This window comes from Bacillus sp. UNC438CL73TsuS30, assembly GCF_000482325.1.
Classification (GTDB): Bacteria; Bacillota; Bacilli; order Bacillales; family Cytobacillaceae; genus Neobacillus.
Genome location: NZ_AXVA01000033.1, coordinates 1 through 44,874, shown reverse-complemented (window position 1 = coordinate 44,874; position 44,874 = coordinate 1). Strand labels below are relative to the sequence as shown.

General features: G+C 38.9%; 38 protein-coding genes, 1 pseudogene and 1 riboswitch. Of the genes and pseudogenes, 23 read left to right on the top strand and 16 right to left on the bottom strand.

The window, feature by feature from the left end:
• Window positions 1-223 (bottom strand): annotated as a pseudogene (locus tag M028_RS32790) (transposase); the annotation flags it as partial.
• A 482-nt stretch (window positions 224-705) separates the two neighbouring features.
• Between M028_RS32790 and M028_RS33340 the strand changes: the two are divergent.
• The 3 genes from M028_RS33340 to M028_RS31480 all read left to right on the top strand — a co-directional run bounded on the left by M028_RS33340 (window position 706) and on the right by M028_RS31480 (window position 4,975).
• A complete protein-coding gene (locus tag M028_RS33340; RefSeq protein WP_197031411.1) occupies window positions 706-849 on the top strand; it encodes a hypothetical protein in 144 nt (47 codons plus the stop codon).
• Window positions 850-2,336: 1,487 nt separating this feature from the next.
• Window positions 2,337-2,421, top strand: a riboswitch (cyclic di-GMP riboswitch).
• A gap of 21 nt (window positions 2,422-2,442) precedes the next feature.
• Window positions 2,443-3,648 carry a LysM peptidoglycan-binding domain-containing protein gene (locus tag M028_RS32785; protein WP_051591016.1) on the top strand — a complete coding sequence of 402 codons (1,206 nt, stop codon included), beginning with the start codon at window positions 2,443-2,445 and terminating at the stop codon, window positions 3,646-3,648.
• A gap of 427 nt (window positions 3,649-4,075) precedes the next feature.
• The gene (locus M028_RS31480; RefSeq protein ID WP_051591015.1) at window positions 4,076-4,975 is read left to right on the top strand and encodes a GGDEF domain-containing protein; all 900 of its coding nucleotides are present in this window, start codon (window positions 4,076-4,078) and stop codon (window positions 4,973-4,975) included.
• A 243-nt stretch (window positions 4,976-5,218) separates the two neighbouring features.
• Here M028_RS31480 and M028_RS0112055 read toward each other — a convergent pair whose 3' ends face one another.
• The gene (locus M028_RS0112055; protein ID WP_026574140.1) at window positions 5,219-6,496 is read right to left on the bottom strand and encodes a VTT domain-containing protein; all 1,278 of its coding nucleotides are present in this window, start codon (window positions 6,494-6,496) and stop codon (window positions 5,219-5,221) included.
• Window positions 6,497-6,898: 402 nt separating this feature from the next.
• Between M028_RS0112055 and M028_RS0112050 the strand changes: the two genes are divergently transcribed.
• The 3 genes from M028_RS0112050 (at window position 6,899) to M028_RS0112040 (ending at window position 12,523) form a co-directional block, all read left to right on the top strand.
• Window positions 6,899-10,024 carry an efflux RND transporter permease subunit gene (locus M028_RS0112050; protein ID WP_026574139.1) on the top strand — a complete coding sequence of 1,042 codons (3,126 nt, stop codon included), beginning with the start codon at window positions 6,899-6,901 and terminating at the stop codon, window positions 10,022-10,024.
• 201 nt (window positions 10,025-10,225) lie between these two features.
• Entirely contained in the window at window positions 10,226-12,289 is a 2,064-nt protein-coding gene (locus tag M028_RS0112045) for a cation:proton antiporter (RefSeq protein WP_035424099.1), read from the top strand.
• A gap of 51 nt (window positions 12,290-12,340) precedes the next feature.
• Window positions 12,341-12,523, top strand: coding sequence for a 5'-nucleotidase C-terminal domain-containing protein (locus tag M028_RS0112040; RefSeq protein WP_026574137.1), 183 nt, complete (start codon window positions 12,341-12,343; stop codon window positions 12,521-12,523).
• Window positions 12,524-12,820: 297 nt separating this feature from the next.
• Here the strand turns inward: M028_RS0112040 and M028_RS0112035 are convergent, their stop codons facing one another.
• From M028_RS0112035 to M028_RS29835, 3 genes are all read right to left on the bottom strand, one after another.
• Window positions 12,821-13,021 carry a cold-shock protein gene (locus M028_RS0112035; protein ID WP_026574136.1) on the bottom strand — a complete coding sequence of 67 codons (201 nt, stop codon included), beginning with the start codon at window positions 13,019-13,021 and terminating at the stop codon, window positions 12,821-12,823.
• Between the two features lie 211 nt (window positions 13,022-13,232).
• Window positions 13,233-13,706: a hypothetical protein gene (locus M028_RS0112030; protein ID WP_026574135.1), complete on the bottom strand. Its 474-nt coding sequence runs from the start codon at window positions 13,704-13,706 to the stop codon at window positions 13,233-13,235.
• Between the two features lie 177 nt (window positions 13,707-13,883).
• The gene (locus M028_RS29835; RefSeq protein WP_035424098.1) at window positions 13,884-14,840 is read right to left on the bottom strand and encodes a DMT family transporter; all 957 of its coding nucleotides are present in this window, start codon (window positions 14,838-14,840) and stop codon (window positions 13,884-13,886) included.
• Between the two features lie 182 nt (window positions 14,841-15,022).
• Between M028_RS29835 and M028_RS0112020 the strand changes: the two genes are divergently transcribed.
• Window positions 15,023-15,463 (top strand): CoxG family protein, encoded by a 441-nt coding sequence (locus tag M028_RS0112020; protein WP_026574134.1) that lies wholly within the window; start codon window positions 15,023-15,025, stop codon window positions 15,461-15,463.
• A 446-nt stretch (window positions 15,464-15,909) separates the two neighbouring features.
• Here the strand turns inward: M028_RS0112020 and M028_RS32080 are convergent, their stop codons facing one another.
• Window positions 15,910-16,029, bottom strand: coding sequence for a YjcZ family sporulation protein (locus M028_RS32080; RefSeq protein ID WP_081810731.1), 120 nt, complete (start codon window positions 16,027-16,029; stop codon window positions 15,910-15,912).
• A gap of 569 nt (window positions 16,030-16,598) precedes the next feature.
• Here M028_RS32080 and M028_RS32780 point away from each other — a divergent pair.
• The 4 genes from M028_RS32780 (at window position 16,599) to M028_RS29830 (ending at window position 21,738) form a co-directional block, all read left to right on the top strand.
• On the top strand, window positions 16,599-16,769 hold the full coding sequence (locus M028_RS32780; RefSeq protein ID WP_155925579.1) for a hypothetical protein: 171 nt from the start codon (window positions 16,599-16,601) through the stop codon (window positions 16,767-16,769).
• 306 nt (window positions 16,770-17,075) lie between these two features.
• Window positions 17,076-17,924: a MurR/RpiR family transcriptional regulator gene (locus tag M028_RS0112005; protein ID WP_231510805.1), complete on the top strand. Its 849-nt coding sequence runs from the start codon at window positions 17,076-17,078 to the stop codon at window positions 17,922-17,924.
• A gap of 40 nt (window positions 17,925-17,964) precedes the next feature.
• The gene (locus tag M028_RS0112000) at window positions 17,965-19,110 is read left to right on the top strand and encodes a cyclically-permuted mutarotase family protein (protein WP_026574132.1); all 1,146 of its coding nucleotides are present in this window, start codon (window positions 17,965-17,967) and stop codon (window positions 19,108-19,110) included.
• A 153-nt stretch (window positions 19,111-19,263) separates the two neighbouring features.
• Window positions 19,264-21,738: an exo-alpha-sialidase gene (locus M028_RS29830; RefSeq protein ID WP_051591014.1), complete on the top strand. Its 2,475-nt coding sequence runs from the start codon at window positions 19,264-19,266 to the stop codon at window positions 21,736-21,738.
• Window positions 21,739-21,838: 100 nt separating this feature from the next.
• On the opposite strand, the gene M028_RS0111985 is transcribed toward M028_RS29830, so the two are convergent.
• Both M028_RS0111985 and M028_RS0111980 read right to left on the bottom strand, forming a co-directional pair.
• Window positions 21,839-22,057, bottom strand: a complete 219-nt coding sequence (locus tag M028_RS0111985) for a DUF2922 domain-containing protein (RefSeq protein WP_026574131.1) — start codon at window positions 22,055-22,057, stop codon at window positions 21,839-21,841.
• Between the two features lie 36 nt (window positions 22,058-22,093).
• Entirely contained in the window at window positions 22,094-22,312 is a 219-nt protein-coding gene (locus M028_RS0111980) for a DUF1659 domain-containing protein (RefSeq protein WP_026574130.1), read from the bottom strand.
• Between the two features lie 250 nt (window positions 22,313-22,562).
• Here M028_RS0111980 and M028_RS32775 point away from each other — a divergent pair, with 250 nt between their 5' ends.
• From M028_RS32775 to M028_RS0111965, 3 genes are all read left to right on the top strand, one after another.
• Complete coding sequence (locus M028_RS32775; protein ID WP_231510804.1) at window positions 22,563-22,718, top strand: hypothetical protein; 156 nt, start codon at window positions 22,563-22,565, stop codon at window positions 22,716-22,718.
• A gap of 629 nt (window positions 22,719-23,347) precedes the next feature.
• Complete coding sequence (locus M028_RS0111970) at window positions 23,348-24,706, top strand: aromatic ring-hydroxylating oxygenase subunit alpha (RefSeq protein ID WP_442852785.1); 1,359 nt, start codon at window positions 23,348-23,350, stop codon at window positions 24,704-24,706.
• A gap of 2 nt (window positions 24,707-24,708) precedes the next feature.
• On the top strand, window positions 24,709-25,236 hold the full coding sequence (locus M028_RS0111965) for a 3-phenylpropionate/cinnamic acid dioxygenase subunit beta (RefSeq protein ID WP_081810733.1): 528 nt from the start codon (window positions 24,709-24,711) through the stop codon (window positions 25,234-25,236).
• A 417-nt stretch (window positions 25,237-25,653) separates the two neighbouring features.
• Here the strand turns inward: M028_RS0111965 and M028_RS0111955 are convergent, their stop codons facing one another.
• The gene (locus M028_RS0111955; protein ID WP_026574126.1) at window positions 25,654-27,690 is read right to left on the bottom strand and encodes a sigma 54-interacting transcriptional regulator; all 2,037 of its coding nucleotides are present in this window, start codon (window positions 27,688-27,690) and stop codon (window positions 25,654-25,656) included.
• Between the two features lie 326 nt (window positions 27,691-28,016).
• On the opposite strand from M028_RS0111955, the gene M028_RS0111950 reads away from it, so the two are divergent.
• Together M028_RS0111950 and M028_RS0111945 are read left to right on the top strand one after the other, a co-directional pair.
• Window positions 28,017-28,787 carry a gamma-glutamyl-gamma-aminobutyrate hydrolase family protein gene (locus M028_RS0111950; protein WP_026574125.1) on the top strand — a complete coding sequence of 257 codons (771 nt, stop codon included), beginning with the start codon at window positions 28,017-28,019 and terminating at the stop codon, window positions 28,785-28,787.
• A gap of 117 nt (window positions 28,788-28,904) precedes the next feature.
• Window positions 28,905-30,335 (top strand): YfcC family protein, encoded by a 1,431-nt coding sequence (locus M028_RS0111945; RefSeq protein WP_026574124.1) that lies wholly within the window; start codon window positions 28,905-28,907, stop codon window positions 30,333-30,335.
• Between the two features lie 67 nt (window positions 30,336-30,402).
• Here M028_RS0111945 and M028_RS0111940 read toward each other — a convergent pair whose 3' ends face one another.
• The gene (locus M028_RS0111940; RefSeq protein ID WP_026574123.1) at window positions 30,403-31,794 is read right to left on the bottom strand and encodes an amino acid permease; all 1,392 of its coding nucleotides are present in this window, start codon (window positions 31,792-31,794) and stop codon (window positions 30,403-30,405) included.
• Between the two features lie 661 nt (window positions 31,795-32,455).
• The gene (locus M028_RS0111935; protein WP_026574122.1) at window positions 32,456-33,700 is read right to left on the bottom strand and encodes a DUF4153 domain-containing protein; all 1,245 of its coding nucleotides are present in this window, start codon (window positions 33,698-33,700) and stop codon (window positions 32,456-32,458) included.
• A gap of 436 nt (window positions 33,701-34,136) precedes the next feature.
• Here M028_RS0111935 and M028_RS0111930 point away from each other — a divergent pair, with 436 nt between their 5' ends.
• A complete protein-coding gene (locus M028_RS0111930; protein WP_026574121.1) occupies window positions 34,137-34,799 on the top strand; it encodes a hypothetical protein in 663 nt (220 codons plus the stop codon).
• Between the two features lie 165 nt (window positions 34,800-34,964).
• Here M028_RS0111930 and M028_RS0111925 read toward each other — a convergent pair whose 3' ends face one another.
• A complete protein-coding gene (locus M028_RS0111925; protein ID WP_026574120.1) occupies window positions 34,965-35,663 on the bottom strand; it encodes a VIT1/CCC1 transporter family protein in 699 nt (232 codons plus the stop codon).
• A gap of 312 nt (window positions 35,664-35,975) precedes the next feature.
• Between M028_RS0111925 and M028_RS0111920 the strand changes: the two genes are divergently transcribed.
• From M028_RS0111920 to M028_RS0111905, 4 genes are all read left to right on the top strand, one after another.
• On the top strand, window positions 35,976-36,524 hold the full coding sequence (locus M028_RS0111920; protein ID WP_026574119.1) for a hypothetical protein: 549 nt from the start codon (window positions 35,976-35,978) through the stop codon (window positions 36,522-36,524).
• 645 nt (window positions 36,525-37,169) lie between these two features.
• Complete coding sequence (locus M028_RS0111915; RefSeq protein ID WP_026574118.1) at window positions 37,170-37,967, top strand: fumarylacetoacetate hydrolase family protein; 798 nt, start codon at window positions 37,170-37,172, stop codon at window positions 37,965-37,967.
• A 467-nt stretch (window positions 37,968-38,434) separates the two neighbouring features.
• Complete coding sequence (locus M028_RS33570) at window positions 38,435-39,319, top strand: hypothetical protein (protein WP_026574117.1); 885 nt, start codon at window positions 38,435-38,437, stop codon at window positions 39,317-39,319.
• Between the two features lie 67 nt (window positions 39,320-39,386).
• Window positions 39,387-40,148, top strand: coding sequence for an SDR family oxidoreductase (locus M028_RS0111905; protein ID WP_026574116.1), 762 nt, complete (start codon window positions 39,387-39,389; stop codon window positions 40,146-40,148).
• 297 nt (window positions 40,149-40,445) lie between these two features.
• Here M028_RS0111905 and M028_RS0111895 read toward each other — a convergent pair whose 3' ends face one another.
• The 3 genes from M028_RS0111895 to M028_RS0111885 form a co-directional block, all read right to left on the bottom strand.
• The gene (locus tag M028_RS0111895) at window positions 40,446-41,747 is read right to left on the bottom strand and encodes an alpha/beta hydrolase family protein (protein ID WP_026574114.1); all 1,302 of its coding nucleotides are present in this window, start codon (window positions 41,745-41,747) and stop codon (window positions 40,446-40,448) included.
• Between the two features lie 177 nt (window positions 41,748-41,924).
• On the bottom strand, window positions 41,925-42,353 hold the full coding sequence (locus tag M028_RS0111890) for a DUF3021 family protein (RefSeq protein ID WP_026574113.1): 429 nt from the start codon (window positions 42,351-42,353) through the stop codon (window positions 41,925-41,927).
• 15 nt (window positions 42,354-42,368) lie between these two features.
• Entirely contained in the window at window positions 42,369-42,806 is a 438-nt protein-coding gene (locus tag M028_RS0111885; RefSeq protein WP_026574112.1) for a LytTR family DNA-binding domain-containing protein, read from the bottom strand.
• A gap of 262 nt (window positions 42,807-43,068) precedes the next feature.
• Here M028_RS0111885 and M028_RS0111880 point away from each other — a divergent pair, with 262 nt between their 5' ends.
• Together M028_RS0111880 and M028_RS33860 are read left to right on the top strand one after the other, a co-directional pair.
• The gene (locus tag M028_RS0111880) at window positions 43,069-44,256 is read left to right on the top strand and encodes a uracil-xanthine permease family protein (protein WP_026574111.1); all 1,188 of its coding nucleotides are present in this window, start codon (window positions 43,069-43,071) and stop codon (window positions 44,254-44,256) included.
• 193 nt (window positions 44,257-44,449) lie between these two features.
• Window positions 44,450-44,581: a hypothetical protein gene (locus M028_RS33860; RefSeq protein WP_269320932.1), complete on the top strand. Its 132-nt coding sequence runs from the start codon at window positions 44,450-44,452 to the stop codon at window positions 44,579-44,581.
• A 23-nt stretch (window positions 44,582-44,604) separates the two neighbouring features.
• Here the strand turns inward: M028_RS33860 and M028_RS0111870 are convergent.
• Window positions 44,605-44,874 (bottom strand): IS3 family transposase (locus M028_RS0111870; RefSeq protein WP_026574110.1); only part of this gene is annotated, 270 nt, incomplete at its 5' end.

Below are 44,874 nucleotides of genomic sequence, written 5' to 3'. Positions count from 1 at the left end.
AGTAATTGTGATAGCGTTGAGCAAAATGAATCTTTAATTTTAAGGAAGGGGCATAAGGACGTTGTCCATTGGGGGAGTACAACGGCTCACAAAGTTTATCTGCAAAGGTAAAGTCAACCACTTGTTCCACTCGGCTCCAAAAAGGATGGGGAGGAACCGAAGAGAAGACTTCATAATCTGATAGGGTTAACTGACCAAATGATTTATATTGAATGTGCGCCATCACGATCACTCCATACGTAAGATATATCTTAATTTTACCGTACATATGGAGTGAGGTGATTAGTAGATTGGAAAATTTGGATAAAGTTTGTGAAAAAGGGGTTTTTTATGAGTTAATCGACGGTCTCGATATTCCGATTAACTGCTCTAAATAAGACAAAATCAAACGATTTGGATCATATAAACGGAAATACTTCCTCTATTTTTAGGGAAATATGGGTATTTCCCAATTTAAACGGAATTTTACCGTTTATTTTTCAAACACAGAGGGGCGTGGGGCCAGACCTCTATTCAGCTAAAGTTTAATGGGTAATAATGGAAAATAGGGAGGGCTTAACATATTGATGAGGTGGATGCAAATTTTGTCGAAGATTGATAGGTTATTGTTAATATAGAAAATGTTAGAATGGAGTTGCAACTGAATATTGTTAGGGTGGTTGGTTGTCAATCTTCTTTCTGTTATTAGGAAAGGAGGTGATAATCATGGAAACATGTCTTGAAATTCTACGAGAAGTTCTGAAGGGAATGCTGCGTGAAGTGGCTGCTTATTTCTTTCGGAAAAACGTTCTAGAAAACAAGAAAACCGCCCTACGCCGTCGCAAGCTAAAGGGTGGTTCTCACAAATAACCAACTATGACAACCACCACCCTGACGGTAGCGGTTGCAGGGAGAAGTGTTACAGCACTTCTCCTTTTTATTATATTCCTATTATACATGAAATAAACCTATGAATAAACCCAATATCTTTGCCGGAATCTTGGGGTCAGACCAAGTATGAGGATCGCTAAGTAAATCCCCAAAAGTATAAATACCCATTTTTAAACCAGAATGATTTAATTTAATTTCTTTCCCGATAAATCTCTCTAAAGAAAGGTTACTGGGATACCCAACGGGACAGGTGAGACCCGAAACCGACCAACCCGAGAGCGGAAATCAACCACTCTACTTTTTCGTAAATAGCAGCCAAGTTTACGATAACAGCCTTAGATAAAGACAAATAAATTAGTTTTAATAAAAAACTTCACCTGCTATAACACCCAAAATAATAAGAATGTCCAATGTTACAAGTATCCTCATCCATAATTTCATAGAGTGTCCTCCAATCTTTCATGTTTTAAATAAGGAATTTTCTATCGAATAAAACAAATACCACATTAATAAATATACGCGTAACCTTTAGCAAGATGACCTATAAGGAATTGAATTTATAACGAAATTAAAGGCTATCCAATATTTTCATCTTTTTCTTCCCTTCCTAAAACCTAAGTAAAACACACCCAAACTATAGGCTGCAAATCCAAAAATAGCCATCATAACTTTCTTATGCGATTTCCATAGTAAGGCCATATTGGAAAGAAGAGTTCCTTTGGTATGTAGATAATAGAGATAGACGATTAGCAGGGATAGAAATATAAGAAAGATAACCTTAAGTAATCGATAGAAACTTACATTTTCAAGAAAAGCGGTTTTCTGTTTCTTCTTTTTAGAGGAAGATTTTTTTATTGCCCTAGTTTCAGTCATAGAATTCTCCTTTCGATTATTAGTTAGAAAGAATATTTTTAGTATATTCGAGGTTCGTATTGAAACGAAATTGTTTTTTTAAAGCATACATGATTATTCGTATTCTCACCTAATAAAATACCATGGGGGACGGTTCTCGAGGCTTTTTTGGACTAGGAGAACCGTCCCCGTGGTTATCCCCGATCAGATAAATAGACGGAAAAATTTCGCTTAGTTAGTAATTAGCATTTAAAATAGCTTAAATAGAGGTAAAGATTTCGCCTATTGACTCGAAAAACATGAAAATGGGGCATTTTGCTCTGCATAATCGGAAAACCTTCCCTTATTTACCCCAAAATGAGCTCCATTTTGCATCTAACCGAAAAATCTCCGCTTATATAACTTTCGCTGGTTACTCAATTTAGGACAAGAATTATTTTTTAAAAGGAAGTAAGTTGGGGCTAGTGGGGTCAGACCCCCAACTCATTAGTTTGTGAGGATTAAGAAAATTCGGGAACCCACGCTCATCTGGAAACAATCACCTATATACCCTTTAAATAAAATCTACTATTATATTTAACCGTGAGGTATAGATAGAGATACAGACCTTCCTCATTCGAAAAAAGCACAACTATCGAAAGATAGTCTCGCAAAACCACAGACCTAAAGCATATATGCCATGGTGGCTGGGTTACTGAAGAAAATAGGGGGAAATTTCATTTGAATCAAATATTCAAAAAGGTAATCGTAAGTACAGTATTGTCTTTATCCATCTTAACACCGGTAACCATGTTAACAGCAAATGCGGCCACCATAACTTACACGGTTAAGTCAGGAGATACTCTTTCAGCCATAGCTAAAAAATATAAAATATCTCTTACAAGTTTAATTTCTGCCAATAAAATTACTAACTCTAGTAAACTCAAAGTTGGTAAAGTCCTAACAATTCCATCATCTACAAAAACTTCAAAAAAATCATCAGTAAAGCATACTACCTCGGTAACGAAGCCTGCAGTGACGAAAAAGCCTACAACTTATAAAGTGGCCAAAGGTGATAGTTTATCAAAAATTGCAAAGCAATTTGGTTTGACAGTTGCCCAGTTAAAGTCTTACAACGGTCTAAAATCAGACTCAATTAGAAATGGACAAGTACTAAAGCTAACGGCACCACCTGCAAAAAAGCCGGCGTCTAAACCCTCAGAACCGGCAAAGCCAGTTCAGACCAAATCAGATACTTATACCGTTACTGCAGGAGACACTCTATTCTCAATCGCTAAAGCCAATGGATTGACTGCAGATAATATTAAGGTATATAACCATTTAACTTCTGACAAGATCTATGTTGGGCAAGTCTTGCGTTTAACTGCGTCGAAACATTCTGTGGAACAACCTTCATCTCAAGTAAAAGCTGTAGACAACATTACTAAGAATAGTCTTACAGCACAAGAGAAAATTAACTTCATTAACCAAGTAGCGCCTGAAGCAATGCTTGCTTGGAAACAATATAAGATTTTACCTTCGCTAACAATCGCACAAGCCATTCTTGAATCTTACTTTGGATTCTCTTGGTTATCCGTTAATGGGAATAACTACTTTGGAATTAAAGCTGATTCAAGTTGGAAGGGCAAGTATGTAGTGATGCCTACTAAAGAGTATGATCATAAAGGTGTTGTATTTGTTGCGAATGAAAAGTTCAGGAAGTATAGCAGCTTACATGAGTCCACTGTCGACCATACTAAGTTCTTATTAAGGCCAAGATATGCAAACCTTATTGGTGTAACGGACTATAGGGTAGCGACCGTAAATATTCAGCAAGACGGATACGCGACTGATCCTCATTATGCTAATTTATTACAATCTACCATTACGACGTATAACTTAACTCAGTACGATGTACAAGCTGGTGCTATCGCTTCATCAAAGTAAGGACTTGCCTTCGGGTAAGTTCTTTATTTTTGGCTTTTTTCACAAAGATTGTTGTTTTAAGAATAGATTAAAGTGTCTGTTGATTCGGACTCGACCGTCTTCCAATTCCAGGGTCAGACCCCCACTCAGTATATAGCAGCAAAGTTTAACATGAATATTCGCAATCTCACCTAAAGGAGGGCATGAAATAGTTTTAAAAATGTGCCTTTTTGCTCGCAAAACTTCCGATTGTCCCCTAATAGAACCGTCCCTGCGGATTAAACTTATAGGATTTTACCAATTATTAAAATTTGATTAAAATTTGATAAAAATATGTTATTATCTCACTTAGAAGGGATTTATGAATTCCAATGAAAGCAAGGAATTTTAGGCTAAAACTTTCAAGTAATAATTGAAGAATTTTATAGGGAACATAGGGGGGATTTATATGTCTCTCGATTTATCGATGAGATATTTTCCAAGGTTACCAAAGCTACTCACATTGCTTTGTATCTCATTCATTTCTACTCCTCCATTTTTGGATGATTATAATCAGTTTTATATAGATGATATGTCATGGTTTTTGTTACTTTTCCCTTGTTTTGTCATTTCCTATTATTTAGGTTTTAATGGAGGGCTATTTGCAGCAGTGATTGTGAACATCTATCATCTGGTTTGGTTCTTTTATCAAAGGTGGATACAAAATGCTGAAGTATTAAATGAATCTTTAGTATTGCATTTGATTGTCGTTATCATCACTTTTTCTTGCTCCATTGGGACCGGTATTTTATCTGAAAAACTGAAGGAAAAGCAATCGATGTTAGAAAGAATGAATGAAAAATTAAAGGGTCTAGCCTTATACGATTCCTTAACCGGTCTGCCCAATCGGGCCTACTTTATGGAAATGCTTAAAAGGTACTTGAATAGTGGACTACCAGTCTCTTTAATGTTTATTGACCTTGATGGGTTCAAAAAGGTAAATGATACTTATGGGCATGAAGAGGGAGATAACCTATTAAAGGAAATTGCCAAAAAGCTAAACCTTCTTTTGGATGAGAATACTTTTGTTGGCCGGTTAGGAGGAGATGAGTTTATCGTTTTAACAAAAGGTATAGGCGAAACTCAATCAATTGAAATAGCGAATCATTTATTAAGTAGAGTACAAATGAAGATCCATGATCTATCTATTTCTGCGAGTATCGGTGTAGCTTTTTATGAAAAGGGTGAGATTCCTTCAGCCTTTTTGAAATATGCTGATCAGGCGATGTATAGGGCAAAAACTTCGGGGAAAAATTCTGTATTTGTGTTTCAAACTTACCCTAATCAAGTGTACGATACTTCCTACTAATTAAATTTAAAAAGTGACAATCTATTTCACGATTTTCAGATTCAATTTAAGATTAACAGGTACACTCAAAAAAGATGCTGCAGTTTGCAGCATTTTTTGATTGCCAAAGGGACCATGGGGACGGTTCTCGCGGCTTTCTTTGGCCGGAAATCTTGGGTCAGACTTAGTAAAAAATTGTCGGCAGCTGTCGATTCGTAAAGAATGGTGTTGGTTTTAACTATTTCAATTCACGCTCACCCCTCCTTAATACTTCTCCCATACAAGTCGTAACATTTCAAACAACAAGAAATTAAAAAAGATCCAGACACCGCCATATACATAACCACCCACAATATCACTCGGTAGTACGCTGGTTAATGCAATATTTACAATAGCCAGGCCTATTAAAATAACTAATCCCACTAAAGGAATGAGTATGGTTATATAATTATTTTTTGAATGGCGGACAAGTAGGAAGAGGCACGTTCCATAAATGGTGATCATGATCATTCCATTTAAATCAGGAAAATTAGCTGAATGAAATTCTCCTAAGAACCCAAATGATTGCAAAGAGTGAAAAATTTGTAGGACGGATTCATGGAATAATCTTACTCCTAAAATTGGCACGAAAAGCAAGAGGTACTCAAGCACCCGGTTCTTTCCTCTTATCCAAATACGGATGATGGTTAAAGCAATAACGCTTGCAAGAGCATACAGCGGTTGGAATACTAAAAATCCTTTCATCCAACTCATATAAATAGCTGACTGTACCATATATTCGGTAACTTCATTGAACTGAGTAAACTCATTATATAGATAGTCCTGGGCAAGACCCAGCATCAAAGTCACCATGCCAATTAAGACCAACGTAAGAAAAATAAGAAATAATTGGGTTGCTTTGATTGTTTTTACTCGTTCATTCAACCGTTTTAACAAATGAATAAAAAAGTCTTTCATTTGCACCTTATAAAATCGATAGGCAAAGTACCCTGCTAACAATACTGCCAAAACGATAATGAAAATAATTAAATATTTACTAGCTGCCTGATGGAAACTCTCCCATTGTGGTCCCAATACTTTCCCTAATGTAATAAAACAAGCCCCCCATAGAAATGCTCCTGCATAGGCCGGAATGATAAATTTTCGAAAAGGCATTCTGGAAATCCCCGAAATATACCCTGTAAAATGCCTAATCCCTGGAATGAAATAAGCAAACACTAGCAATTTACTGCCTGACCGTTCAAACCATGCCGCTATTTTCTTATATCTTTCAGGGCCTAGATGGATGTATTTCCCGTACCTTTCGATCAGTTTATATCCACCGGCTTTCCCAATCCAATAGGTGACGGTTATTCCCAAACCACCTGATAAAAAGACGGTCAGAAGTGCCAAAACGTAATTCATTTTCCCTTGGAACACAAAGTACCCTGCATAGCTCATTAATAATTCACCAGAGATAGGCAGGGCCATGAGCTCGAGAAAGATTCCTATAAACAAAATCAGATAGCTATGTTGTTCGAATAGTGTGATTAAATATGACATATCAATGCCTCCAAAAATGATAACAGAAAAGAACGAATTAGAATCATTTCACCCTAGCTCTTTCTACAATGTACCACTATTTTTGAAATCGATTCGCACCTTAATGAATTATTAATCTTGAATTAATGGAAGAAAAAGGTTTCTAAATAAAATAAAAAAGGCTAAGCCCTTTTCAAAAAGGTACTAGCTTTTTAAAAAAGGTAAAAACATTTAAAGCTTTTTACCCCTTGTTCACTTATATTTTCATTTTAATGCATTTTTAATGTTTCATTCAGGGAACGTACAAGTGTGTTTTATATACTAAAGTTGCCCAATTACAAGACAGTAATATTCTTGCATATATGAAAAAAACTATAAGGTTATTTGGGTTCAATTTATATAAAAAGAATGGGGAGGAAAAGAATGAAAAGGTTGATTGAAGCAACCATGCAACGAGCCATTCTGATGATTGTATGTGTTGTCATCATCTTGGCTTGGGGAGGTATTTCCGCTTACCAGATGCAAAGAGATTATTTGCCTGGGATTAACAATACAACCCTTACAGTTAGTATGAGAGTACCTGGGTATCAAGCAGCTCAGGTAAAACAACAAGTAACCGATAACCTGGCAAGTGCCGTCAAAACTGTTGATGGTTTATCCAATGTCGAAAGCACATCCTATGACGGCGGATTATTTATGAGTCTGTATTTTCCAATGAATACAGACATGAAACAAGCTGAAGATCAAGTCAATAAAGCATTAGCTAATGCTGATCTTCCGCAGACTATTACATCTACTCCTTCGGTTACACGATTAACAACCAGTTCATTCCCGATTTTAACTTACAGCGTAACAAGTTCAAAATTGGATGAAGCAACACTTCGCTCAACAGCAACACAGGAAATTATTAAACAACTAAAAGCTGTCCCTGGTGTAGCGGATGTTTCCGTGTTTGGGGGAGCAAAAGATGGATATGTATTAACGGTCCGTATGAAAGACTTAGTGAAAAACGGGTTAACATTGGATGATATAAATAAATCGTTTGCATTAGCCGTGCCATCTATGCCGTCAGGTACGATTGCAAACAACCAATTGTCGATTCCCGTTTCATTTGACGGATTACCATTAACTGTACAGCAAATGGAAAATGCAACCATAATGAACAAAGCAGGAAAAGCCGTTCCTGTATCTGCATTTGGGACGATCACTCATTCACTAAATGACGTAAAAACAGTTTCCAGAACAAACGGAAAACCAAGCGTTACGTTAAATGTAATCAAAACGCCATCAGCCAATATTACGGATGTGGCCAATCAAGTAAAAGACCGAGTTGCACATCTTCATTTAGATACGGTAAATCCAAAGGATGTTTCTTTTAAAGTTCTGCTTGACCGAGAAAAAGAATTAAACAGCTCCCTTTTTGGATTAGTTCGAGAAGGTTTACTTGGCTGCTTATTCTCAATGATCTGTGTATTCTTCTTCTTCCGAAATGTAAGAAGTACACTATTAATAGCTATATCACTGCCAATTTCATTACTGGCAACAACAGCTTTCTTAAAATCAATGGGTATCACGTTAAATATTTTAACCGTTTCAGGTTTGATTGTAGCGATGGGCCGTATTGTCGATGACTCGATTGTTATATTAGACAACATGTACCGTAAACGTGAGGAAAACAAGGATAAACCTTTGCTTTCCATCCTAGCATCATCAGTTGTTGAAATGATTCCTGCAATATTAGGTTCCACTTTAACGACCATTGCAGTTTATATTCCTATCGCGTTTGTTGGTGGAGTCATCAGTGCTTCATATAGCGGATTTGCATGGTCCGTCGTGATTGCACTCATTATTTCATTCTTCGTTGCGATGCTTGTCATTCCTGCTCTTGCTTTTATGGGATGGAAAGGCGGAAACGGAGAGAAACAAACCGTCAAACTCGATACAAAAATGAAACCAATCCTGCAATCTGCATTTAAACACAAAAAAGCAATGATTATTGTTTCTATACTGGTATTTTTAGCAGCTGGTGCCTATTCTGCTTTTCTTCCTGTAAGTTTATTGCCTAGTGGGAAAATCGGACAAATTGCCATTAAAGCAGAATTGCCTAAAGGAAGCACACTCATTCAAGTCGATTCAGAAGTACAAAAAATTGAGAAAACTTTGAAGGCCAATCCAAAAGTCGATGCGTATTCAGCTAATTTCGGTTCGACTATGACACCTCAAAGTGATGACGTGTTTGACCAAGGCGGCGGCTTTATCACCTATCCAAATGTCGCAAACCTTTCGGTTGTGTTGAAGAACGACAAGGATGCTGATGCTGTTATTCAACAGTTACAAAAGCAGCTTCCGACTTTATCTAAAGATGTTACTTATACCGTAACAAGCCAGAACATTTCTGGTGATGATTCACAAATGCGTATCTTGTTCACAGGTTCAGACCAAGCAACATTGGATCAAGTCGCACAACAAGCGAGAACCAACTTATCAAAAGTTGCGAACCTAAGTGTAGATGGAAAAGTGGATTTAACGAACGGTTCTCCAAAGTATAAAGTGACTTTTGACCAAAAGGCGATTCAAGAGAAAGGCGTAAAAGTGGCTGACATTTTAACGGTCATTAACCGCTATATGTCTCAATCTAAGGATGCAACGGTTACCGTGGATCATAAAGCACTTCCTGTGGACCAATATTTAGATCAAATTGCAACAGGAGCAAACTCTTCGATCACTTTAAATGCTTCTGCGGATGATGTCTTAGCATCGCTTGCCGCTGAAAAATTAATAGGAAATAATGGTCAGATGGTTCGTTTTGACCAAATTGCTAAGATTGGAAAAGATACATCTGCTTCAACCATTAGCGAACGAGATGGTCAACCATTCTCACTTGTAACGGCACAAATCACATCTAATGACATTAGTAAGGTTTCAAGTCAAGCAGACAAAGTTCTAAGCGATTTGAAACTTCCTAAGGATGTAACGTACTCATTGGGTGGTATTACTCAACAAGTAAAAGATATGATTTTTGATATGGCTGTTGCCGTTGCTTTCTCTATCCTTTTAGTATTACTGATTACTTCTTCTATTTTCAAAGGATGGAGAGCACCATTATCTGTACTTTTAAGCATTCCACTTGCTTTAAGTGGTGTAGTCATCGCATTAATTTTATTCCACGGTGAATGGAATTTAGCTGCATTAATTGGGGTTCTGATGCTTACAGGTATCGTGGTTACAAACGGTATTGTGTTAATTGACAAAATCGAAAGAAATCGAAAAGAGGGTATGACGGTTAAAGAAGCTGTATTAAATGGTAGTCTTTCAAGGATTCGTCCGATTTTAATGACAGCAGCAGCAACGATTCTTACCTTGTTACCACTTGCATTTTCACATAATGCGGATACGGTCATTTCTCAAACACTTGGTATTGTCGTAATTGGCGGTATGGTAACTTCAACGATTAATAGTTTCATTATCATCCCAATCATTTACGAATGGTTGCATAAAAAAGCAGCAACTAAAAACATTAGTGTTTCTAACGAAACCAAAATAAGCTAAGAATATTATTGAGGTTTTCGTAGTAACCTTACAAAAACACCGACTTGTGTCGGTGTTTTTTTGTTTTCTTTAAGGGATTATTAAAGTTAATAAAGTCAGTTTACAGTTTTAATTTTTACGAATTATGCCAGTGTTTTTCTAATAGGTTTATAAATATCCAATCTGAACAGTTGATGTTTGACGAAAGTGAGGAGGATGATCATGCATATTCCACTGAAGGAGCCAGTTCTTATATTTGGTTTAGCTGTGTTAATTTTCTTGTTGTTTCCTATCCTAATGGGAAAATTAAAAGTACCCGCTATTATCGGTCCCATTATCGCGGGAATTATTGTCGGACCAAACGGGCTAGAAATATTGGCACGTGATTCAACAATTGAATTGCTTGGAACAGTCGGATTATTGTTTATCATGTTTATCGCAGGACTTGAGCTGGATTTAGATGGTTTCAAAAGGTACAGAAATCGCAGTATTTTATTTGGCATACTCACGTTTTCGATCCCTTTAATTCTTGGAGTAATAGTAGGGTTATGGCTTCATCTCAGTATCCTATCTGCGATTTTATTTGGTACGATTTTTTCCTCACACACGCCTTTAGGGTACCCCGCTATCAGCCGGCTGGGTATTGCGAAAAACCAAGCTGTTACAACAGTGGTTGGCGGTACATTATTAACAGATAGTCTGGCTATGCTTTTTCTTGCCGTTATCACAGGGGCAGCTGAAGGAAATTTAACACTTGGCTTTTGGATGTACTTGATAATTGCAACAACGCTCTTTGCTGTAGTTGTACTTATTTTCACCCCTTACCTGACAAAGTGGTTCTTTAAACGATCTAATAATGAGGGAACGATAGAATTTAACTTTGTCCTGGCCGTTTTATTCGTCGCTGGCGCAATATCATTATTTGTGGGCTTGGAACCCATTATTGGGGCATTCTTGGCCGGTCTAGCCTTGAATCGATACATTTATGATCATGGTCCATTAATGAACAGAATCAGATTTACGGCAAATGCATTGTTTATTCCATTCTTCTTGTTATCCGTGGGTATGTTAATGGATCTTCGTGTTCTTGTAGCTAGCTCCGATGCAATACTCCTAACCTTGTTAATCCCCATTGTAGCGATTGGCAGTAAACTATTTGCCAGCTGGACAACTGGTAAAGTATATGGTTATTCCAAAGTGGAAAGGAAGGTAATGTTTGGGCTTTCCACCACACATGCTGCAGCAACATTAGCCATCACACTTGTTGGATATCGCCTTGGTTTATTTGACCAGCAAATCATAAATGCTGTCATTATTATTATTTTAGTTACTTGTATTATGGGGCCATACTTCTGCGAAAAATATGGCAGAAAATTAGCCATTGCACGAGAGGAAACGGTAATGGATGAAACACTTCCTGAACGTATATTAATCCCGATGGAGAATCCACATACAATAGAATCCCTTCTGGATTTAGGATTTGTCGTAAAAAAGGCAAAAAAGACAGATGAGCCGCTTTACCCCTTATCAGTCGTTCAAAAAGACTTAAAACAAGCAAACAATGAAGTGGCTCAAGCAGAAAGAATGCTTGAACGTTCCGTCGTGTATGCATCAGGGGCAGATGTTCCTGTTAAGCAGATGACACGGGTAGATTATAATATTGGAAGAGGGATCGAACGCGCTGCGACGGAAGCACGAATCACAACCATCATTGTAGGGTGGGATGGTGCAAGCGAAGGAGGCCGAAAAATCTTCGGGAAAGTAATTGATAATTTCCTTGAACATACGTATCAACGCTCGCTTATCACCCATATCAAGCAACCGTTAAATACGATAGAAAGGGTCATTCTTATATTGCCAAATAATATCGTGCACAAACCAGGTTTTGGCGATTCCCTATCGATTATTAAGAGCATTGCTTCACAGCTCAGTGCTACAATGAAGGGGCTTGTCATTCGTGATGATTTAGAAATGTATGAAAAGGCATCTCAGCACGTACACCCTAATTTAAAAATCGAGTTCCAATCAATCGATAGCTGGAATTCCTTATATGAAAGTCATTTAAATGATGTTAAATCAACTGATCTTGTGATTGTTCTAAGTGCCAGAATGGGAACCGTAGCATGGCACCCAGAACTAGAGGCTTTACCGAAAAAAATAGCTTCTATGAATCTTGAAAACTTCATCGTGTTCTACCCAACAGAAATGAAGGAAACAGACATTCGAGGTTCACGGGGCACTGAGGTCCCAAAAGAATTACTCTTTAAAAAAGATTATGATGATTAAGACCATGGGGACAGTTCTCGCAGCTTTTTTAGGCCAATGAGAACCGTCCCCGTGGTATTTAAAGATATGTATTTATCTGATGGAACCAAAATGGATATGGACGGGATCTACACAGTTACATTAAATGAATTTTTGGCAACAGGCGGAGATGGATTTTCTGCATTTAAACAAGGGAAATTACTAACACCTTATAAGGAAGATACGGAAACTTTTATTGATTTATTAAACAATTAACAGCTGCAGGAAAAAAGATTGCCCCCCAAATGGAAGGGCGTGCAAAATTAGTAGAGCCGTAGGTACATACATATAAAACGCTTGGACTTTATGCCATTTTATCCACTCTCTACAAAAGTACTTTTAAATGTTTATTCAAAGTTAATTAGGATAATTGGTGATTATGTGATACACTTTGTTTACCATTTGATTTACTGTTTACATGGACCCTACTCATTCGTGAGTGGGGTTTCTTTGCGTTTAAGATAAATAAAAAAACAGACTCTATAAAGAGCCTGCTTAGGTTTAGGTTTATTATTAAGCTTTACGCACGTTAGCTGCTTGAGCGCCACGTTGACCTTGCTCAACATCGAAAGTCACAGCTTGACCTTCTTCTAAAGTTTTGAAACCTTCGCCTTGAATCGCTGAGAAGTGAACGAATACGTCTTCTCCACCTTCACGTTCGATGAATCCGAAGCCTTTTTCGCTGTTAAACCATTTTACTTTACCATTTTCCATTTTTGTTGCCTCCTAGTGTGTAAAAACACACATTGTATTACTATCCTTGCTCTCAGTGATCATCAAGACGAAAAGTTTTACTGATACTATCCTTTACACCGAACAAAAATAATTCTTATATATATTAACATTTTTCACAAGTATTTGCAAGAAAGATTACGGGGGCGGTTCTCGCGGCTTTTTTGAGCCATGAGAGCCGTCCCCGTGGTATTTATTTTTTTTTCGCCTTCAATAAGGCCGCGAAGTTTGCCGCCTTTTTGGGTGAAGCAGTGAGGGATTGCTCATACCCTTTCTGGAAGCCTTTTTCGTACGCTTTCACAAACCTTTGACCAAGTATCCGCTGGGCTGCCTGTACCGCATTCATTTCTGGATGGGCATGTAAATAGTCATCGAATTTTTCGCCAGAGGGAAAGGAGAGGTACACTTCCCGGAGAAGGCCTATTCTCATGAGGGACTGAGCTACCTCCTTCTTGTTGTCCAAGCGCAGCTGGGAGGGCGGCATCTGCTGCCAAGCACGGGAGATCCTAAAATTATGCCGGTCTTCAAGCCCTGAATGGAGTCCTTCATAATATCCTTTTTTCATCCCCATCTGGATCGGGTCCGGCGGTGGTTGGCCGTCCGTGTGAAGACCGCCGGCGAAAAGAAGGACGACAAATAGGAAAAAGACCCTCTGTTTCCGTAGCAAAAGCTTTTCCCCCTTTCTGTGTATTTTAACTACTTTAGTTTAACCAGTCATTTCCTTCAAATACCAAAGCTTCTCGCAATTAGGTAGGCGGTGCAGCTCTTTTTTGATATAAGTGATTTGCAAACAAAAATGCGCTTGAAGGGTTCAGCCTTCAAGCGCTAGATTATTGTCATAGGATTATAGATTTTTGACGTTTCCTCGATGTGCAGGTATCTTTTTCAGTCTATACTGGTGGACAAATTCTTCCAGTGCCCCTGACCCAAATAAAACCCCGATTAAGATAAAGAGAAACCCAAGGATTTGTGGGGAGGAAATTTTTTCACCAAGGAACAGTACGGCCCCAACTAAGGCGAAGAAGGGATTCAAATTGATGAAAATCGCCGATTCCGTCACGCCCACTTTTCCAATCGCACTGTTGTAAATCATATGTCCAATCGCGGTGGCAATGACCGCGGAAGCGAGGAAAATCATCCAGACCTCCAAGGAACCATGTGGAATTTTCCTTAATCCGCCGGGCTCTGCAAATAAACTTATAATAAATAAGACGATGCTTCCAAATAAAAGCATATAGCCCGTCATCAAGCGCGGATCCAGCGTATCGGAAATTTTTTTTATCAGAACAAAACTATACGCTTGAGTAAAGATCGATAAAAAGACGAACAAATCTCCATTTGAGATTCCTCTTAGGGAAAAACCGCCGTTTCCTGATGCCACGATAAAGGCAACACCCGAAAAACCTAAAATGATGCCTACAATCTTAGGAATCGTTACTCTGCTTTTTAAAAACAAAAAGGCAACAATGGTTGATAGCAACGGTCCAAGTCCTAGAATAAGCCCGCCGTTAGAGGCGGTGGTTTTTGCTAATCCCATCGATAAAAAGAAATGGTGGCATACGACATTAAAAAAACCGGCCGCAAGAATATAGCGTAATTCTTTTTTGTTCGGTAGTCTGACCATTTTAAACGTAGATAGGATTAGAAAGACACTAATAGCTGCGGTAAAAACTCTTATGGATGTAATGGTCAACGTAGGGAAGGTTGTGACAAGGATTTTTGTTGCGATGACATTAAACCCCCAGGCGGCCATCACAAAAACTAAAAGCAAATAAATTTTATATTTCTGTGCTTTTGGCATAATTCCACTTCTTTCCTTTATCACTTTAACGAACATTATACAACAATGGCAGCCAGTTATGGAGTGTTTTTTTTCGATTGTCGAAACAAAACCATCCCCGTGGTTAATTTATGGTTTTTATGTAATAATGATTTTGTTGAATGTAAATTCGCAATTCAGATGTAGTGAAAGTGGGGATCATATTGGCAACGGGAACACATACAGTAGAAATTCCAGTAGATGTACATACAGTTTGGGATTATGTCAGTGACCTTGAAAAATGGGCAACGTCAGTACCAGCCTATAAAGAACATGAAATCATTAATGACAAGCAATCTATTTGGACATTTGAAGGTAATGTGAAAAGTCTTAAAAAAACAATACAAGCACAGGTAGATATTACCGAATGGAATGAACCTTCAAATATTAAGTTTGAAATAAAAGGTTTATCAGATAAATTTACAGGAAGCGGTCACTTTACTGCAGATGATGTTAATGGCAAAACAACCATGACTTGTACGGTGAACGTCCAAGCAGGTGGATTATCGGGTGCTGTGTTATCACCCATTATTAAATGGGCTGTACCAAAAGTAGCATCTCGTTTAACAGAATCAATCGCACGTAAAATTGTAGTATTTTCATAGTTTTAAAGAGATTTATTAGAATTTTTATAATTAGCGGAAAGGGGGGCGATCCAAAAATGGATGGCCTCCCTTTTTTAATATTCAGTAAGAGTTGGGAAATTATACAATGAAGAAATCAGGCGAATTTTCCACCTGATTTTTTCATTGTACAAATGGACTTTCTTGTGTTTTCGTCTAATTTTTTGACATATTTTTTGAATTTTTCTTCCCCTAAACCTCTATATTAATGGAATTTATCGACAAAATATTTCCTCGGAAACAAGACGATGTTCGTTTTCCAAAAGGCTTTGTGCAGTTTTTAATCAAACGTTTGATTGAAAAAATAAGCGTCGGTAGCTGTCGATTCTTAAAGAATGGTGATGGTTTTAAAACCATAGTCCGAATAAAAGGGTTAAAAAAAGGCCCCGATAAAAAGGGCCTTTTTCCTACTCCATCCATTTTATTAGTTAATAAACAAAAGCTGTACCAACAATAATTAAAAGGATAAATAATACTACGATTAAAACAAATGTGCTGCCTCCGTAAAAACCACCGCCATAGCCGTAACCACCGTATCCAAAGCACATATTTATCACCACCTGATAGAAGATCTTAAATAAAACTTTCACTATGTATCATATTTCATAAAACAAAAGTGGCTTGGACAACTATCCTATGGATATCGAAAAATATACGTTTGTCTAAAAAATGCAAAGAACGCCTGCCTTTAAAGGCAAACGCTCTTTCATGAAAAGAAGGTAATATTGAATATGTTGGTTTTACGCTGGTGGTAATCATACTATATGTACAAGATTATAAAAGGGTATGGACAAGGGCTGATTTTAAAGAATTAATTCTTGGTCTGTTTTTAAATAAAAATTCCCCTTAATGGGTTGTATAGCCTAGAGTGTAATGGGGACCCATATTTTTCCCTAACGGATAGACTTGTTAGAGTATTCGCAATCAAAACAAGCCCAACTTGGGCTTTTTTGTATTTTTTCCTTATCAAAAAGTGCCCCTTTAGCATTTAATATAATGTGAATGTAAATTCAGGTTCGTCTGGTGTATTTTTTTTCAACAATGATACTGGCGATTTTATGGACCTTTATCGGTTAGAAGATTGGAATTTGAAATAACTTGGCAGGTGGTAGAATGTATGGGATGTTCCTGTGGCGGCAGTAAAAATAATAATGCAAACCCAAATCACAACGGTCAAAAATACCTTCAAACAACTAAGAAATACAAAACTCAAGAAAAAAGCAATGTAGCCTATATAAAAGCTGACAAAGGAAAGAATCATCAAGTCTGGGTTAAAAAATCGAATTAGAAGCTAAAAAGCGAAGAAAGGCAGAATGCTCTGCCTTTCTTTATTTTTAAACTTCTTTAAATTTTGATAGTTAATTGTCAATATTTAAAATATATAGACAACTAATTGTCAATTGTGTTAATATTTCCCTAACATAATCGAACGAACATCATGTGAACAAAAAAGGAAGAAGTGAGGTGACTTTTGAAAAACGGTGACAAGGATTTTGGAAGCGTTCGCATAGGACCTTTCGCTCCGCCATGTTATCTTTAAAGAAAGGTCTTATACACACTGTAGGGCTGTTTTCAATTTTGGAGGTTAGAGACGATGACAACAAATTCGATGGATAAAATGAAGGGGATTAAACCGTCCATTTTATTGGAGCAAAACAAGCATACCTTTACGAAAGCAGAAACTAAAATCTATGAATACATTCGCAATCATAGTCAGCAGGTGATCTATCATTCTTTAACAGAACTATCAGAGGCGAGCGGGGTAGCGGAAGCAACCGTTTTACGTTTTTTTCGAAAACTGGGGTTTAAAGGGTTTCAAGATTTTAAGTTTTTATTCGCACAAGAGACATTACTAGCGGCACAAAAGGACAGCCATGAAACCATCATTAGAAAAATCAGAAATACGATGATCCAAGCGATCAATGAATCATCTGAAATTGTCAGATTGGAAGATTTACAAGCCGGAATCGACATGATCCATCAATCCGATGATGTCGTAATTTTCGGTATTGGAGCTTCAGGTATCGCCGGATTGGATATGCAGAATCGCTTAATGAGAATTGGAAAACATGCCAGTGTTGTTACGGACTCACATTTTCAAATCATGCGGGCATCGTCTATGACGGAGAAAACGGTTGTCATTGCGATTAGTCTTACAGGCAGTACAAAAGACATTGTCGATGCGGTGGAAGTAGCCAAGCGCAATAACGCGACGGTGATTGCCTTAACAAGTTATGTGAAATCTCCCTTAACACGGTTTGCTGACTTGGTTTTATTGTCGTCTGCGAAGGAGAGTCCATTAGATAGTGGATCCTTAGTGTCGAAAGTCGCTCAAATGTATCTGATTGACCTTCTCTGTACGGGACTGGCCATGCAAAAATTTGAAAGTGCCAAATCGATGAACGCAAATATATCTGAAAACTTATCAAGTAAGCTTTACTAGGATTTTTTGAAGGAAGAGTACAATACGAGGAGGAAATCGCTTGAAAAAATTTTTAATAGCAGGAATGACATCCATGCTGGTTTTGGGAAGCTATGTTGGGATTAAAGCAAACGCTTCTGGAAGTGCAAAATCTGTTGATCGAATCACATGGGAATATGGAGGAGAACTAGAGGCACAAAAGGGATTTGACAAGAATATCGGTACAGCAGGAGTGTTAGCGGGATCGTATAAAAAGAATTTAATTGTTGGAGGCGGAGCGAATTTTCCTTACGAATCTGTCTTAAATGGAGGGGCAAAGAAATATTACTCCGATATCTATGTTTTAAAAAATGAAGATCATCAATTAAAGATGGTCGAACATACAAATCTTGATCATGAGATCGGATATGGAACTTCGATCACGACAGATCAAGGCGTTTATTATATTGGAGGAAGTCCTGAAAAAGAATATGCAGACGATATCACGCTGCTCACTGTTGATCAAAAGAAGAAATTAAAAGTGAAAAAAGTGGGCGACCTGCCATTTACGATTAGTGATGGGATCGCAGTTCAAAAGGGTGGAAAGCTGTATATTGGACTTGGCAAGCAAGATGGAAAAGATAGTAATAAAGTATATGAATATGATTTAAAAACGTCTAAAACGAAAGAGCTAGCGTCCATCCCAGGGGAAAGTGCCAGGAATCAAAGTGTGGCCCAACTATTAAACGGAAACCTCTATGTCTTTAGTGGTGGTGGATCCGTTGCTTATACAGATGGGTATAAATATGATATTGAAAAAAATACCTGGTCAAAAGTTTCTTCCGTTAAAGTGGATGGAAAGGAAATCTCTTTACTAGGAGCCAATTCCGTCAAATTAAATCAGGATGAAATGATGGTCATTGGTGGATTTAATAAAGAAATCTATGATAATGCCGTTAAAAACTTAGGCTCCTTAACGGGCGAAGAATTAGCCGCTTTTAGAACGAAATATTTTAATGCGGACCCTTATGAGTTTCATTGGAATAAAGAGGTTTTAATCTATAATGCAAAAAAGGATACGTGGAGATCGATTGGAAAGGTTCCTTTTGATGCACCTTGTGGGGAAGGCTTAGTGTTAATGAATAAAACTATTTTTTCGATCAATGGAGAAATAAAGCCTGGGGTAAGAACGAATGCGATTTATTCAGGAACCTTACTCAACCATTAAGTAGATTCAATGATTTCTAGAAATCCCTTTATTGCCTCGTGAAACAAATAGTTCATGCAGCTTATGAGGACAAGATCAGCTAAAATGCAGACCTTACAGCACAGAAAGAAGTAGTTTGTTTCGTTTCAAAAATTAATAGAAATGGAGTTTTGTATGAATACTTTTTTCGCTAAACGTCTAATTAATTTTTTGCTAGCTTTTGTGCTTGTATTCTCTCTTAGTTCGATGATCCATGTGAGTAACATAAAGGCAGAGGCCAATGCCCTGCTTGATTACTCGGTAAATAAAACCTTTAACGGCACGAGTGACTACATAGATAAAACAGCGGATGTTCAAAAAATCTCAGGGCTGACCGAGGGATCGATTGTTGCGAAGTTTAAAACCACAAGCGGTGCTGCTGCCAAAGCGATCATTAGCGGTACGGATACGCAAGACCCTTCGAGTAATATCACCTTAAGTGTAAATGGGTCTGATTTATACTTTGAAAATCGGGAAAATGGTAGTTATGCTGCTAGTCTAAAGGCGGCTGGTTATTATAATGATGGGAACTGGCACACGGCCGTCCTCACAGTGGATGCTGCTGGAACCAAATTATATGCTGATGGAATATTGATGGCCACCCATTCTTCCAAAGCCTTTTTCTCCAATATAACGGATATGGATGGCTTGTATATTGGCCGAAACGTCGATAATGGCGGCGGACAGTGGTACTTTAGTGGAGACATTGAGAACGTGAAGATCTTCAACCAAGCCTTAACGGCGGAAGATGTGAAAAAAATAAGCGGTGATACCATCTATCCTGCTCCAGACGTACCTGCGGCTGTTCCTTTATTTGAACCAGGCATGGCGAATACGGCGGCCTATCGGATTCCCTCTTTGCTTACCACCCAAAAGGGAACCATCATTGCTGCAGCAGATGTAAGAAAAATTGGTATAGCTGATAGCCCGAATAATATTGATACCGGCATCCGTAGAAGTACAGATAATGGTAAGACCTGGAGTGATTTGGATGTCATTATTGATTATCCGGGTTCGGGATATGATGGTGCTTCTACCATTGACTCTTCCATGCTGCAGGATCAAGAGTCCGGGACCATCTGGCTTTTGGTTGACCATTTCCCTGGAGGCGTCGGGTTTGGAAGTGCCGTAGCAGGCAAAGGATTTGATGCCAATGGGTACCGCCTTCTTTATGATAAGGCTGGAAATGAATTTACCCTAAGAGAAAATGGACAAGTGTTTGATTCAGCAGGAGTCAAAACTGATTACACCGTGGCTTCCAATGGGGATGTCAATCTAAACGGCGAAAAACGTGGAAACATCTTCCTGAAAAAAGGTGTTGACCCGAAAGAAAGCCTGCTTGAAGCAAGAACAGCCTTTTTACAAATCATTAAAAGTGATGACGATGGCAAGACATGGTCAAAACCGATGGATTTGAACAGCCAGGTGAAGGAGTCTTGGATGAAATTCCTTGGTACAGGACCGGGAAGAGGGCTTCAACTAACAAAGGGCGAGCATAAGGGACGATTAGTGTTTCCAGTTTACTATACAAACAAGAATGGTATGCAATCAAGTGCCGTCGTCTATAGTGACGATCACGGAAAAACGTGGAAACGCGGTGAATCTCCAAACGATGGCAGAGTATGGCAAGGCACAACGCTGCAATCTGAAACAACAGGTGTTTATGGGGCACAATTAACCGAATCACAAGTAATTGAACTGGACAACGGAACGTTAAAATTATATATGCGAAATACTTCAGGGACAGGAAGAGTGGCAGTTGCCGAAAGCTTGGATGGGGGAGAAACCTGGGGGGATGTAACCTTTGATCAAACCCTGTTGGATCCTTATTGCCAGTCAACGGTTATCAATTATCCTGATCTGGGGGACGGTAAAAACCGTGTCATCTGGGCGAATCCGGCAAATACCTCCGGCAGGGTTAACGGGACGGTACGTGTCAGTGAAGATGACGGGGAAACCTGGAAATCTTCTATGCTTGTAAAACCGGGCGGCTATGCTTATTCCGCTTTAACCGTTCTGCAGGATGGAAAAATTGGTCTGTTGTATGAAGATAATGCAGGTTCGATTTTATTCACCTCCTTCTCGCTATATGATGTAACCAAAGAGGATCCAACTCCTCCTGTGATTGATCTTAAGGACTCTCTGACCGTAAACCAGACGGATGAAGCCAAGATTCCAGTTACGGTGACGGACCCAATCAGCGGAGTGGCAGACGTTCAGATTACCTTGGATGGTAAAGCAGTCGAGAATCCGATTCATATCGAGCCGCTATCTCTTGTGGCGGGCGATCATACTGTTCAAGTGAAAGCAGTGGATGTTGCTGGAAATGAAGCAGTGAAGACAAGTACGCTGCATGTATCCTTTGATATCGGCCATCTGGATGAATTCTTGGCCATCGCAACGAATAAAGGCTGGGTAACGGATGAAGGAATTTTGAACAGTTTAATGTCAAAGGTTCAGCACATTCAGTCTAAACAGGATGACAAAGGTGCTGTTCTAAATGGCTTAAATTCACTTGAGAACGAAGTGAAAGCACAAGCAGGCAAAAAGATGGATGAAAATGGTGCGAAATTATTATTGGGGGATATTTCATATATCAAAGCCCAATAGTGACCATGGGGACGGTTCTTGCGGCTTTTTCAGACCATGAGAACCGTCCCTGTGGTATCAAAGGAGACCGGCTTCACGAAGAATCCGGCCTCCCTCTTTCTTAAACAAGCTCATAATCTGTTACATTACGTTCCACGATTCTTGCCCCTTTTGCTGAAACAAGATCGCCACTTCCTGTATAGAAAGCGCCGGAGCTTACGATTTGATCCATTGATTGCTTCACAACCGCTTCATCAATCGGTTCCTTTGGATTATCAACGGTAATTCGGGCAATTTTACCGGTCGCCGTTTCGAATTGTAATTCCAAGGTTTTAGCCAATTTCCTCACCTCCTGTCCTCAAAAATGAATTGCTCACTAGACTAATAGATCGGAACTATCGTTTTTCTCGATGCGGTAAAGCGTATCGTTACATAATACAAAGATGGCTTGTGCTGCTTGATAGAGTTGGTCCGCTGTTGCCTCTTTTTTGACATTGCTGAAGGTCTTGGATCGTAGGATTGGATTTCCTTCACCGTCCACGCCTGTTTCAAATACGATACGAAGCTTCGTCGTAGTTAATCGTGCCTGTGCCATTGTTTCTCACCTCCTCCTTACACCTTCTATATAAAGAAAAATGGAGGAAAAGGACATAGTCGTGGAAAATAAAAATTAACATGGTGTCGGCTAAGATTTGCCCTTCAGTGGATGCAACCTTCGACAAATTCCTTACTGGAAAAAACAATGAACTCCTTATATAACGATGTAAACTTCGATTCTAATCAAACGTTTGATTGGTAATCCATTTTGTAGGAATAAGTAAAAGATTGTAAAAAGATCACTATTTATGTACCTAACGGAAGCCGTATCCCCTAAAGAAGTCGAGAAGTATTTGAAACTAAATGACAAAACGGTAAAAAAGGTATTTTCTCAACTAGTCGATGTTGTTTCCCACATCTGGGATCAAGCGGGTCCGCTCATATCGGTTGGGGGATCAGGTTAAGCGCCCGATCAGATAAATAGACGAAAAAATTTCGTTTAATTAGCATTATCATTAAAAATAGAGCTTAAATAGCCGGAGAGATTTCGCTTATTGACTCGAAAAACGGTGAAAATGGGGGATTTTGCTTTCATAATCGGAAAACTTTCCCTTATTTATCCCAAAACGAGCTCTATTCCGTATTTAACCGAATATCTTCGTTTATTTTACTTTCGCTGGTTACTTGAAGTACCAAAGGGGCGTTCTCATGGTCCGAAAAATCCACTTGTTTAGGATTCTGTTAGATTAGTAGCACAATCTGCGAGAGATATGAATAATAGATAGAGATTATCTCACTATTGTTCTAAAGGCCCCTTTCAGGCAAATTTTATTTCTCTAATCATCATAAATAATTATAGATAATCATAAAAAACCTGCATTTACATTATATATAGTACATTTTACACTATAAATAGCAGAATATTTTAAATAGACAATCGATTATAGGGGGAGGTTAGATGTATGAATTGATAGAATAAAAAACCTACAAACTTGTAATCATGTATAAATATTCCCAATAGATATTACACAGTAGAAAATGAACGAAAATGTATCTTACTCATCAAAATTAGATTTAATGAGGTGAATAGAGAATGTTGGTTAAAGATAGCATCAATAAGCAAACATTACAGAAGCTGAAAGAAAAGTTGGATAAGGGTTTAATGCCTCAATGGGCAGTGACTGATAAGGATATTTATGAATTGGAACGCAGAAAGATTTTTGGTCAAACGTGGCAATTTCTGGGGCATGAATCTGAACTAAAGGAGCCCGGAAGTTATGTGACGCGTTGGATTGCGAGTGATCCAGTATTACTTGTAAAAACAAATTCCGGAGAGATTAAAGCTTTTCTAAACTCCTGTACGCATAGAGGCGCACATCTATGTACGGCTGATTTTGGAAAAAAGAAGACGTTTACTTGTCCCTATCATGGATGGAGTTTTAACCTTGAAGGGGAACTGGTTGGTATCGTATCCGGAAAAAAAGTATACGGAGAAAAAATGATAAAGGACGAGTGGGGGCTACGTCCAATTCCGAAAGTAGGGATGTACCAAGGGTTGATATTTGCAAGCTTGGATTATCAAGCCATGCCTTTGGAAGATTACCTAGGGGATATGAAATGGTATTTAGACATCCTGTTAGGCAGAAGTGATGGCGGAATGGAAGTTAGAGGCGTTCCTCAACGTTGGACAGCACAAGCCAACTGGAAGATGACGCAAGAAAATTTCGCTTCAGACCCATATCATGTTCAAACGAACCACCGGTCCACTGTTGAATTAGGGATCAGCCCAAATGACCCCAATTTTGCGAGTTATGGCCATCAGATCGTTTTAGATAACGGTCATGGTCTAAGTATTATGACGTCTAAAACAGGCCACACAGACTATAAATACCAAACATTGCCTGAATCGATGTGGCCAATGATTGAGCGAAATTTAAGTCCTGAACAACTTGAAGTCTTTTCAAACGCGACCGTTTTTGTCGGTGGTATGTTCCCTAACCTTGCTTTCGACTGTCCAGTGCATGGGTTGGAAGGGGAGATGATCAACTACTTAAATCTTCGGGTTTGGAGACCTTTAGGGCCTAATAAAGTAGAAATATGGTGTTGGTTCTTAATTGATAAGGCAGCACCCGAAGAATACAAGGAGAAAGCATATAAGGCTTATGTCGGTTCCTTTGGTCCCTCTGGAACATTAGAACAGGATGATACAGAAGTTTGGGCTCGTATTGTTCAAGTAAAAGACGCGCTCATGATGGAAGATAAAGAATTAAGCTATAATAATGTGAGCAATTACCTATTGGGAGAAGACGTATTTGAGCCAGTTGAAAACTTCCCTGGACCAGGTGTTGCTTACCCATCTACTTACACGGATAACTTGGCAAGAAGTATTCAAAAACGTTGGTTTGAATTAATTTCAGATGGTCTTTTGGACGAAGAGGAGGATAGCCAGTGAGTATGGAATTTCAACTTCAAAACACTCAAGTGAATGCAGAATTACAACATGAAATTACTCAATTTCTCTATCATGAAGCCTATTTGTTAGACCACCATATGTACCTAGAATGGCATGATTTATTAACCGATGATATTATATATCGCATGCCGTTGCGTGTGACAACGGAGAGAAGAGATGGTTCGAATATCGTTGATGATATGACATATTTTGAAGATACGAAAAAATCCCTGGAGACGAGGGTGAAACGGCTTTATACGAATTCCGCGTGGGTTGAAGATCCACGAACAAGGCAGAGGCATTATATCACCAACATCATGATAAAGCCTGGTGCTAATTCTAATGAATATAACGTCCGAAGCTATTTTTACTTCAAACGCAGCAGAGCTTCCGAACATCAATTAGAAGAAATTATTGGCGAGCGGGAAGACATCATTCGGAAAGTAGATGGGCAGTGGAAGATTGCTGCAAGGACAATCATTCCTGATCAGGCAGTATTAACGGTTATGAATTTGAGTATGTTTTTGTAGAATTTCGCCATTTCGAGTCTCCCCCTGGTGATGACGCGAACACCTTTTCCTCTTGAATCTAGATTTACAACTAAAGGAGATTAGTGGGAAGAGCCGTATGCGAAGTGCCACACGTACGAGCTCTGTAAGGGGGGGTGGTCAGAAATGGCGACCCCTACTAGATTTGATCTCTGTACTGTTTGATTTAAGGGGTGGAAATATAAGGGGACTTTTTGATCCGCTCTTATCGGTTGGGGGGGATCAGGTTAAGCACCCGATCAGATAAATAAAAGGAAAAACTTCGCTTTCTATTTCGCATTTAACCGAAAATATCCGCTTATTTCTTTCGCCGGTTACTTAATGAGGGACCACAGGGACGGTTCTCATGGTCAGAAAAAGCCGCGAGAACCGTCCCTGTGGCTCGTTTCTTTAATATTTTCACTTAATTGTAGTAAGAATCTCCCGACCCTTTCTTGTTAGATTCACTCCTGCCCGCCCTCTTTTTGTTTGCAAATACCCTCGATTTTTTAAAAAATTCAACCGGTGTCTAACCTGTGCCTCAGATAATTTCATTTTGACTTCTTGGCTTTTTTCAGAAATAATCCTTCTTCCGATTATCTTTCCTTTTTCTTCATAAATCATGATGAGGTTAAGGATGAAAAGTGATTCTTCATCAAGACTGCTTAAACCTGAATAAAAGGGCGGCATATTCTCTATCAGGCCACTATCTGTTTCCCTTTGGGGAGGTTTTTGAAAATAATGGTGATTAGGCAAATCATTCTTCGTTAGTAGGTTTCCGGTACGGACAGCAAGCAGATAATCGATGGTATTTTTAAGTTCTCTTACATTTCCATACCATGGATACTCTTGAAGTTCTTCCATTAATTCTTGTTCCATTTTGACCTTATGGTTTGATCGCGCAACAAAATGTTTAGCCAATAATTCAATGTCATTTCGACGAGCCCTTAATTCGGGAAGGTGTATAAAGAGTACCTTAAGCCTATGGTATAAGTCTTCTCTAAACAGATTTTCTCGAATCATTTTCAGGAGATCCTTATTGGTTGCTGCAATAATCCGAACATCTATGGGGATAATTTGGCTTCCACCAACACGCATGATTTCTTTTTCCTGCAATACTCGAAGGAGCCGTGCTTGAAGTTTAAGACTAATATCTCCAATCTCATCCAAAAAAATAGTGCCGCCATTTGCTTGCTCAAACAATCCCATTTTTCCGCCCTTTTTTGCTCCAGTAAACGCTCCGTCCTCATAACCAAACAGTTCGCTCTCGACTAAATCATCCGATAAAGCACTAAAGTTAACGGCAAGAAAAGGGCCGCTGTTTCGAAGAGAAGCAGTATGAATGGCACTTGCAAACAACTCTTTTCCGGTGCCGCTTTCACCTTCAATTAAAACCGTTAAATCCGTCTTAGCTAACCTTTTGGCAATTTGTTTCGTTTCTTGGATGGTGGGGCTAATCCCAACGATATCATGAAAGTTGTATTTTGCTACGTATCCTTTTTTAACAAATTCTTTTCTTAATTTACGTTCAAACTCAATGGTCTTAAGCGCATTTCTAAAAGTAACAATAATCGATTGATCATTGATATGCAGACGTTCCACGATCACGTCCAACCCGTTTACAACAAATATACTGCTTTCTTGTTGCCTGCTTGATAGGATAAAAGTGACCAAATCAATATTATCAATAATAGAATCGATCGGTTGACCAATTGCATTTTTGCTTTTTATTTTAAGCATTTTTTCCAGGATTTCATTAAAAACAATAATCCTTCCTTTATCATCAATAGCTAGAATCCCATCACCAACACCATCAATCACTTGGTGAAGTTGTCGATGAGCTTTAGCTAGATTCTTCGTTAAATCTACTATTTTTCGATAGTACCTCTCAGAAACATGGTTACCGTATTCCTCCATTAAACGGAATCGCTCCAGAATGGACATGATCGTAGTAATATCGATTAGTCTATGACCAATATTAATCACTTTTTCTACAAAGTTGGGGATAATTTTTAGTTCGCCAGGTGTGATTGCAAGCTTGATCCTTTGTATATTCGCTTTTCCTGGATAGTATGGGATATATTCAATATGGTTCAGCCCTAATTGACGCATGGTTTCAATCGATTCATATACGGTTTCAGGATGATCATTCACATACAAGGCTTGTGTTCCTTCTGGCAAAAATAATAGTTGATCCACGTTTTCATAATTTAATGTTCGTTTTGTTATGATTACTTCGCAGTTGTCCCCAATAAAGTCTTTGACCTCTTCTTTCAACATAGTAGAGAGTAAAACGATTAATGATGAATGAAATACTCTTGGAATACCTTCTTCTACAGAAAAACTTTCAATCTCTATAAAATCACTCACCATCTCCGCTAATTGTTGATGGAGGGCTTTTCGTGTTTCTTTTAAACCGGTAATCAATACAATGTGGTTATTTTCATATTCGTTCATAGAACACCTCTTTAGCTTGCATCTAATTGGTCTATAATTGGTTATTTAATTTGGCTATTACACAGCCAAATAATAACCAATTATAATGCATATCAACATAGCAAGCACTGGTAAAATAACAAAATATTTAAAACGATGGGAATAAGCATTTGAATTTTAATGTTGGTATGAGATTTGCAAGTATAAATAGTGTGTAAAGAAGTGATGAAATTAGTCGTATTTCACCTATTCGATTTCTTTACCATTTGCTAGAAAAAGGAGGATAAGAAAATAAAATCACAAGAGAGAAAGATAATGAAACTATTAAAAATATGAGGTGTGAGGAAATGAAACCACTAATTGGCGTTACCGGGTATTATGTTGACCATAGCGAAATAGGGAAGGAAGGCTTACGGGGGCTCCCAGGTCAAGATATGGCTATGTTTTCTTATGACTACATCCGTTCTCTTCAACGGGCGGGTGCAACGGTTGTTCTACTTCCTATTGAAGAAGCTGATCAAATCGATTCCACACTTAACCAATTAGATGGATTATTATTGGCTGGCGGTGCAGACATCAATCCATTTTATTACGGTGATATTCCCCAATCGTATTTAGGTACTGTAGAGGAAGAGCGCGATCACTTTGAATTAAATCTAGCAAGGCAGGCTTTAGAAAGAGATATTCCTATTCTAGGAATCTGTCGAGGATTACAGGTGTTGAATGTTGCAGCTGGCGGGTCTCTTTATCAAGACTTGGAACATGAGATGGGTCCTGAACACTTCCATGCTCGGGAACAGTTTCGTAAATGGCAAGGCTCCCATTCTGTAAATCTTTTTGAAGGGAGAAAAATTTATGAGGCGATTGGCGAAAAATCCTTAATGGTTAATTCTTTTCATCATCAAGCAGTGAAAACGCTGGGAAGAGATTTTGAAGTGAGTGCTTTGTCCTTTGATGGTGTAATTGAGGCCATTGAATCTAAAGCCCATCATTATGTAACAGCCGTTCAATGGCATCCAGAAATGATGTCGGAAAGGGATGCGATGCAGCAGCGTTTATTTAGCCACTTTGTGAATGAAATTAGGAATATGGTGGTTAGAACCGAGTGTTATAAGTAAAGGAATCGATGGAATTCAGTACCTCTTAAAGATTTGTAATATGACGGCCTGGTACGCTCGAGAATTGAGTTAACCAGTCGTCGGTTGCCAAAAATTTATTGAAAAGGGGATCGGTCTATGAGTCAAATGTCAGAAAAAGTACTTTCATTCGAGCCAGGAGAAAAAAAGGAAAAAAAGGAACGGAAAATAAACGTATTTGCACTGTTACTTGTCTTTTTAGTCATTGCAACCATTGTTACACATATCATGCCAGCTGGAGAATATACCCGTATTGAAAAAAATGGGTATACAACAGTAAATCCAAATTCATTCAAATGGATTGAATCAGCGCCGGTTGGATTCTTTGATATGTTAAAAGCCATACCTTCAGGGATGGTAGAAGCGGCTAATATTATCTTTTTTGTTCTGATTATCGGAGGATTCTTTGGTGTATTAAAGGCATCAGGCACGGTTGAGGCGCTTGTTTCAACGATGGCAAGAAAACTCGCGAACCGTGAAAAGTTGATGATTCCGATTATCATGCTATTCTTTGCACTTGGTGGATCATTGATGGGGATGGCTGAGGAAACTTTGGCATATGTACCTCTGTTTATCCCACTGGCTCTTGCGATTGGATTTGATACGATAACAGGAACTGCGATGGTATTGGTAGGGGCGTCTGTCGGATTTACAACCGCCATTATGAATCCGTTTACAGTGGGGCTGGCGCAAGGAATAGCAGGCCTTCCTATGTATTCGGGGATGGGGTTCCGCCTGGTTTTATTCGTAATCTTATATCTTATTGCTGTTACATTCGTCTATCGTCATGCCATGAAAGTAAAGGAAAATCCATCAACCGGAATTTTCGGGAAATTTGATACAAGTAGGTCAGACACTCTACTAACAGCGAAAGTACAGTTAACAACAAGACATAAATGGATTTTAACGGCATTTTTTATCAATTATGTTATTCTTGTATTTGGTGTTATTAAGTACCAATGGTACATTACTGAAATTGCAGCCTTATTTATTATCTTAACGATCGTCATTGCTATCCTTGGCAAGATATCGATTGATGATACCGTAGAATCTTTTACACAGGGATCGGCATCTTTAATTAGCGGAGCTTTAATCATTGGTGTATCGCGCGCCATTCTGGTCGTATTGAATCAAGGGCATATTATTGACCCCTTGCTTCACCAAGTATCAGAAGGCATGAAACATATTCCTGCTTTTTTAAGTGTTGTCGGAATGTTCAACTTCCAAGCGGCTATTCATTTCATTTTAGCATCAGGGAGTGGCCATGCGATGTTGACCATGCCTATAATGGCACCGCTTGCAGATTTATTGCACATTACACGCCAAACAGCAGTATTATCCTTTTCCTTCGCGGATGGTATTGGAAATATTATTTTTCCGACAGGTGGTACGCTAATGGCTGGATTGGCAATTGCGGGAATTTCCTGGACAAAGTGGGCAAAATGGATTCTCCCTTTGATTCTAATTGAATACGCAATTGGTACAATAGCGGTCATCATTGCTCATGCGATCGGTTATGGTCCAGCCTAAAATAAATAAAACACACTTGGAGAGTATCCCCAAGTGTGTTTGCATGTTCTGGCTCGTTTATGTTTGTTTATTCCTTGCCCAATGCTGAATGTCTTTTTCCATAGCTAAAGTAAATAATTAAACCGATCACTAGCCATACGACGAAACTGATCCATGTAATGGATGGAAGTTGCAGGACTAAATATCCACAGGATAGAAAAGCTAGAATCGGAATCCATGGTACAAACGGAACGCGGAAACCTTGTTTCGGCGGACCTTGCTTTTTACGTAAAAACAAAATGCCGATTGAAACGGACATGAACGCAAATAGCGTGCCGATATTCGTTAATTCAGCGAGCTTACCAAGTGGGATTAAGCCAGAAAAAATAGAAACGAGGACAAAGGTGATCCACGTATTTACAACCGGCGTCTTCGTTTTCTTATCTATTTTTGAAAAAGCCTTTGGAAGCAGCCCATCTCGGCTGATGGAATAAAATAAGCGGGTTTGTCCATAAACCATGACGATTAGAACGGTTGTAATCCCAGCAATGGCTCCTAGGGAAATGAAACCAGCAATCCAGTCTTGATGAATGTAATTAAGTCCAAATGCGACAGGATTTTTTACATCAAGTAATTGATAGGGAACAATTCCTGTTAATACCGCTGATACTGCAACATATAGAATCGTACAGACGATCAGGGATGCAATAATTCCAATTGGCATATTACGCTGTGGATTTTTTACTTCTTCCGCTGCTGTTGAGACTGCGTCAAAACCAATATAGGCATAGAAGGCTGTTGCAGCTCCAGCTGTTACCCCTGAGAATCCGAACGGCATAAAAGGTGTCCAGTTAGCAGGTTTCACATACCATGCACCGACACCAAGAAATAGGAGAACAACCAATATTTTTATAATCACCATGATGGCATTAAAACGTGCTGATTGTTTTGCTCCTCTTGTTAACATGTATGCGACGATCAGAGTGATCAAAATGGCTGGTACATCTATATACGTACCATGTGCCGGGTCATATGCGCTCGAGATTGCCTTAGGAATGTGGATGCCAAATCCGGCAATTAAACCTTGAAAGTAACCCGACCATCCGCTGGCGACAGAAGCACTGGCAAATCCATATTCGAGAATTAAATCCCAGCCTAGAATCCAGGCGATAATTTCTCCAAAAGTAGCATAACTGTAGGTGTAAGCACTGCCTGATACGGGTACCGTAGAAGCAAACTCTGCATAGCAAAGGGCAGCAAAAACACAGACGAGCCCAGAAATAATAAAGGATAGGATCAGGGCAGGGCCAGCATGTTCGGCTGCGGCGACCCCGGTCAGAACAAAAATTCCGGTGCCAACAATTGCGCCAATTCCGAGCATCGTTAAGTCAAAGGCGCCTAACTCCTTTTTTAATGAAACCTCTTTTCTTCCTGACTCTTTTATTAAATCTTGAATGGATTTTTTTCTAAACAAATCCATATTATATTTCCTCCTCAAATCAAAATCAACTAAATATTCTGATAAAATAAACAAAAAAGAATTGTAGCGAATTTTGTCGAATTTTACAACGAAATTAATAATATAATTTATTTTGTAAAAAATCAATATTTTCTTAAGGGTAAAATTTTTTTAAAAAAGACCCTGGGGACTTTCTTGCGGCTTTTGGGCAGAATTCAGAAAGATCAATCGATCGCTTGGCTTTTGACAGCGGGAAACCGTGGGGGTCGGCACATATATTTGATAGTTTGGTCCATATATCGGGAGAATGGAACATAAATCGATTGAAATGGAACATAAACATGAGCAAGGTGCAATAAAAAAACCGAATGTCCCATGAAAATGGTAATTTAAAAGTAGGGGAACATGCGAAAAGTAGTTTCCAGCGTTATATTCTTAGGAGAAAAATGATCTGAGCCAGGCGACCGCCTGGCTTTTTAAATGGAAATCCGTAGGTCGGCACATATATTTGTTAGTTTGGGCTATATATCGGGAGAATGGCACATAAATCGAGTGAAATGGAACAAAAAAAGAACGAGATCAATATACAGATTCGCCGATGAAAATGGTAACTAAGAAGGTGAAAGGGCTAGTTATGCTTACAGGCTAGTAAGAATAAGGGGTTTGGAGACCCTTTTTTGTTTTAAAAAATTAAAGGAAACGTTAAGGTAACGAAAGCTGCCCAAAGTCCGTAGACTGGCAAATACTTCGTAACGGCATCTTGGATAGGTGAAGGCCCGGTTTTGTTTTGTAGAAACCGCATATAGGAGAGCATAATCCATATTAGGTTTGCCCAGACCAGTATGTTGACGCCTAAAACAGCAAGCCGATTGGGCGTAATCCCATATGAAGAAAGTCTGAACACGATGGCTGACAAAGCCACACTGTCAATGATCAGCGCAAGAACAATTAAGGCAAAGTTGATATAATCTGAAAGGTTCTTTTTCTCGTCTGTGTCGCTTTCGGTAATGGAAAAGATCGTGACAGCCAATACACCAAGGAGTATTCCGTTGAAGGCAATCAGGAAATTGCGGTCCAAGAATGGATTTTTTCCGACCCAAACAACCGTTATCAGATAGACCAACAATGTGACCAGGACAAGAGGACTAAAAATCTTCGCTAGATAAGGTGTAATATTTTTAGCAAATTTAAGATTCATGGAAACAAGGGATGCAGCCACAATCGCGAGAGCCGCAGCGCCAAATACAACGATATTTCTAAAATAGAAGTCTTCTATATTCAAGCCGACAAACCTAAATAACTGCATGGTTAATCCTGCTAGCAGCATTCCACTCACTGCCATGCTCGCGTAGAGGATGCCAAATTCTAAATTAAATTTAAGATAGGCTAATCTTGTGCTGCCTTCCCTATATTCATTTCCTGTAAATGCAAGCCCAACCAATCCCCATAAGAAAATGGGAAGGTGTATATAAGCTAGGATCATACTGTCTTTATCATTCAATGGCAGCATATTAAGATAAATCCCGGAGATGAGGAACAGCGCTGCAAGGGAATTCACCATCATTTTTTTAGGGGGATTCTTGTATACAAAATAGGCTGCAATAAAGGGAAGTATCCCGAAAGCAAGGTTGATGGGTGCAATTGTCTGCTGTTCAACATAATGAAAAATGATCCTGGTGCATATCCCGGCCAGAATCGCTAAAAGGCCCATGAATAAGAAACCTTTCTGAAGCAAGAAAGCTTTTTCTGTATCTGATGTCTCCTTGAAATGTAATCTTTCATACCAAACGGCAAGAACCTGCGAATCAGGGCTTTGCTCCCAGGCGTGTGGGAATGATTTTTTAAATGCTTTGGGGTCTTTTCTAAACAGTCTCTCCAGCTCATGGGGGTTTGCGATATTTTCATTAATCAAATGGTTCATGTCCATGGTTCTACCTCCCTCGAATATCGTTAATTTGATTTTAAGACATTATTTATTGTTTATCAATAAATTTTTATCCCCATCCATAATATTTTTGTTGAAAGGGAACATGGGGGTTCAGTGAATTTTATGACAGATTTGTGGCGAAGAGTTTATGGATAAACCATAAAGCTCGGGGTAAGGTGACCACGGGGACATCACTAGCAGGACTTTTGGACCGTGTGACTATAGGGGCAGACCCTCACTCCAAGAGTAGGACCTATCCCTTGTTGGCTCAGCCATTTAGGTGCTTTCATATTGATTGAAAATAAATGATCGCTTTGGATTAGAATGATATCGACACCAATCTTGGATTCTAGTAAAATTATCCTAGCTATGATCGTGATTAAAATATTTTTAGGAAAAATACATACTTTTTAAAAGGAACGAAGGAGAAACACACATGCTAAAAATGCGGGAAATTAACACACCACTAAAACCTCTGGGCATTCGTTATTTTAAAGATGAAGAGGGCCATTACTATAAAAAGCGGGGAAAGCATCGCCGGATACAGGTAAAGCCTTTTTGGAAAAAGAAAAGATTGTGGCTGGGATTCTCGTTCTCTTTCTTACTCATCATGGGGTTTGTTTGCTACCATTTGGTCATGAATTTTGCCTCCAAGAAAGTAGTGGATGAAGTATCTGCCCAAATCCCTCAAAGAGAAATCAAGAATTTGTTAATGGAGCCTACTGTTCAACAAACCATTGAAAATCAAGTTGGGCCAGAAAAAAAGAAGGAAATCCTACAAAAATATTCGGTAAAGTCTGTTTCTAATCCTAAGACGCCTACTAAAGCGGCTCAGAGAAAAGAAGCAGGGAATACCGTCCACCCAGGGGTGGAGAATGTGGCTAAAACCAAGTTAATGTTCACCTCAAGGGACCAAGCCATGAAATTCGTTTTATCCAAATTCACCGCGAGTGAGATCGCGGCCTTTGTGGATAAAGCCAAAGATGGTCTCACTCCGCAAGAAAAATCAGAGATTACGAGCCAAGTATTAAAAAGACTAACACCTGAGGAATACAATGCGCTTAAAACCTTTGCGGTGGTAGAAGTAAGTAAAGGCTAATTCGACAAAAATCGGGCGGTGCCAGGCACCACCCGATTTTTGTCGAAGAGATCAAAGATTAAAACCTGGGGAAAAGATATGGGTTCGTGTCCCTCAAACCAATCCCTTAGCATTTTCAAATTTTATTTAGGAAAGGGGCTAATTATGGAGTTTACTATTCTACATTCAAGAGATAACTCTCGCTAACCCAAACGCAACTCCTGCAGCAAGTCCACCAGTAATCGTTGTTTGAACAGCACTCTTAATAGGTGAAGTTCCCGTAAACCTTCCTTTTACGTATCCAAAAATCATCAATGCGATCAGTGTAACGATTGCAGAAGTCATTAATGCTGTCGCGGGATGTTTGAAGATAAAATAAGGGAACAGAGGGATTAACCCACCGACAATATAAGAAACGGCAATGGTAATCGCACTGTTCCTTGCCCTTGTAGGCTCTGGTTTCTCCAACCCTAATTCGAATCTCATCATAAAATCCACCCATTTTTCAGGATTCTTTTTCATGGTTTCTGTAATCGATTTGATTTGTTCTTCTTCCAGTCCATATTCCCTGAATATTTCAGATACTTCCTCTTCTTCGCGTTCTGGAAGCTCTATTATTTCGCGCTGTTCACGAGCAAGTTCTGATTCGTAATGTTCCACATCTGTTTTTCCCGCCAAGTATCCGCCGAGTCCCATTGCAATGGACCCTGCTGCAATTTCAGCACCTCCTGCTGTGAGAATCAATGTTGTTGTATCCACAGCACCCGACAAACCAGCAGCTAATGCAAATGGTACGGTTAATCCGTCTGACATACCAATTACAATATCCCGAATGAAATCAGACCCAGAAAAATGTTCTTCCACGTGATGCAGGTGTTGATCCATTTTTTCACCGCCAATTAACTAATCTAACATCAATATGTGACTATTTTGTTGTTTTTAACTCCTCCTAAAAGGAAAAAGTTTTTTATAGTATTTACGATCGCTTGTAAAAAAATCTAATGAATGAAATTGGAAACATTTTATTAGCAAAGATACAAAAACATTTTAAGAATTCATTCATTTAGAAAATGTATTCATTTTTCGTGCTAGATTGTATTTAAATAAAATTGAAGGTTATTTTAACTTTAAGTGGTTTTTTTTCGAAAAGGCGAGATTCGGTGACAATGGCCAAGTTATTTATAGGAGGACACACCAATGAGTACACGGGAAATCAAGGTCCAAAAACAAGGATGGATTCCTAAAAAGGAACGTATATGGGTAATTGTGGCGATTATCATCGCTGCTTTGATCATGCTTTGGGGGCTTAAGGGACTATTACAACTTTCATTCACTACCCTGCATAGCAGGCAGTTTGAGCATACATTTAAAGGTTTTGGCTCCAATGCAAGAATTGCCGTATTTTTTGTACTTGCTTATTATGTGCTTCTTCGGGTTATGAAGCTTCGTCATTTAAAAGGTCAAGCTAAGGTGAAAAAATGGTTGTCCGCTTTACTACGTTTTGCCCGAAAATGGCATACTCCAGCAGCAATTATCGCCATCGCTTTTATTGTCTTGCATACGATAGCTGTCTTTATGCACGGTTTCAAATTTGATTTTAATAATATAAGTGGATTGATTTCCTTGGTAGTCCTGCTTCCAGTTCCTATATCAGGACTATTTCGATATAAGAGGATGGACCGGAAATGGCATTTGCGATCTGGTGTTGCCTTTGCAATTCTATTTTTAATTCATTCTTTTTTATAAGGACCATGGGGACAGTTCTACCGGCTTTTTTAGTCCATGAAATAATTAAAATAGACCAGGAGGACCATCCTCGTGGTTCTATCTTTTTTTACCACATCGAACACAAACGCTGGTGTAGTAATCATATTTATGATATTTGCGTAAAAAACAAAAAATCCTTTTTAGCTTCATTTGTGTTTACTCCTCTTTAGGTTATTTAACTATTTGAAAACCTATTGTGATTCGTTATGAATAAAAAAAGGCCATTAATTTTCTTAATAGTTTGAAAGTGATGTTTTTATCATACTACAAATTCACCCAATTGTTGGCAAGAAAGTTCGAGGATATTCGACAGGTTTTGTAAATCATTAGAAGAAGGAAAAATAGTTGAGATAGAAAAAGTGTGCATAATGAGAACATTTTATTGATTTTTTACCATTTAATTATATAATAGCTAATGTAAATACGCGTTGTGCGGAAATATATGGAAATAAAGTGTAAATTCCAGATTGTGAATTTGGCTTGAAATTCACTCTCAAGAGAAATGATGGATCGTCATGCACGTTTGTAAGGGATGAAACATCTACAAGGATAGATTAATAGAAGTTTTAAAATAGGCGATATTGGAAATGTATGCAATGAATTAAAAATGGAGTTGGTATTGTCATGAAAGTTTTACAAAAAACACAAACCATTGTTCGGTATGAAAATCATAATGGTGAAGTATATTACGGAATGGTTGAGGATAATGAGATTTTACAATTGTCCAGTACTTTCGCTGAAATTGCGAACAACGAACTAAAATATGATGGTGTAAGGGTTCAATTTGATGATGTGAAAATTTTGGAGCCTGTAGCCCCGTCAAAAGTGATTAATTTTGGCTGGACCTATGCTGGACACGCTAAAGAGACTGGCGGGGAGGCTAATCTCAAAGAACCCTTTTTGTTCTTAAAACCGGCCTCATCCTTGATTCCAAATGAAGGGGATATCATTCTTCCGTCAAGTGATTTAACCCAGCAGGTGGAATTGGAGGGGGAAGTGGCCCTTGTCATTGGGAAACGCGGCAAAAATATAAAAGTGGAAGAGGCAATGGATTATGTTTTTGGCTGTACGATCTTTAATGATGTAACGGCAAGAGATCTTACCAAAAAGGATCCCCAGTTTACACGCGCAAAAGGTTTTGATACGTTTGGTCCATTGGGTCCGTGGATTGTGACAGGTATTGATCCATCGAATTTACGGATCGTTACCACTTTAAACGGGGAAGTTGTACAAGATGGGAATACGAATCAGATGTCACTTTCGATTCCGTTCCTAATCAGTTGGATTTCACAGGTTATGACACTGGAGCCAGGGGATATTTTGGCTACGGGTTCACCTTCCGGCAGTTGTCCAATGAAGTCGGGCGATGTCGTAACGGTAGAAGTAGAAAAGATTGGTAAACTGCGTAATTATGTAATCTAGCAGCCTTAGGCTGAAGGTAGAGAAGTGCTAACTGCACTTCTCTTTTTTTAGTTGGTTTCATTACCCGCTAGAGGTGGAAGGACAAAATCATGCGTGAAACCAATAAAAGTGTCCATCCAAAGTAGCTGGAAGGACAAACGTTTGTGTAGAAGCCCAGCTTGTAGAAACGCGTATCATTGTGCGATATGAGGTCATTTTTTGATCGTTTAGGGGATCAATCGGGAGAACGCGACAGAATTTATCGACAAATAATTTCCTAGGAAACTGTACAATGTTCTTTGTCCAAAGCGCTTTGGAACGTTTTTAATCAAACGTTTGATTGAAAAAGAAAACGTCGGATGCTGTCGTTTAGGAAATAGAAATCTAGAATAACGATTCTTTCAATTTAAGTTGTTTCTTTATAGTAATTAGAACTTTTGGTATGGTAAAATTATCCTATAAGGCGATTATTGTGAGGAGAATGATGCGTGTCTAAAAAACTGTTTGTCTTTTTAAGTTTCTTTTTATTTATTGTCCTATTTTCAGAGAATCATGCTTTGGCCAAAGGTCCGCTAACGCTAAAAACAAAAGATTTAACATTATGGAAGATCGAGCCGAATGATTCAGCCTCCAGTTCGATGAAAAAATTAAAGAAATCCTTTAAGCAGCTGCAATTTGATAAGGTAGATGATGGTTATATTACTGGAGACCCGACACCGCAAATGGCTTATTATCTAAAGTTATATACTGATAGTAAGGGTCGTGTGATTGGAATTGATTATGAACATTTTAAAACGAAAAATAAGGGCCTAAAGTTTTCAACGAGCAGAGGGGTAAAAGTGGGAAGCTCGATTCAAACGGTTTATAAAAAGTACGGGAAGCATCCTAAGGTGAAAAATGATAAGGATCCCGGAAACCATTATATTTTTCTTTCCTACCCAATTGTTTTAAAGGAAACCAAACAGACCGGTACGCTAACAATCAAAACGCGTTATGGAATAAAGAGTAAACGTTCATCTTCGAAGGTTTATGCTTTTGAATACAAATTAAAGCCTTTAAAGAAAAAGACACCTGATCCCGAAATGTCGTTTGGCGGAGTGAAAAAGCTTACCTACCACGGAATTACATTGAAGGCAGGCATGACGAAAAAGCAAATCATCAGCCTATTGGGAAGGCCAGTTGAGATCAAAGAACCGTTGGGTGGGACGGCAGAGGAGAGGGCAGCAATACGAAAAAAGTTTGGTACAAAGCAGTTTAATTATATGGATATCGAGCAATGGAGTTACATCTGGCAAGTGGGTGACCACTATGAAGCGATCGCTATTATCTTTAACCATAAAGATGTGGTTTCTGAAATATTGAGGGTGATGTAGAAATACTATTTCAAATGGGTAACCTATTTATGAGGAATGACAGTCCGTTTAACGAAAGAGGGATATGATGAAACTTTCAGGGAATACAGTACTTATTACAGGCGGGGCAGCCGGAATCGGGTTTGCTTTTGCCGAAAGATTCATTAAAGCAGGCAATAAGGTCATTGTCTGCGGCAGACGCGAAGCAAGGCTTCAGGAAGCGAAGGAAAAATATTCAGAACTCATCACACGCGTTTGTGATGTCACCAAAGAATCGGATCGGATTGCTTTGTTCGAATGGATTACGAGCGAGCACCCCGATGTGAATGTACTTGTAAACAACGCAGGCATTCAGCAGCGCTTCCATATTCTTAAAACCAAGGCGAAGGAAGATTGGAGCTATTACAGCCAAGAAATCGCCTCCAATGTAGAGGCTCCCTTTCATTTTGCCATGCTCTTTGCGCCGTACTTTGCCAACAAGGACTATGCGGCGATCGTTAATGTATCATCCGGTTTAGCCTTTACGCCAATGGCGATTGCGCCGATTTATTCCGCTACGAAAGCGGCGGTTCATTCCTTTACGATGAGCTTAAGGAGTCAGCTTGAAGATACGGCCATTGAGGTGATCGAAGTTGCGCCGCCGGCAGTGAATACCGATTTAGGCGGAGCTGGCCTTCACACCTTTGGCACACCTGTAGATGAATTTGCTGATGCAATCTTTAAAGGCCTTGAAGCAGGAAAAAGCGAAATCGGTTATGCCCGTTCTGAAAATGCGATGCGGATGTCCCGAGATGAAATCGATGAGACCGTAAAGGTGATGTACGCCAATATGAAAAACACCATACTGTAATGAATAAAGAGCTTCCCTTGTGGGGAGCTCTTTATTCATGGGGTCCGGGGGCAAGGGCAAAGGCCAGCTGGTTTAGGATATCGACACTTTTTGGTAGGATATCAACACAAAATAGGATTATATCAACACTTTTTAATAGGATATCAACACAAAATGGGATTATATCAACACTTTTTGGTGGGGTATCAACAGAAATGGGATTATATCGACAATTTTAAAGATCCCCTTAACAAGTGGGGCCGCCTTGATTCTACTTTTTTACTAAGTTTTAACCTTTAATCAATTTTATAGATAAAATCAATATGTCCCTTTGGGAGTGAATTGGCCAATCCCCTTTAATTCATAGTCAAAGAATTTAAGAATCAATTTATTTTCAGTTTCAATACAGTAAGATTGATCAATGTCAGCTTTTCCGCCTTGCAGAATATTTGCCAGTATAGGAGAGAAAAGCGGTAAATCGGTCAAGCTTAAATGTTTTGCCCCTTTAAAATGAGCAGTATATGCTTGTTTGAATTGTTCATTATCGGCTTTATTCGCTACATAGAGGGAGTTGCTTTCGAGCTGTCCCCAAACATCGTCAGAATAAATGTTAAAAAGTGGGGTTGTGAAGGATTTGCTGCTTTCCACAAAATCATCCTTATCCTTCTTATAAACAAGCTCACTAAAGAACGGAGCATCAATATTTACAACTGCACCTATATCATCACGTTCTCTACCTAGCCAAACACTTGCTGCGCCGCCCATTGAGTGCCCGAACACACCAATTTTCTCTGTATTGATCTGTTGATAAATGGGATTACTCCCACTTTTGGCTTTTTCAAGTATCGTATCAATGACAAAATTCATATCATCTGTTCGCAGTTTCATCCATTTTTGAATGAGTCCGTACAGTTCTTCATTCGAGTAAACACCTTTATTCATATTGTCGATTTCACGGTTATAATCTGTATTGATCAAGACATTCGTTCCATCCTTTGAACGAGTATAAAAGGAGTGATAAGGGTGATCGATGGAAACTACTACATAACCGTGGCTTGCAAGCTCAGTATAGGTAGAGGTATTGCTTGCTTTAATACCGTATGCTCCATGTGAGAACACCAAAAGCGGGTACGTTCCTTTGGCGTTTTTTGGATACCAAAATTCCACATTCACAAATCTATTGGTCCTCTTCTCGGAAATTTTCTCTACACGGTTCTTGTCAATATATGTGTAAGTAGCCGTTCCGACTTCATATTCACCTGTCACTTTTGGTGATTTATGCTGCGGAAAAACAATTGCAGGTGAAAATGTAAAGATCGAAACGAATATCATCATAATGGCTTTCCACACAATTTTAGAAGTTTTGTATGTTTGAATATTGGTTTTGTTACGAATAAGAGAAACCATTCCTATTAACGCTAATATGAAAAGCAGTATTGCAAGCATGGCCCAGCGGAAACTCCACACAATCACCGATGAAAGTGTGAGAATTACAAATGCTATAAATGCCGCAATCCTAATCCAATTCTTTATTTTTTTATGGTTTTGCTTCGTTACCATACAATAGATTGCAAATGCAATCTCGAAAATCAAAGCGATAACTAATAGTAAAGTTCCCATAGTAGTTACTCCTCCTCATTCGAATCCTTTTTCATGAACTCATCATAATAAACCGCGAAAAGGATGTATATAGAAAAACTGTAAGTTGTATCCACAGGCAAATAAGATGCAAAAAAACGGTAAGCTATAAAGCTTACCGCATAATAATCTGTTGCAGACAACTGCTGCTTTATGATTTTATTGACTACTTTTAAATGCCTTTAGTCTTTCATTGATTTTTTGGGCTTCTTTTTTATCATTTTTCCATGACAGCAGACGAACCAGGATATAGATCACGGCAATTTGCAGTGCAAGAATGATCCCTTCTAATGCACTATTCACAATACCAAAAACGTTGCTAAGGGAAATCAACAGAATCTCCAAGGCGATAAAATGAATGGCCATTCTTATACGCATGTTCTTCTCACTTAGATCATGAGGAGAATACAAAATAAATCCTATCAATGCACTTAAAAATGAAAAGGCCATAATGATATAAATTGACTTCAAATCAAAGGCCATATGGGGATCATATATTTGTCGCAACATCGTCATCATAATGATGATGGCTGCGAAGATAATCAAGAAATCCTTAATTATCTTTTGTATAAATTTGGACAGCTTCATGATTTATCCCTCCTTTTATAATCCAAGCATCTTTTTAAGGACAGGCACATACTGTCTTGATATAACTGTACGTTCCCCGTTATCCAGTACCGCTTCGAAGCGGCCGCTTATAGACGGGTGAATAGATGAAACTTTGGCTATGTTTAAAATAGTTGATTTAGATGCACGAAAACAGCTCTTATTTTTACATAATTCCTCTAACTCATAAAGCTTTTGTTTTACTTCAAAAACGTTGTCCTTGCAGTAAATAAAAACCTTTCCATCAACTGCCTCGAAATAATAGATATCACGAAGCTTAATACGGTGAACTCGATCATTTTGATATCCGATTACGATGAGGTCTTCCGTTTTCAGTTTGTCTACGATTTCGTATATTTCGTCATCTACTTCATGACATCTAATTAGGATTTCTTCTCCAATTTCTTTGCTGATCTCTTCTATTGAAATTTTCATCTTATCACCCACGAAAATTCAAATTATTTCAGTTCGACTACGGAACCTCCAAATACAATCCTTTTTTACATTGTATCAAAAAATGACCAGGGGGACGGTTCCGTTGGATTTTTTATACCAAAAAATAAAATAGACTAGAGAATGGTTCCTTTTCATGCAAGAAAAGGATCTTTTTTTTGCAGCGAACAATATTTTGAATATTTAGTCTAAAAGTCACTTAAGGAAATATATCATTAAAGAACGAATAAAGGGGGGAAGCGGATTGAAGAAATTCTTAAGTGCAATACCGTTATCGTTACAACATTTGTTTGCGATGTTTGGTGCAACCGTTTTGGTGCCAGCCCTCACCGGTCTTGATCCAGGAAGTGCTCTTATTGCTAGTGGTGTCGGAACTTTGATTTTCCATCTTATTACAGGCGGAAAGGTTCCAACGTATCTAGGTTCATCCTTTGCCTTTATTGCTCCGCTTGCGTTGTATGTCGGAAAGCTCCATTCACCCGGTGAAGCCGTTGCAGGTCTGATTAGCGTTTCGATTGTTTATGCCATTGTATCATTGATTATTTCGTTTGTCGGTTTTGAAAAAGTACGTAAGGTAATTCCTGCAGTTGTCGTCGGACCAGTTGTCAGTATTATCGGTCTTTCGCTGGCAACCACGGCGGTGACCAATATGGCCTCGACCCATTGGGATGTTGCGATTGTTAGCCTTTTAGCAGCGGTTATCGCAACGCTTGCAGGCACAAAGGTGATCCGCCTCTTGCCGCTTATCATCGGTCTTGCTGTTGGGTATGTGTATGCCGCGATCCGTGGGTTTGTTGATTTTGAAACAATCGCCAGTGCACCGGCTTTTGCTCTTCCGCATTTCGTCGCGCCGGAATTCACGTGGGTCGTGATCCTCGGAATGGCGCCGATTGCCCTGGTCACTATCATCGAAGACCTTGGACATATGTTTGTGCTAAATGAGATTATCGGAAAAGATGTAACAAAGAATCCTGGATTTTCGAGGATCCTTTGGGGGAATGGGATTGCAACATTAGTCTCCGGCTTCATCGGCGGACCGGCGCAAACCACTTATGCTGAAAATCTCGGGGTTCTAGCGATCACCCGCCAGTTTTCCAGCAGGATCATTCAGGGCGCTGCTGTTATTGCGATTCTTCTTGGTTTGTTCGGAAAAGTGGGAGCTGTGATTCAATCCATTCCCGTTGCCGTGATGGGCGGCATATGTATCTTGTTGTTTGGGATGATCGCGGCAATGGGGATCCGTCACCTTCTTGAGGAGAAAGTGAGTCTGGCGAATATGAAAAATTTGGTCATCGTTGCGATAATCTTCATCATCGGAGTTGGGTATGCGCATAATGGTATCGCCTACGCTACCATTGCCGGACTGCTCATTTATTGGATTTTACCTGATTTTACGACAAAGAGAGAAGACCAAAATGAAAAAGCTATTTGAAAAACTTGTAGCGGATGGCCATTTATTTGTACGTTAACAAATTCATGGTGATGGCAGAGCAGCAGATTTTGTCGAAGATTGATAGGTTTTTGTATTTATAGAAAGTGTTAGAATGGAGTTGCAACTGAATATTGTGAGGGTGGCCGTGTTGTCAATCTTCTTTTCCTTGCTTTAAGGAAAGGAGGTGATAATCATGGAAACATTTCTTGAAATTTTAAGAGAAATTCTGAAAGGAGTTTTGCGTGAAATCAGCGCTTATTTCTTTCGGAAAGGCATTCTAGAAAACAAGAAAACCACCCAACGCCGTCGTAAGCCTATGATCTGAACCCAAAAAGTTAGACACGAAGTTTAGGCAGCTACTTGGGCATGAGTTCGGTATTGAACCGGACTCATGCCTTTTAATTTTGCCTTAATCCGTTTGTGATTATAGTAATAAATATATTTCTCTAATTCTACTTTAAAATGCTCCATGCTCTCAAATTCTTTCAAATAGAGTAATTCAGACTTTAATAAGCCAAAGAAATTCTCCATGACTGCGTTATCTAAGCAATTCCCCTTCCTTGACATACTTTGAGTAATCCCATGTTCTTTCAAAGTATGTTGGTACTGCTTCATTTG

Coding starts and splice junctions, on each gene's coding strand:
- M028_RS0111935 (WP_026574122.1), bottom strand. CDS start 33,700: ATGGACATGAACCATTTGATTAATGAAAATATCGCAAACCCCCATGAG.
- M028_RS0111895 (WP_026574114.1), bottom strand. CDS start 41,747: ATGGGAACTTTACTATTAGTTATCGCTTTGATTTTCGAGATTGCATTT.
- M028_RS0111955 (WP_026574126.1), bottom strand. CDS start 27,690: ATGAACGAATATGAAAATAACCACATTGTATTGATTACCGGTTTAAAA.
- M028_RS0111920 (WP_026574119.1), top strand. CDS start 35,976: ATGAGTACACGGGAAATCAAGGTCCAAAAACAAGGATGGATTCCTAAA.
- M028_RS0111940 (WP_026574123.1), bottom strand. CDS start 31,794: ATGGATTTGTTTAGAAAAAAATCCATTCAAGATTTAATAAAAGAGTCA.
- M028_RS0112055 (WP_026574140.1), bottom strand. CDS start 6,496: ATGTCATATTTAATCACACTATTCGAACAACATAGCTATCTGATTTTG.
- M028_RS0111945 (WP_026574124.1), top strand. CDS start 28,905: ATGAGTCAAATGTCAGAAAAAGTACTTTCATTCGAGCCAGGAGAAAAA.
- M028_RS0111965 (WP_081810733.1), top strand. CDS start 24,709: ATGGAATTTCAACTTCAAAACACTCAAGTGAATGCAGAATTACAACAT.
- M028_RS29830 (WP_051591014.1), top strand. CDS start 19,264: ATGAATACTTTTTTCGCTAAACGTCTAATTAATTTTTTGCTAGCTTTT.
- M028_RS0111905 (WP_026574116.1), top strand. CDS start 39,387: ATGAAACTTTCAGGGAATACAGTACTTATTACAGGCGGGGCAGCCGGA.
- M028_RS0111970 (WP_442852785.1), top strand. CDS start 23,348: ATGTTGGTTAAAGATAGCATCAATAAGCAAACATTACAGAAGCTGAAA.
- M028_RS0111890 (WP_026574113.1), bottom strand. CDS start 42,353: ATGAAGCTGTCCAAATTTATACAAAAGATAATTAAGGATTTCTTGATT.
- M028_RS0112035 (WP_026574136.1), bottom strand. CDS start 13,021: ATGGAAAATGGTAAAGTAAAATGGTTTAACAGCGAAAAAGGCTTCGGA.
- M028_RS32775 (WP_231510804.1), top strand. CDS start 22,563: ATGTACCTAACGGAAGCCGTATCCCCTAAAGAAGTCGAGAAGTATTTG.
- M028_RS32780 (WP_155925579.1), top strand. CDS start 16,599: ATGGGATGTTCCTGTGGCGGCAGTAAAAATAATAATGCAAACCCAAAT.
- M028_RS0111925 (WP_026574120.1), bottom strand. CDS start 35,663: ATGGATCAACACCTGCATCACGTGGAAGAACATTTTTCTGGGTCTGAT.
- M028_RS0111885 (WP_026574112.1), bottom strand. CDS start 42,806: ATGAAAATTTCAATAGAAGAGATCAGCAAAGAAATTGGAGAAGAAATC.
- M028_RS0111930 (WP_026574121.1), top strand. CDS start 34,137: ATGCTAAAAATGCGGGAAATTAACACACCACTAAAACCTCTGGGCATT.
- M028_RS0112050 (WP_026574139.1), top strand. CDS start 6,899: ATGAAAAGGTTGATTGAAGCAACCATGCAACGAGCCATTCTGATGATT.
- M028_RS0112005 (WP_231510805.1), top strand. CDS start 17,076: ATGACAACAAATTCGATGGATAAAATGAAGGGGATTAAACCGTCCATT.
- M028_RS0112045 (WP_035424099.1), top strand. CDS start 10,226: ATGCATATTCCACTGAAGGAGCCAGTTCTTATATTTGGTTTAGCTGTG.
- M028_RS0111980 (WP_026574130.1), bottom strand. CDS start 22,312: ATGGCACAGGCACGATTAACTACGACGAAGCTTCGTATCGTATTTGAA.
- M028_RS0111950 (WP_026574125.1), top strand. CDS start 28,017: ATGAAACCACTAATTGGCGTTACCGGGTATTATGTTGACCATAGCGAA.
- M028_RS31480 (WP_051591015.1), top strand. CDS start 4,076: ATGTCTCTCGATTTATCGATGAGATATTTTCCAAGGTTACCAAAGCTA.
- M028_RS33340 (WP_197031411.1), top strand. CDS start 706: ATGGAAACATGTCTTGAAATTCTACGAGAAGTTCTGAAGGGAATGCTG.
- M028_RS32080 (WP_081810731.1), bottom strand. CDS start 16,029: ATGTGCTTTGGATACGGTGGTTACGGCTATGGCGGTGGTTTTTACGGA.
- M028_RS0111915 (WP_026574118.1), top strand. CDS start 37,170: ATGAAAGTTTTACAAAAAACACAAACCATTGTTCGGTATGAAAATCAT.
- M028_RS29835 (WP_035424098.1), bottom strand. CDS start 14,840: ATGCCAAAAGCACAGAAATATAAAATTTATTTGCTTTTAGTTTTTGTG.
- M028_RS33860 (WP_269320932.1), top strand. CDS start 44,450: ATGGAAACATTTCTTGAAATTTTAAGAGAAATTCTGAAAGGAGTTTTG.